The 57,526-nt window shown below is 67.9% G+C and carries 49 protein-coding genes and 1 tRNA gene (1 of these 50 only partly in view); 15 read left to right on the plus strand and 35 right to left on the minus strand.

What is annotated here, in order from left to right; translation table 11 throughout:
• Nucleotides 1–53: 53 nt before the first annotated feature.
• The gene (locus tag LCL61_RS34455) at nt 54–1,274 is read right to left on the minus strand and encodes a L,D-transpeptidase (protein WP_340683614.1); all 1,221 of its coding nucleotides are present in this window, start codon (nt 1,272–1,274) and stop codon (nt 54–56) included.
• A 196-nt stretch (nt 1,275–1,470) separates the two neighbouring features.
• On the opposite strand from LCL61_RS34455, the gene LCL61_RS34460 reads away from it, so the two are divergent.
• Nucleotides 1,471–1,543, plus strand: a tRNA-Lys gene (locus tag LCL61_RS34460).
• Nucleotides 1,544–1,798: 255 nt separating this feature from the next.
• On the opposite strand, the gene LCL61_RS34465 is transcribed toward LCL61_RS34460, so the two are convergent.
• The 4 genes from LCL61_RS34465 to LCL61_RS34480 form a co-directional block, all read right to left on the minus strand.
• Nucleotides 1,799–2,368 (minus strand): hypothetical protein, encoded by a 570-nt coding sequence (locus tag LCL61_RS34465; RefSeq protein ID WP_340683615.1) that lies wholly within the window; start codon nt 2,366–2,368, stop codon nt 1,799–1,801.
• 85 nt (nt 2,369–2,453) lie between these two features.
• Nucleotides 2,454–4,445, minus strand: coding sequence for a hypothetical protein (locus LCL61_RS34470; protein WP_340683616.1), 1,992 nt, complete (start codon nt 4,443–4,445; stop codon nt 2,454–2,456).
• Nucleotides 4,442–5,320 (minus strand): 5'-methylthioadenosine/S-adenosylhomocysteine nucleosidase, encoded by an 879-nt coding sequence (locus LCL61_RS34475; protein ID WP_340683617.1) that lies wholly within the window; start codon nt 5,318–5,320, stop codon nt 4,442–4,444. The genes LCL61_RS34470 and LCL61_RS34475 overlap by 4 nt, the downstream gene beginning before the upstream one ends.
• 188 nt (nt 5,321–5,508) lie before the next feature.
• Nucleotides 5,509–6,207: an NUDIX hydrolase gene (locus tag LCL61_RS34480; RefSeq protein WP_340683618.1), complete on the minus strand. Its 699-nt coding sequence runs from the start codon at nt 6,205–6,207 to the stop codon at nt 5,509–5,511.
• Between the two features lie 241 nt (nt 6,208–6,448).
• Between LCL61_RS34480 and LCL61_RS34485 the strand changes: the two genes are divergently transcribed.
• Nucleotides 6,449–6,586: a hypothetical protein gene (locus tag LCL61_RS34485; protein WP_340683619.1), complete on the plus strand. Its 138-nt coding sequence runs from the start codon at nt 6,449–6,451 to the stop codon at nt 6,584–6,586.
• Between the two features lie 289 nt (nt 6,587–6,875).
• Here LCL61_RS34485 and LCL61_RS34490 read toward each other — a convergent pair whose 3' ends face one another.
• Nucleotides 6,876–9,311, minus strand: coding sequence for an SdrD B-like domain-containing protein (locus tag LCL61_RS34490; protein WP_340683620.1), 2,436 nt, complete (start codon nt 9,309–9,311; stop codon nt 6,876–6,878).
• Between the two features lie 171 nt (nt 9,312–9,482).
• Here LCL61_RS34490 and LCL61_RS34495 point away from each other — a divergent pair, with 171 nt between their 5' ends.
• Nucleotides 9,483–10,247 (plus strand): hypothetical protein, encoded by a 765-nt coding sequence (locus LCL61_RS34495; protein WP_340688744.1) that lies wholly within the window; start codon nt 9,483–9,485, stop codon nt 10,245–10,247.
• Between the two features lie 7 nt (nt 10,248–10,254).
• Here LCL61_RS34495 and LCL61_RS34500 read toward each other — a convergent pair whose 3' ends face one another.
• Complete coding sequence (locus LCL61_RS34500; RefSeq protein WP_425341949.1) at nt 10,255–11,589, minus strand: NosD domain-containing protein; 1,335 nt, start codon at nt 11,587–11,589, stop codon at nt 10,255–10,257.
• Here LCL61_RS34500 and LCL61_RS34505 point away from each other — a divergent pair.
• Entirely contained in the window at nt 11,473–12,807 is a 1,335-nt protein-coding gene (locus LCL61_RS34505; RefSeq protein WP_340683622.1) for a Dyp-type peroxidase, read from the plus strand. The genes LCL61_RS34500 and LCL61_RS34505 overlap by 117 nt on opposite strands.
• Nucleotides 12,808–12,886: 79 nt before the next feature.
• Here the strand turns inward: LCL61_RS34505 and LCL61_RS34510 are convergent, their stop codons facing one another.
• The 16 genes from LCL61_RS34510 to LCL61_RS34585 form a co-directional block, all read right to left on the minus strand.
• Nucleotides 12,887–14,371, minus strand: a complete 1,485-nt coding sequence (locus tag LCL61_RS34510; RefSeq protein ID WP_340683623.1) for a helix-turn-helix transcriptional regulator — start codon at nt 14,369–14,371, stop codon at nt 12,887–12,889.
• 734 nt (nt 14,372–15,105) lie between these two features.
• Nucleotides 15,106–16,254 (minus strand): glycosyltransferase 87 family protein, encoded by a 1,149-nt coding sequence (locus LCL61_RS34515; protein ID WP_340683624.1) that lies wholly within the window; start codon nt 16,252–16,254, stop codon nt 15,106–15,108.
• Nucleotides 16,255–16,356: 102 nt separating this feature from the next.
• On the minus strand, nt 16,357–17,019 hold the full coding sequence (locus LCL61_RS34520) for a response regulator transcription factor (RefSeq protein WP_340683625.1): 663 nt from the start codon (nt 17,017–17,019) through the stop codon (nt 16,357–16,359).
• Entirely contained in the window at nt 17,016–18,257 is a 1,242-nt protein-coding gene (locus tag LCL61_RS34525; RefSeq protein WP_340683626.1) for a sensor histidine kinase, read from the minus strand. The genes LCL61_RS34520 and LCL61_RS34525 overlap by 4 nt, the downstream gene beginning before the upstream one ends.
• A 17-nt stretch (nt 18,258–18,274) precedes the next feature.
• The gene (locus LCL61_RS34530) at nt 18,275–20,089 is read right to left on the minus strand and encodes an ABC transporter ATP-binding protein (RefSeq protein WP_340683627.1); all 1,815 of its coding nucleotides are present in this window, start codon (nt 20,087–20,089) and stop codon (nt 18,275–18,277) included.
• Nucleotides 20,086–21,705: an alpha/beta hydrolase family protein gene (locus LCL61_RS34535; protein WP_340683628.1), complete on the minus strand. Its 1,620-nt coding sequence runs from the start codon at nt 21,703–21,705 to the stop codon at nt 20,086–20,088. Before LCL61_RS34535 ends, LCL61_RS34530 begins: the two co-directional genes overlap by 4 nt.
• On the minus strand, nt 21,695–22,480 hold the full coding sequence (locus LCL61_RS34540) for a hypothetical protein (protein ID WP_340683629.1): 786 nt from the start codon (nt 22,478–22,480) through the stop codon (nt 21,695–21,697). Before LCL61_RS34540 ends, LCL61_RS34535 begins: the two co-directional genes overlap by 11 nt.
• Nucleotides 22,477–22,695 carry an actinodefensin-associated protein B gene (gene adfB / locus LCL61_RS34545; protein ID WP_340683630.1) on the minus strand — a complete coding sequence of 73 codons (219 nt, stop codon included), beginning with the start codon at nt 22,693–22,695 and terminating at the stop codon, nt 22,477–22,479. Before adfB ends, LCL61_RS34540 begins: the two co-directional genes overlap by 4 nt.
• Nucleotides 22,692–24,155 carry a hypothetical protein gene (locus LCL61_RS34550; RefSeq protein WP_340683631.1) on the minus strand — a complete coding sequence of 488 codons (1,464 nt, stop codon included), beginning with the start codon at nt 24,153–24,155 and terminating at the stop codon, nt 22,692–22,694. The genes adfB and LCL61_RS34550 overlap by 4 nt, the downstream gene beginning before the upstream one ends.
• A gap of 481 nt (nt 24,156–24,636) precedes the next feature.
• Nucleotides 24,637–24,807, minus strand: a complete 171-nt coding sequence (locus LCL61_RS34555; protein WP_158509147.1) for a hypothetical protein — start codon at nt 24,805–24,807, stop codon at nt 24,637–24,639.
• A 794-nt stretch (nt 24,808–25,601) separates the two neighbouring features.
• On the minus strand, nt 25,602–25,847 hold the full coding sequence (locus tag LCL61_RS34560; protein WP_340683632.1) for a hypothetical protein: 246 nt from the start codon (nt 25,845–25,847) through the stop codon (nt 25,602–25,604).
• 16 nt (nt 25,848–25,863) lie between these two features.
• Nucleotides 25,864–26,754 (minus strand): diiron oxygenase, encoded by an 891-nt coding sequence (locus LCL61_RS34565; RefSeq protein ID WP_340683633.1) that lies wholly within the window; start codon nt 26,752–26,754, stop codon nt 25,864–25,866.
• The gene (locus LCL61_RS34570; protein ID WP_340683634.1) at nt 26,751–27,632 is read right to left on the minus strand and encodes a crotonase/enoyl-CoA hydratase family protein; all 882 of its coding nucleotides are present in this window, start codon (nt 27,630–27,632) and stop codon (nt 26,751–26,753) included. Before LCL61_RS34570 ends, LCL61_RS34565 begins: the two co-directional genes overlap by 4 nt.
• Complete coding sequence (locus LCL61_RS34575; protein ID WP_340683635.1) at nt 27,622–28,221, minus strand: TetR/AcrR family transcriptional regulator; 600 nt, start codon at nt 28,219–28,221, stop codon at nt 27,622–27,624. Before LCL61_RS34575 ends, LCL61_RS34570 begins: the two co-directional genes overlap by 11 nt.
• 29 nt (nt 28,222–28,250) lie before the next feature.
• Nucleotides 28,251–29,177: an NAD(P)/FAD-dependent oxidoreductase gene (locus LCL61_RS34580; protein ID WP_340683636.1), complete on the minus strand. Its 927-nt coding sequence runs from the start codon at nt 29,175–29,177 to the stop codon at nt 28,251–28,253.
• 88 nt (nt 29,178–29,265) lie between these two features.
• Nucleotides 29,266–32,898: a discoidin domain-containing protein gene (locus LCL61_RS34585; RefSeq protein WP_340683637.1), complete on the minus strand. Its 3,633-nt coding sequence runs from the start codon at nt 32,896–32,898 to the stop codon at nt 29,266–29,268.
• A gap of 259 nt (nt 32,899–33,157) precedes the next feature.
• Between LCL61_RS34585 and LCL61_RS34590 the strand changes: the two genes are divergently transcribed.
• Together LCL61_RS34590 and LCL61_RS34595 are read left to right on the plus strand one after the other, a co-directional pair.
• Entirely contained in the window at nt 33,158–35,047 is a 1,890-nt protein-coding gene (locus LCL61_RS34590; RefSeq protein ID WP_340683638.1) for a translation factor GTPase family protein, read from the plus strand.
• Nucleotides 35,048–35,105: 58 nt separating this feature from the next.
• The gene (locus LCL61_RS34595; protein WP_340683639.1) at nt 35,106–35,849 is read left to right on the plus strand and encodes a GAF and ANTAR domain-containing protein; all 744 of its coding nucleotides are present in this window, start codon (nt 35,106–35,108) and stop codon (nt 35,847–35,849) included.
• On the opposite strand, the gene LCL61_RS34600 is transcribed toward LCL61_RS34595, so the two are convergent.
• Together LCL61_RS34600 and LCL61_RS34605 are read right to left on the minus strand one after the other, a co-directional pair.
• Nucleotides 35,846–36,985 (minus strand): Gfo/Idh/MocA family oxidoreductase, encoded by a 1,140-nt coding sequence (locus LCL61_RS34600; RefSeq protein ID WP_340683640.1) that lies wholly within the window; start codon nt 36,983–36,985, stop codon nt 35,846–35,848. The genes LCL61_RS34595 and LCL61_RS34600 overlap by 4 nt on opposite strands.
• A 146-nt stretch (nt 36,986–37,131) precedes the next feature.
• Nucleotides 37,132–37,500, minus strand: a complete 369-nt coding sequence (locus LCL61_RS34605; protein WP_340683641.1) for a MerR family transcriptional regulator — start codon at nt 37,498–37,500, stop codon at nt 37,132–37,134.
• A 64-nt stretch (nt 37,501–37,564) separates the two neighbouring features.
• Here LCL61_RS34605 and LCL61_RS34610 point away from each other — a divergent pair, with 64 nt between their 5' ends.
• Nucleotides 37,565–38,791, plus strand: a complete 1,227-nt coding sequence (locus tag LCL61_RS34610; RefSeq protein ID WP_340683642.1) for an MFS transporter — start codon at nt 37,565–37,567, stop codon at nt 38,789–38,791.
• Here the strand turns inward: LCL61_RS34610 and LCL61_RS34615 are convergent.
• A complete protein-coding gene (locus LCL61_RS34615; protein WP_340683643.1) occupies nt 38,712–39,608 on the minus strand; it encodes a LysR family transcriptional regulator in 897 nt (298 codons plus the stop codon). The genes LCL61_RS34610 and LCL61_RS34615 overlap by 80 nt on opposite strands.
• Nucleotides 39,609–39,694: 86 nt before the next feature.
• Between LCL61_RS34615 and LCL61_RS34620 the strand changes: the two genes are divergently transcribed.
• The gene (locus tag LCL61_RS34620; RefSeq protein WP_340683644.1) at nt 39,695–41,032 is read left to right on the plus strand and encodes an aspartate aminotransferase family protein; all 1,338 of its coding nucleotides are present in this window, start codon (nt 39,695–39,697) and stop codon (nt 41,030–41,032) included.
• 46 nt (nt 41,033–41,078) lie between these two features.
• Here LCL61_RS34620 and LCL61_RS34625 read toward each other — a convergent pair whose 3' ends face one another.
• Both LCL61_RS34625 and LCL61_RS34630 read right to left on the minus strand, forming a co-directional pair.
• On the minus strand, nt 41,079–41,882 hold the full coding sequence (locus LCL61_RS34625) for an alpha/beta fold hydrolase (RefSeq protein WP_340683645.1): 804 nt from the start codon (nt 41,880–41,882) through the stop codon (nt 41,079–41,081).
• 14 nt (nt 41,883–41,896) lie between these two features.
• On the minus strand, nt 41,897–42,751 hold the full coding sequence (locus tag LCL61_RS34630; RefSeq protein WP_425341950.1) for a bile acid:sodium symporter family protein: 855 nt from the start codon (nt 42,749–42,751) through the stop codon (nt 41,897–41,899).
• A gap of 182 nt (nt 42,752–42,933) precedes the next feature.
• On the opposite strand from LCL61_RS34630, the gene LCL61_RS34635 reads away from it, so the two are divergent.
• Nucleotides 42,934–43,479, plus strand: a complete 546-nt coding sequence (locus LCL61_RS34635) for a DM13 domain-containing protein (RefSeq protein WP_340683647.1) — start codon at nt 42,934–42,936, stop codon at nt 43,477–43,479.
• Here LCL61_RS34635 and LCL61_RS34640 read toward each other — a convergent pair.
• Nucleotides 43,476–44,105 (minus strand): TetR/AcrR family transcriptional regulator, encoded by a 630-nt coding sequence (locus tag LCL61_RS34640; protein WP_340683648.1) that lies wholly within the window; start codon nt 44,103–44,105, stop codon nt 43,476–43,478. The genes LCL61_RS34635 and LCL61_RS34640 overlap by 4 nt on opposite strands.
• A gap of 60 nt (nt 44,106–44,165) precedes the next feature.
• Between LCL61_RS34640 and LCL61_RS34645 the strand changes: the two genes are divergently transcribed.
• The 3 genes from LCL61_RS34645 (at nt 44,166) to LCL61_RS34655 (ending at nt 47,871) form a co-directional block, all read left to right on the plus strand.
• Nucleotides 44,166–44,597 (plus strand): RpiB/LacA/LacB family sugar-phosphate isomerase, encoded by a 432-nt coding sequence (locus LCL61_RS34645; RefSeq protein ID WP_340683649.1) that lies wholly within the window; start codon nt 44,166–44,168, stop codon nt 44,595–44,597.
• Nucleotides 44,598–44,858: 261 nt separating this feature from the next.
• A complete protein-coding gene (locus LCL61_RS34650) occupies nt 44,859–46,496 on the plus strand; it encodes a glycosyl hydrolase family 18 protein (protein ID WP_340683650.1) in 1,638 nt (545 codons plus the stop codon).
• Nucleotides 46,497–46,506: 10 nt separating this feature from the next.
• Entirely contained in the window at nt 46,507–47,871 is a 1,365-nt protein-coding gene (locus LCL61_RS34655) for a cellulose binding domain-containing protein (protein WP_340683651.1), read from the plus strand.
• Between the two features lie 396 nt (nt 47,872–48,267).
• Here LCL61_RS34655 and LCL61_RS34660 read toward each other — a convergent pair whose 3' ends face one another.
• Nucleotides 48,268–50,037, minus strand: a complete 1,770-nt coding sequence (locus LCL61_RS34660) for a glycoside hydrolase family 18 protein (RefSeq protein ID WP_340683652.1) — start codon at nt 50,035–50,037, stop codon at nt 48,268–48,270.
• Nucleotides 50,038–50,280: 243 nt separating this feature from the next.
• Here LCL61_RS34660 and LCL61_RS34665 point away from each other — a divergent pair, with 243 nt between their 5' ends.
• Nucleotides 50,281–50,913, plus strand: coding sequence for a sigma-70 family RNA polymerase sigma factor (locus LCL61_RS34665; protein ID WP_340683653.1), 633 nt, complete (start codon nt 50,281–50,283; stop codon nt 50,911–50,913).
• Here the strand turns inward: LCL61_RS34665 and LCL61_RS34670 are convergent.
• From LCL61_RS34670 to LCL61_RS34680, 3 genes are read right to left on the minus strand one after another with little or no spacing between them, the layout of a single operon-like run.
• Nucleotides 50,910–51,557: a response regulator transcription factor gene (locus tag LCL61_RS34670; RefSeq protein ID WP_340683654.1), complete on the minus strand. Its 648-nt coding sequence runs from the start codon at nt 51,555–51,557 to the stop codon at nt 50,910–50,912. The two genes, LCL61_RS34665 and LCL61_RS34670, sit on opposite strands and share 4 nt — an antisense overlap.
• On the minus strand, nt 51,554–53,083 hold the full coding sequence (locus LCL61_RS34675) for a GAF domain-containing sensor histidine kinase (RefSeq protein WP_340683655.1): 1,530 nt from the start codon (nt 53,081–53,083) through the stop codon (nt 51,554–51,556). The genes LCL61_RS34670 and LCL61_RS34675 overlap by 4 nt, the downstream gene beginning before the upstream one ends.
• A gap of 48 nt (nt 53,084–53,131) precedes the next feature.
• Nucleotides 53,132–53,647 carry a pyridoxamine 5'-phosphate oxidase family protein gene (locus tag LCL61_RS34680; protein ID WP_340683656.1) on the minus strand — a complete coding sequence of 172 codons (516 nt, stop codon included), beginning with the start codon at nt 53,645–53,647 and terminating at the stop codon, nt 53,132–53,134.
• A gap of 518 nt (nt 53,648–54,165) precedes the next feature.
• Between LCL61_RS34680 and argG the strand changes: the two genes are divergently transcribed.
• Nucleotides 54,166–55,614 (plus strand): argininosuccinate synthase, encoded by a 1,449-nt coding sequence (gene argG, locus LCL61_RS34685; protein WP_340683657.1) that lies wholly within the window; start codon nt 54,166–54,168, stop codon nt 55,612–55,614.
• Nucleotides 55,615–55,934: 320 nt separating this feature from the next.
• Here argG and LCL61_RS34690 read toward each other — a convergent pair whose 3' ends face one another.
• The gene (locus LCL61_RS34690; protein WP_340683658.1) at nt 55,935–56,366 is read right to left on the minus strand and encodes a nitroreductase/quinone reductase family protein; all 432 of its coding nucleotides are present in this window, start codon (nt 56,364–56,366) and stop codon (nt 55,935–55,937) included.
• Nucleotides 56,367–56,376: 10 nt separating this feature from the next.
• Nucleotides 56,377–57,159 carry a TetR/AcrR family transcriptional regulator C-terminal domain-containing protein gene (locus LCL61_RS34695; RefSeq protein ID WP_340683659.1) on the minus strand — a complete coding sequence of 261 codons (783 nt, stop codon included), beginning with the start codon at nt 57,157–57,159 and terminating at the stop codon, nt 56,377–56,379.
• A gap of 78 nt (nt 57,160–57,237) precedes the next feature.
• Here LCL61_RS34695 and LCL61_RS34700 point away from each other — a divergent pair, with 78 nt between their 5' ends.
• On the plus strand, nt 57,238–57,526 hold the 5' end (the start) of the coding sequence (locus LCL61_RS34700) for an excinuclease ABC subunit UvrA (protein ID WP_340683660.1). Its footprint extends 1,973 nt past the window's final position; only the first 289 of its 2,262 coding nucleotides appear in the window; the start codon lies at nt 57,238–57,240; its stop codon lies off the right edge, out of view.

Consider the following 57,526-nt stretch of genomic DNA (forward strand, 5'->3'; position numbering starts at 1 on the left):
ATCTGTCCCCTTAGGACGAAATCCGTCCTAAGGGGACCCCTCATGACAACGGGTCAGTTCCGGTCGCCGCCGGTCTTCCAGTCGTCCCACGACATCTGCCACACCGACCAGCCGTCGGTCGGCTCCAGCACCTGCGGGCCCGAGTTGGTGACCGTGATGATGTCGCCCTTCTTCGAAGTGTCCATCAGCCACTTCGCGTTCTCGGTCGACAGGTTGATGCAGCCATGGCTCACGTTCCGCTTGCCCTGGGAACCGACCGACCACGGCGCCGAGTGGTAGAAGATGCCACTGTTCGACATCCGCACCGCGTACTTCACGAACGTCCGGTAGCCGGCCTTGCTGTCCGTCGGGACGCCGTACGTGCTGGAGTCCATCGTGTACCCGTTGTGCTCACTCATCACCGTGTAGGTCCCGGCCGGAGTGCTGCTCGACGGCTTGCCCATCGAGATCGGCATCTGCTTGACCTCTTGGTCGTTCACCACGACCTTCATCTGGTGCGTGCCGCCGTCCGCGGTCGCGACCAGCTTGTCCCCGACGACCACCTTGGCGGGCTTGTCCTCGCGGCCGAAGGTGTTGTTGCCGAGGTTCTTCCCGTAGATCGCCGCGTTGACCGAGATCTTCGTGCCCGGCTTGAAGTACTCCTTGGGCCGCCACATCACGGTCTTCTCGCCGAACCAGTGGAACGCACCCTCGGCCTGCGGCTCGGTGACGATCTTCAGCGCCTTCTCGGTCGCCGCCTTGTCCGGCACGTTGCCGGTGAAGGTGAAGATCAACGGCAGGCCGACGCCGACCGTCTCCCCTTCGACCAGGTTGATCGAGACGCCGATCTGGCGGCCAGGCTTGGCCGTCGAGAACGTCGAGGTCGCGGTGACCGGCTTCCCATCGGTTCCGGTCGCGGCCGCGGTGACGGTGTAGGTCTTGCCGTAGCCGAGCGGCTCCGCCGACTCCCAGCCCGAACCGTCTTCCTTCGGCTTGCCCGCGACGACCTTCCCGTCGGTGCCGGTCAGCTTGACCTCGCCCACCTTGCCGTCCGCGACGGCCACCGTGACCGGCTCGCCGGGCGCCACGTTCGCCGCCCCCTGCGCCGGGGTCAGCGTCATCACGGCCGGCTTCGGCTCCGGCGCGGGCGCGGCACTCTGCTGCGAACCCCCAAGAGCACCACCCTGCGACGGCGATTCACCCGACGGTGTACTGCTGCACGCGGCCAGTGTGAACCCGGCCACCAATGCCGCCACAGCCACCCGCGACCGCCCAGTCGCTCCCCAGACCCTCATGCACACCGCCCGTTTCGCGTGGTACCAACCCCAACGTCTGGCTATAGTCTGCCTGACCGGCCGCAACGCTCGCGGCCGGATGGCCGAATACGTCCCGGCCCGGCGTTAGGGGACCCCCCCTGAAACGGGCCCCAGCAACCCTGTGTTAATGTTTTCCACGTCGCCGAGGGGAACACCAAAGCGGCGGAACAAGCAGGCGCCATTAGCTCAATTGGCAGAGCAGCTGGCTCTTAACCAGCGGGTTCGGGGTTCGAGTCCCTGATGGCGCACAGAAGAAGACAAAGCCCACCAACGGTTTTATCCCGGATTTCCGGGTGCCGTCGGTGGGCTTTGATCATGGCTGTGACCGGCGTGGGGCCGAATGAGGCCGTACCCGGTGAACCTCATCATGCGAGACCTACCGTCACCGTCGAAGTCCAGACTGCCCACGAGAGTTACGGCTGAAGGTACAGGTCGAAACCGGATTCGACCAGGTCGGGAAGGTCTCGACGTGAGCGGACACGCAGAGCATAGGTATGAAGCCCCTACGCCCTGGCCGACAGATCAGCGGCGACGATGACACGTGCTGCAAACCCCAAGGTGACCAGAGCCTCAGCGATCGATACGACGAGCAGGTCTGCCCGCACGCCGTCGGCCGTCCAGTAGAGCACGACCGACAACAGTGCCGGGACCGCGAACATCAGCAGGTCCACTGCCAGCTGCATGGACTTGTCGAGTCGTCTCAGCGGATCGCAGCGGTGGACAGACTCCCAGGTGAGCACTTGTTCCGCACGATGGGTAGACGCCACGAGCGAGGGCGCCAGGTGCCGCCCCAGATACCTGCCGATTGCCGAGATCTTCTGGTCGTTGACGAAGTATGTCCAGCCCAGGACCACGCATACCAGCGGCAGCAGCAGGAGCAGGTAAGGGCGCCCGGTCGCTTGGACCACCAAGGCCAGTGTCGCCGCCAGCGCGGCCAGTGCGGCATACATCAGCCGGTCTCGCAGCACGATCCGTGATGTCTGCTCTGCTTTAAGAGCTTCGTACTCCGCTAGCAGGACAGCTCTGGCCGAGTCGTCCGGCATGGTTTGATCAACTTGGGTTCCGCTCATCATCTTGTCGTCACTCCTTCGGCGTCGTTTCAAGACATCCGCCGGGCCCTCCAGGCGCATATGCCCGGAGGGCCCGGCTAGGCACCCATCACTCCGACCAGTTCCGCGACCACATGGTCCGGCGGTCGTTCTCGAAGTCGATCCAGGCGCGCCCTTTGTGTGCCACGGCCTCCAATATCGGGAGCGCCGCGTCCATCCCGGAGGTCGCCGCGGCGAGTTGGTTCAGCTCTGCCTCGTCGTCGTCTTCCGTGTCGTTCTCGATGCCGACTCGATCGCTGATGGCGAGGATCTCCACGCCGTCCAGCAGACGAAGCCGGAAATCTCGATTGCGCACCTTGCGTTCAGACTCTTCACGGCTTTGGACTGTCCTTTCCCGGACCTTCAGCGAGGCGGACGCGATGCGGTCGTAGCCGAAAACGTTCCAGTCCTCGTTTTTAACCTCTCCGGTGATGAAGTTCAGATATATACGGGATTCTCGGATGCCATGCCGGGTCAACAAGATGACGGTGACCAGGTACGCCTCATAACGAGGCGGGCCATGCGGCACTACCCCACGCCGGGCCCCGGGAGCTCGCTCGTTGTGGACGACGTGCGACACGAGGCCCCGTTCGGCGATCTCGCCTTTACGCAACGCTTCTGCCTTGATATAGGCCTTGTCCAAAGCCAGCCACCAGGCCATGTCAGTGTCTTTCGGGCGATCGGACAGCTCATCCCGCCATCGCTCGTACTCGGCCATCTCTTGCTCGAACAGCGCGTCCGCGCTGGCCGTAAGGAGCCGAGTCGCCCTGCGGGCAGCGAAATATTCGATCACCGCGGGCAACGCGAACCAGCCACCCGCCGCGATCGGCACGGCCTGCCAGCGATGAGCGACACCCAGCAGGGCCAACCCTGACACGGCCATCAGGACGCCGACCACCTGCCGGCTACGGACCCCGCTTGGGACAGCGGGTTCTGGCTGAAGCTGCGAGTCAAGGCTCGACCACTGCTGGGCAACTCGACGCGCGTGCCAGTCGAAAAGCCATTTCAGCCGTTTGACGGTCTGACCGTAGTCCTGGTCGTACCTGAGCCAATCGTTGAACCTGCGCCGCAAGTACCAGCGGTGCCCGGCCGCGTACTCAAGCCAGTCTTGGGCATCCGGCGGGCAGGCGTCACGGAAACACCGGTCAATGAGCTTGTCGACCTGGCTCGCCTCGGCCGGCGCGTCCGCAGGCCGCGCCGCGTCACGCCGGGAGGCGAGGTGCAGTACGTGCCCGGTGTACTCGATGCCATAGCGGGTCGTCACGGCACTGCCCGCGATCAGCAGGACCAGCCCGCCCCAGAAGAGAATACTCATCGGGCCGAAGAACAGTCCGGCCAGGGACAGCACCGCGACCGTGCCTCCGATGAACACGGGCCGACGGTCATCGACGCCCGCAGTGGACGTTCGGATTCGATACCTGGTGGGCTTCGCGGGGTCGGGTTCGAAGAACTTCCAGGCCCGGTTCTCACGATCTCGAGAGAAGCGCTCGATACCGACCTTGTGCTTTCGCTCGGCATCGAGCTGTTGATCCAGGACGCCGGTGACCAACAGCGACAGATGCCGGCTGATCTCGTCCTGCCGCTCGGCCGGAAGATCACCAAACGCGGTCACGGTGGTGAACGACCGGTCAACGGCATCGGACCGGACGAGCTCGACGAGGCTCCGGACAACACGGTGAGCTCGTGACCATTCGTCTTCCGGCAGTGAGACACAGAGCTTTCCTGCTTCGCGGATTCTTCTGACGAGGTCCGCCGGAATATCCCCGAAGCCACGTTCGCTGAATACCGCGAGCACGTAGAAGTAGATGCGTTCGGTCGACTGATGGCCATTGAAGACCAGCTCACCGAACAGCTCTTCGGCACGGCGCGGCAAACCGGCGGTGAGATAGGCGAGCGCGACCTCGTGCCTGCGCTCGGCAGTGTCCTCGTCGGAGACGTTGTAGATGGTCGCGTCATGGAAGACGCTCTCCACGTTCTGCACACCGATCTGCTGGCCGACCCGGGCGTTGTCGGAAGCGACGTTCTCGTTCTCGACGCCGTTGACAATCGTGTCCCCGCTCATCGGAAGCCCCGGACAGAGCCGAGGTTGACGCCGATCTGCTGGCCGACGCGGGCGTTGTCCCGCGCCGTGTTCGTGTTGCGGATGGCCGGGACCTCGGGCGACGGCGGATCGGCAGCTCCGGCGGTGTCCTCGGCGGGTTCGAGGGCGGTGATCAGCGCGATCGCGAATGCCGCCGCGTTGCGAGCCGCGAGCAACTGTCCACCTTCGCGGTCCGCCGTGGCCTTGCGACCGTCTGCGAAATCGCTGATACCGCGCACGGCCACGGCGCGGACCTGGTCGCCAAGATGAGCCGCGTGCGCGAAACCGGAGCTCTCCATATCGACGGCTACGGCGTCGTTGTACGACTTGTGCAGCCTCTGGGCCAGTTCGGAGCGGCGGGAGTTGAGGACGACGTCGCCCACCGCGACGGCTTCGAAGTGAACCGCTGGAGCGCCGCCCTCCACCTGGTCAGGCAGGAACGAGTGCCAAGCGTCGCCACGCGGCAACCTCCGCGCCTCTTGGTCGAGACGGTGCGAGACAGACCAAGCAGAGGGGCGCACCAGGAATTCGTCATCCTCGCTGCGACCGCCCTGATAGGAATAGATCTTGGTGGCCACGACTACGTCGCCGATCATGAGCCAGTCGCGCAGCCCTCCCGCGACGCCGACGAACACCATGGCCGCCGGGTCGAACTCGGCATTGGCACGTTCGGTGAGCGCTGCAGCGGTCGTGGTGCCTGCGCCGGTCTCCACCACCGCGACGCGGTGTCCCGGATGACCCACGACTGTTCCGACATCGAACACTGTGCCTGACCTGTGACGATGCGGGCGCACGTCCACAAGGTGCTCCAGCACGGCCGCATGTTCCACGGGCAGCGCAGTCATGATCACATTCACTGGCTCTCACTCCAACACGGTCAGGGTGATTCAGGAACGGACCCCCACAAGGCGTCCGACGAGATCGACGTGGCCTGACACCCGCGCCGGACCGAGGTCTCACCACCACGCTTATTGTCAGAGTGACACGAACCGACGGGTAGAGCAAGCCCTAAGCAGAGCCAATAGTCATACTGACAAAAACTGCTTCACGCTCCGAAGCGCGACCGCATCATCGGAGGTACCAGCTCAGCCGCCTCGCCCGCTCGATAGAGGGCAGCGGGCCTGCCAGTGAGAGAAGGCCGCTTGCCGCCGGTGGGCACGACAAAGCCATCAGCATCGGTGACTTTGCGATGGAAGTTCGGCTTGTCCAGCACGACGCCCCATACAGCCTCGTAGACCTCGCGCAGGTCTGCAATGGTGAACTCAGGGCCACAGAAGGCCGTGGCGATGGTGCTGAACTGCAGCAACGTACGCGCCAGCTCCACCGCGTCGGACAGGATACAATCATGGTCGAAGGCCAGCGCTGTGTCGGTGGCCTCGGCGACCGGCAACCAGCGGGCGGCTCGTGCGTCTGACCCGGCGACCGGCACCGGCAGGTTCGGGGCGATAGCGAGGTAAGCGCAAGTTACCACCCGCGGACGCCGGGGATCCCGATCTGGCGCGGAGTACACGCCAACCTGCTGTAGCTTCAACGCCCCGGCGTCAAGTCCCGTCTCCTCGGCCAACTCACGCGCCGCGGTCTGCTCCAACGACTCGTCACCACGCAGGAATCCACCAGGCAACGCCATGCGGCCCCGGAACGGCGCATTCTTCCGCTCCACGAGCAGGACGCACAGCACACCGCCCCGAATGGTCAGGATGACCAGGTCGGCGGTGAGCGTCACTGTCTGCCGGGTACGGCTCATGCGCGAAGACTACCTACCAGCCTCCCATCCCTCGCCCGGTCGCCGCAGTCAAGCCAGCACCGCCGTCTCAACCGGGGGACGGCAACGCAGCGCCCACTGCGGTCTACCTCCGGCAGCCGAAGATCGGAGGTGCAGTTCCAGGCGTATCCGGCGGGCCACACTACAACGATCACCAAAGCCGCTTGACCAATGTCGCACCAACCTTCGACGGCTCCACCCGACAAGTAATCCCCGCTCATGAATGCACACTCGACACGACAAGGAATTCCACCATTTCTTCCCCAAGGCATTTCTGAAGAAGAACGGAATCGAGTTCAGCCTGGCCAATGTCTGCGCGAATCTGATCATGCCGCTCGGTGACGAATATCTACGTGAGTGATCAGCAGTCTTCCGTCTACCTCAAAGATTTGCGTGAAACCAGGAGCAGATCCAGTCGGAGACGACCAAAGCCGGTACGACGAAAGTCCTGCAGGTCTCCTGCTCATTCATCCCTGCTCCGCGAGCCATGATGAACTTCTACACGACGAGCGCGCGGCGGTGACCTGACCTTCGCGACCGCTCACGTATCGATGTCGAGCAGACAGCGTGAATGGCCCATTGTCGTCTGCCGGGACACGTGGTCTGCCCGCCCGCGCAACTCCGGATCGCGGGGGGCAGACCACCTGTTGTCAGCCTTGCTTGGCGCGGCGTTTCCGGCTTGTCAACGCGAGTGTCGCGCCCGCGCCGAGGAGCAGGACACCAAGGAGGAGAATCCACGGTAGGCCGGAGACGCCGGTGGAGGCCAGTGGCCCCGGGGCTTTCCCGGACGGGGCCGGTGTTGTTGGCGGGACGGACGTCGGTGGTGTCGACGCGGGTGGTGTCGACGTCGGTGGTGATGCCTGTGGGATGTAGACACCAGCGTCAATCGTGTGATCAACCCCTCCGGGGATTGCCGGCGCCGTGACCGGGGCGTATCCGTCGCATAGTCGCCCGGTGGTCGGCGGGTCCACATTGGAGTCGTGTACCCGATCGGTATCGACCAGCGGAAGCGTGAACCGAAGGTCGGTAGCCGGCGGACGGCCTGGCACCTTGCTGGTGTCCGCGGTGCAGACATCGAATTGCACGGTGTACTCGGCGCCTGGCTCGAGCTGGTAGGCGGCGCCGACACCACCGAAGTAGTACTCGCCGGCCGCATTGGTCTTGGTCGTGGCGACCTTCTTACCGGTGGAGTCCACCAGGTTGATCGTCGCGCCCGGTAGCCGCACGTCCGCCGGATCCTGGACGCCGTTGTGGTCGCCGTCGAACCACACCAGGTTGCCGATCTGGATCGGCGCGTTCGCCGCCTGGTACGCGATGGCCCCGAGCCCACCTGCCTTGCCGAACCCGTGGCTCGGGTTTCGACCGACGAACTCGTAGGCGTTGGCGGAAGGGTTGTTACCAGGCCCCACCCCGGTCTTGATGTCGTAGTAACCGGTCCCGGCGGTGGCGACGTTGACGGTCGGGTCCATCTGCGTGCTGACAACCCATTGCTGCTGCGGAATGTAGGCGACCGACCCCAGCGCGGCTTCCTGGTGCGCCGCCGGGCGCCGGAAGTAGTCACCCGGGAAGTACTCGACCACGTCGCCGGCCTGGCCGCCGGTGATGTCGTTGTTCGCGTGGTTGGGGCAGTTCCCGGTGCCTTCCCAGGAATACCCACCGGTGGGATTGACGCAGGCCATGTTGATGTCACCACCGGCAAAGCCGCGTTCCGTGGTGTTCCTGCCCGGACGCGGGTCCAGCGAATCCCAGCCCACCACGTCCATGAACCGGTCGCGGAAGCCGAGGATCATCGACCCGTCACGCGCGAAGGCCAGACTGGCCAGTGCCGGCTGCGGATCGATCATCGTGCCGCCACCGCCCACTTCGTGTTCGTTCCAGGTCGACAAATCCGTGTTCCACGGGTTCCAGCGGTCGGTCTGGCCGGGAGTGGATCGACCGGCGAGGACCTCGCCACGCTTGAAGTCGAGCGGCTGGGTCAGCACCGTGGAGAACCGCGTGCCGTCGTAGGCGTAGACGACAGCCTTCAGGTCCGCGCGGTTCTGCGTGCTTTCCGCGCTGCACACACCACCGACGTACACGGTGCTGTCGTGTGCGGCAACAGCGAACGGCCGCCAGTCGGTGGGCGCCGCGCAGCCCGGGTCCGGGACCGGGACCGTGGCCCGGGGTACCGGCGCGGTGGCCCTGGTGGCGTCGAAGCTGACCAGGCTCCGGGTCAACAGGTTCAGCGCGTACAGCGTGGAGCCGTCCTCCGACAGGGCCAGGCCGCCGATGCTCTCCTTGCCCGGCGCGTTGACGAACCCGCCGTCCTTGATCATGTTGGTGGTGTCGTGGGGCGTCACCGCGGCGCCCGGCACCTTCGCGAACAGGGTCGGTGCGCCGCCGCCGTCGACCGGCACCGTGTAGATCGCGTCCCCACCACCCGGCCCGTACACGGCGTGCCGCCGGGCGAACGCACTCTGGAACAACTGGCGCCGGTGCTTGTCGTAGGCCAGCCCGAACGTCGTGCCCACCTGGGCTTGGGTGGCGAGTGTGGTCGGGCACGCGACGTTCTCAGGACACGTACCGCGGGTGTCCACCCCGAACGCCACCAGTGCCCGGGTGTCCGCCCCACCGGCACCATTCTGGATCGGCACGAAATACCGGGTGTCCGGCAGGGTGTAGTGGGCGGGATTCCAGACCCCGGTGATCACCGAGTCGTTCTTGCCGTTCGACACGTCCACGAAGGTGGTGAAGCTGTCGAAATGGTTGGCCGCCGTCGAGGCCGGCGCCGCCCGCAGATAGTTGCTGTAGGGCGCCGGGACAGTGACGTCGACGCGGTAGTGGCCACCGGCCAGCACGGCGGACGGCGGCACCACGACTTTTCCGGTGGCGTCGGTGATACCGGTGACGTGACGACCTTCGGGGTCGGAGACGTCGACCTGCATGCCTTGCTGCGGCACGTCCATCGTCGTGTTGATCACGCCGGTGCCGAAGAAGTCCCGTAGCACCTGGACCGTCAGCGTGCCGTCAGTCGGCGACGCGGCGGCTGTCCCAGCCGTCGCTCCGGTGATGGCGCTGCTCGCCAACAACAGACCAGCCAACCCCACCCGCGCCAACAGACCCCTACGCGTCCGGGTTCTCCGGCTCATCGCTATCCCCTTGTGGAAGTCGTCGTGAACCGTTTCAGACAACCAGAGCGGCGTTACCCCGTGTGTCAGAAGTCGGGTGAATCAGGGGGTGAATCGGCGAACCTGTTAACGTCGCGCCGCGTGCGGAGCATGAGAACCCGGCAACGTTTCCCACGGCACCGATGGCTGCGGCCGCGCTGGGTGGTGGCCGTCATCGTCATCGCGGCGGTCGGCATGGCCACGTTCGTCATCATCGGCGACTATTCAGAACCTTCTGGTCCGCGTGCGTTGACCTCGGATGAGGTGAACCGGCTGGCGATCACGCGGTTCCGCAACTACGAGGCGGGAGGCCGCGCGGTGACGATCACCGTGCCGACCACCGCCGGCGGGCTGGTCATCACCGGATCCATCGACTACCGAGCCAAACTCGGTTACGGAGTGGTGCGCGGCACCGGGCGGGATACGTCCGGCGACGGGCTGATCCAATGGAACACCACCACCGTGTTCGTCCATCCGATGGCGAACGCTCCGACGGAGGCACCGGCATCGCCGCCCGGATCTGCTTGGCATCGCCGCCCTTTGCAGACGTCCGGCAGTTCGCTGGACAGTTCGTTGCTCATCGCGCTCAGTCTCGGTAGCGACCGGCCGGACAACGCCGAACTACTGCCGCAGAACGGCGCCGCCTGGGTTGGTCCGGACCAGGTGAGCGGCCATCGGGTGGACGTGATGTCCGGGCCGGGCACTCCTGCCAAGCCCGGTACCGCGGGAAACGTCCGCTACTGGATCGGCTCGGACGGCACCATGCACCGGGTTCAGGCCGACGTGGCTTCCGAGCCGCGGCCGGTGGCCATCGATTTCGACACCCAGGCCTACGTTCCGGTCCAGCCGGCACCCGGTGTCACCCCGACGCGGTAGCCGCCGCTCAGGACGTCCGCACCAGCGCGCCATCGGCCAGCAGTGACGCCGACGGCAGCGGGATCTTCGCGATGTCCGGTAGCGCGGGAACGGCCGGAACAGCGGTGGCGCCGGTGGCGGCATTCGGGAACTGCGGCTGCGGGGCGGGCGCGGCCACGTCGGTGAAGGGGATACCGCGAGGTGGCTTCGGGCTCGCCCACGTGCCGGACGGCGCGGACGACTGGTCGGCGACCGGGCAGGACGCGGTCGCCGCGAGCTGAGCGGGCACCGTCGTCGCGAGACCGTTGCCGCGCAGGCAGTTACCCCGTCCTTGGGTGGCGGTGGGGAACGTCCAGCCGACGTCAACGCCGTTGGCGGCGAAGGTGTTGTCCACGATCTGGTTGCCGTTCGGCGGTATGTCGGCGGTTGCGGTGATCACCAGCCCGGCGTTGACATTGCCGTCGATCCGGTTGCGGATGACCTGATTGTCACTGCCGCCATCGATGCCGATACCGATGCCCCACCCGCCGTCTGCCTGTTCGGGGGTCGAGGTCTGCTGGTTGGCCGCGATCAGGTTGCCGGCGACGTGGGCACCCTGCTGCGGGAGCAGCTTCTCCTGATGGTCGGAGTTGGTGGTGAGCCCGACCCGGTTACCGGCGAAGCGGTTACCGACCACGTACATGTCCCCGCTGGCGTTGGTGCCTTCGTAACCGACCGCGTTGAGTTCGGCGATGTTGTCCCGCACCACGATGCGACAGGGCTTGCATTGCCCGACATAGATCCCGGAGTCAGCCGAACCTGACGCATACGAGTGTTCGATGACACCGTCCTGGGTGGAGAACGCATAGATGCCGTACAGCCCGTTGCGGGTGGCGGTCACGTGGGAAACCAGGAACGACTTCAGGAAGGCGACCGGCTCGTCGCCGGTGTCGTAGCCGCCCTGCCCCGGAGTTCCGGTGGCCGCCTTCGCCGAACCGGTGACCAGAACCCCGTTCTGCGTATTGTTCTTCACGGTCAGGTTCTCCACGGCCACCCCGGGCGCGGTGACGACAATCCCGTTCGGCTGCCGCAATTGCCCGTCGATCACGACCGTGTCCCGGGACTCGCCGCGAAGAGTGATCCGAGCCGTGCCGACCTTGACCGACTCGTGGTAGACACCCGGCGCGACCAATACCAGGTCACCGGGCTGGGCGAGGGACACCGCGGCGGAGATCGTCGGGGCGTCAGCCGGCACTCGGATCGTCACGTGCGCACCGGCCGGCCGGCTGCCCTGGCCCGATCCGTCATCGCCGGCGCAGCTCGCCAATACGAGTGTCAGTGTGCCGAGTACCGCCACGATCACGCGACAACCGAAACGAGGCATGCTCGTCAGTTTGGCACCACCGCCGAATTCGCCTACGGCTGGGCGGATATGGCACGCTCCACATCCGTGCGCCGATTCGAAAATCACCCGTCACGCCGTGCGTTTCTCGGTGCCACCGCTACCGTGGTGGCCGCCGGCCTCACCGCGGGGTGTGAATCGGATTCCGCCCAGCCGGGCCGGCTCGACACTCCTGCGTCAACCACGCCGGTGCCGCCAACGGGTCCTTATCAAGCCGGGATCACGCTCCCACGACAAGCCCAGCCCAACCTGCTGGCCGTCGTGGCCGACGTCGCTGATGGCGTGGCGGTCGGCCCGTTACTGGCCGAACTCGGCGAGGCCGTCGGCACGCTCACCGCGGGGACCGATACACGACTCCTCGGCCTGTCACCGGGCGATCTCACCGTGACGATCGGGGTGGGCCCCCGGCTGGTGCGCATGGCCGATCCGTCCTTACCCGGCACAACGGAACTCCCCGAGTTCTCCCGCGAGCGGATCGCCCCACAGGCACGTGGCGGGGATCTGCTGATACAGGTTTGTGCCGGCGACGCCGTCGTTATACCGATCGTCGCGGCCGCACTCCTGCACCAGGCCGGCGACCGCATCCACGAACGCTGGCGCCAGTCCGGGCGCCGCGGTTCGACCATTCCCGTGGCTCCGGGCCTTACCGCGCCACGAAACGTGTTCGGTTTCATCGACGGCATCGTGGGCCCGCACACGGCCGCCGAACAGGAACGAGACCTGTGGCTGGCCGGGCCGTCCCCGGTCACCCGCGGCACCATCGCCGTGCTCCGACGCATGGAACTCGACCTGCCACGGTTCACCGCGTTGCCCGTCGCCACCCAGGAGGCGGTCTTCGGTCGACGCCGAGACACCGGTACACCTCTCTCCGGCGGCGCCATCGCCTCCGATCCAGACCTCGGCGCGAAAACGCCGGACGGGCGCTATCTGATCCCGGCTGATGCCCACATGCGCAGAGCGCACCCCAACACGGTTGGCGTCGGCCTCATGCTGCGCCGCTCCTACAACATCGACGAACCCGCACCCGGCCTGCTCTTCATCAGCTTCCAGAACGACATCCGAACCTTCACCAACACCCTCACCCGGATGGACAACGGCGACGCACTGCTGCCGTTCACCACCACCACCGCCAGTGCGAGCTTCCTGATACTCCCCGGGTTCGACCGACAACACCCGCTTGGCGCCACGCTTTTCCGCTAGTGTCCCGCGCCGGAAATGCGGTGCTATATCGGTGGAAGCCGGGCCGCCGAGATATGTGCCTGATTTCCGGCGCGGGACACTAGAGCACGCCGAGCTCGTAAGCCCGCATCAGCGCGTCCTCGCGGCTGGACGCGTTCAGCTTGCGGTAGGCGCTTTTCACCTGCGTGCGCACGGTGTTGACGGACACGACGAGCTTGCGCGCGACCTCCGCGATGGTCAGGCCCGCGTCCAGTTCGCTGAGGACCACCTGCTCCCTGTTGGTCAGCTCGACCAACTCGACGCGTTCCGGGAACACCGGACGGGCCCGCGCCAGACGCTGTACCGCCTCATCGGTCAGGGGAAGGTCACCCAGCCGGATCACCTCATCGCGATCGCCCGGCGACAACGAGGCGAGCGAGAGCACTTCATCCGGCGTCCGCACGCGGCGGACCAGCACAAGCGACCGGCGTGCCTCGTCCTCGTCACCCATACGCATTGCGGCGATCGCCTTGAGCAGCAGCATCTGCCGGACGTCCCGACGCGATGTGGTTTCGTGCCAGGACGTGCGCGAGGCCATCGCGCGGACCACCTCGTATTCGCCGTTGAGCAGGCGGAGCCGGGCGGTCGGAAGCGCCAGCCACGACCCCTGCGGGTCCGCCTCCTTGATCAACCGCAGTGCGCGGGTGGCCTGACCGGTGGCGATCAGCAGCTCGATGTGGGCACGTCGGATCACTTGGAAGGCGGTGCCCTGCGCGACGAGCTCGGGCGCATGGCTGAGCGGGAGCGTGCCCAGATGGGCCAGCGACGTCACCGGATCGCCGAGGTACAACCCGTACGCGAACGTCAACGCCGCCACGAAGGGCCAGACCTCCAGTTGCTTGGTACCGTCGCCGGTGATCTCCAGGCGGTCCGCGAGGCTCGCCTCGTCGTAGCGGTCCAGCGCGTCCCAGCCTTCAGCGATCGTCCCACCCACGGTGAGCAAGAAACGGACCCGCTCGGAGGGCGACTCGAAGCCACGCATCCGTTCAAGCCACTGGTGGGCGAGGGCACAGTGACCGAGATGCGCGAAGATCATGGCGAGATTCGCGGCGGCGTTGAGGGCAGTGGCCGCCGTTTCCGGCGCGACCGTCGCGCGCTCGTACGCCTGGCGGTACCACTCCACCGCGGCCGGGAAGTCATCCATCAGCGAACGCGTCAGACCTCGCTGCATGGCAAGCCACCCAGGGCGCGGTTCCCCATCGGCGCCGGGCAGCGAGCTGAGCTGCGCCGCGCGGACCGTGAGGCGCTCGCCCAGCTCCTCGGCCTCGGCGCTCGCCCCTCGCATACGCAACCCGATCATCGCCGCGGTGCCGACTGTGACGAGTGTCGCCACCGAAGTCTCGCCCGCGATGTCCATCGTCGCCGCCAGGCGGGTACCGAGCTCTGTGTAGTGGCGCAGATATGGCCTGAGTTCGCTGACGTGGGGTTGGTTCATCGCGTAGTAAGCGCTGATCCACGAGATCATCAGGCGCGGACGAGCGCGCAGCTCGTCGTCCGGTACCCGGCTGAGAACGAAAAGCAGCCGACCGGCGAGGTCACCCTCCACGGCGAGGATGTGCTGGTCGCACAGGGCTTCGAGCGCGGTCCAGTCACAGTCCTCGGCGATCCTGTCCAGCGTTTCCGGTAAGTCGGCAACCGACACACGAGCGGGTTGCGTTCTGTGCGGCACCGTCTCTGCCCCTCCCCAGGCCAGGCCGATGGATCTCGGTCACAAGAATGAGGTGCTTAGGTTTTCCCGCCCCACCCATTCCTGTGGACAAGAGATCACCTTGGCACGCAGACGCAGCAGCCGTCATGTCCTACAACCGGGTGAACTTGACCCCCATATGGGCCAACGGAACGACGCGTTGATCGGCACTCACATGACCGACCGGGATGACTGGCGCCACTGCAGTCGACAGGCAGTCGTGGTCGAGCCTGGCTTCTGGCGGAGGCCCGAAAGGGTTGGGGCACATCCCTTTCCGGACCCTCCGCGGTCACGACCGAACGGCGGCCAGTCGCCCCAGATCCGCGTACTTCTCGGCATGTCTTAACCAGCGGGTTCGGGGTTCGAGTCCCTGATGGCGCACAGTTCAAAGTCAAAGCCCGCCAACGGTTTGTCTCGGTTTCCGGGTGCCGTCGGTGGGCTTTGATCGTATGTGCAGCCCGGGTGCGGCCGGCTTGTCACCCTGATTCAGTTACCGACCGCTACCAGCCGTGCCCGCGACGACCCGCTGCGCTGCAAGGGCACGGCCTTGTCCGTCAGGGGTACGAAGGCACAGGTCTTCAGGGTGAGCACGATCATCTCCCCCGCCCCACGGCTGAAACGGCGGTCTCACTGTCCACATCGGATAGTCGGCGGCAGAGCACGAAGATCAGGGCGAGCGCCGCGATCAGGTAGGCGTTGCCGACGACGGCTTGGCCGAAGTTCCACGTTCGCTCGGCGCCGCCTCCACCGGGAACCACGGCGACGGTCCAGCCCGTGAACACGACGGCGGCAATGCCCATCGCCGGCCGCCTGGTGCACAGGTAGCCGAGTGCGGGCACCACCCAAACCCAATGGTGCGTCCACGAGATCGGGCTGACCAGCAAGGCGCAGCCGGCCGTCACCAGCAGGGCGGCGGGGTCGTCGCCCGCGCGGTGAAGACTTCGGACGAGCCACATCATCACCACCGCGCAGAGGACCCCGAAGCAGCCGATCAGCACTGTCGCGATGCTGCCCTCCGGCAGCGTACGTGCGATGAATCCTTGCCACGACTGGTTCCCCACCCAGCCTTTCATCTCCGCGAAGTGGCTGTTGAAGATCGCGGACGTCCAGTAGCGCAGGGAATCCTTCGGCAGGAGGACGAACGCGAGTGTCGTCGCGCCGAGGAAAGCGGCCAAGGCGCGGGCCGCGTCGGCGATCCGCCGGACGAGCAGGAGGTGGACGATGAAGATCAGCGGGATCAGTTTGACCGCCGCCGCGAGGCCGATCCCGATTCCGCGGAAGCGCGATTCGCGCAGCAGCAGCACATCCGCGACCACGACGGCCATCAGGAGAAGATTGACCTGGCCGAGCCCGATCGTCTGCCACACCGGTTGCAGGGCGAAGGCGGCGAGCAGCAGGAGCGGGACGTACGCGCGCTCGGTGAAAGGCCGGAGCGCGACATAGAGCGAAGGTGCCGCCGCGATCGCCAGCAGCCCCCAGCACACGTGTGCCGGCAGCGCGGTCAGCGGAACGAAGAGCAGCGCGGCGAACGGCGGATAGGTGAACGGGAGTTCCGGCGCCCACTCGGGTAATGCGGTCAGGTGTGCGTACAGCGGCTCCCCGTGGAGCACGGCGGACCCACCGGCGCGGTAGACGGCCGAGTCGACCCCCAGCGGGATGTCCGAAAGCCACCAGACGAGCGCGATCGCGACGAGCACGGTGACCGCGATGCCGACCGCGGTCAGGGCGTTGATCCGAACCATGGGTGGAACGATCTCCGTTTCGAGGCCGCGGCACATCGCCCGGCGGAACCGTCTTGTCCCCGCTACCCGGGTACCGCCGGGCGGCGAACCCGTACTCCGGTACTAGGAGTCGCTGCCCGGCACGATGAGCCCGGCCTCGTAGGCGACCACGACGGCTTGGGCGCGGTCACGGACGCCGAGTTTGGTGAAGACCCTGCTGACATGGGATTTCGCGGTCTGCTCCGCGATCACCAGCGCTCCGGCGATCTCGGCGTTGGACAGGCCGCGCGCGATCAGGCGGAGCACGTCGGTTTCCCGCGCGGTCAGGTCCGCCACCCGGGTGTTGCCCGCCTGCGCGGCGGCGTGGGTCCGGGTGAACTCACCGACCAGCCGTTTGGTGATCGCCGGCGCGAAGAGCGCGTTGCCCGCGGCGACCACCCTGACGGCCGTGACCAGGTCGTCCAGCGGAGCGTCCTTCAGCAGGAAGCCGCTGGCACCCGCCCGCAGCCCGCCGAACACGTACTCGTCGATGTCGAAGGTGGTGAGCATCAGCACGCGGATCTCGTGCCACCTCTCCACGATGCGCCTGGTCGCTTCGAGCCCGTCCAGCCCGGGCATGCGGACGTCCATCAGCACCACGTCCGGTGCCAGTTCGGCGCAGAGGGCGACGGCGGCGGCCCCGTCGGGCGCCTCGCCGACCACCCGGATGTCGTCCTGCGCGTCGAGCACGGCGCGGAAACTCTGCCGGACCATGGTCTGGTCGTCGGCGATGACCACCGTGATCACGGTTCCGAACGCCCCCCGTCGTCGAGTGGAACCGTCAGCGCGACCCGGAAACCACCGTCCGGTCTCACCCGCGCCTCGAGATCCGCCGCGAGCATAGCGGCCCGCTCCCGCATTCCCAGCAGCCCGTGACCGGTGCCGGTCTGCCCGGTTCGCAGCGGCCGCTCCCCTGGCCCGTTCTCGATCACCAGCCGGATCGACCGCGGGCCGGTCACGAGTTCGACGGACACCGGCGCGCCGGGAGCGTGCCGGATCGCGTTGCTGAGCGCCTCCTGCACGATCCGGCAGACCGACAGCGCGACCCCGGCGGGGACGGCGTCCAGGTCGCCGCCGACGTCGAGCTCGCACGGGGTGCCGACGGCCCGGACCCGCTCGACGAGTTCGGAAACCATCGCCAGCCCCGGCTGCGGGGCGATCAGGACCTCGCGGTCCTCCGAACGGAGGACACCGAGCAGTCTGCGCAGTTCGGTCAGCCCTTCGCGGGCCGTCCCGGCGAGGTCGGCGAACTCGCGCCACACGCCGTCGTCGACGTCGGCCTTGCCCGGGCCGGCGAAGCGGAATCGTGCCGAATCCGCCCGCAACGCGAGGACGGACATGTGATGGGCGACCACGTCGTGCAGCTCGCGCGCGATGACGGCGCGTTCCTCCAGCACCGCCGCCCGTCTTTCCTCGGCGATCCGGCGGTCTTGCTGCGCGACACGGGCTTCGTCGGCGAGGCGGCGCTGGCGGACGGTGTTGCCGAGGAAGAAGAGCGCGCCGGCCAGCACCGCGAGCAACGCCCCGTCCCGCCAATCGCGCAAGAAGGGCGCCATGACGGCGAACGAGATCAGCGCCACGCAGGTCAGTTCCCGCTGGTCGTTGCCCACCCCGACGAGGTAGAAGACGACGGCGGCGGCGAGCGCGAGGCCGGGAGACCACGGCCAGCTCCAGAACTGGACCATCTGCGGCAGCGTCGGCGGCGTCAGCACGATGCCCACGAGCAGCACCCGCCAGCCCCACAGCGGTGAACGGATCGCGAGCAGACAGGGCAGCACGCTGAGGACGACATTGAACGTCTTCACCGCGGGCGGTGCGGAAACGATCGCGAAGGTGAGGAAACCCGCCCACAGGCCGAATCCGGTGAGAGCGACGCGGCGCAGGGTGCGCAGCCCCGCCGAGCGCGTCGGCGGGGTGTCCGTGCCGGTGAACGCGACGTAGCGGAGGACTTCCCACCACTCACGCGGACGCTGTCGGTCGACCATCGAAGATCACCCTACACTCAGACGGTCTCACTCTGCGTAGTCACGCGTTCCTCGTATCCGGCCGCCTGCAAGCGGAACAGCTTCGCGTAGATCCCGTCCGCGGCGAGCAGGCTTTCGTGGTCGCCCGATTCGACGATCCGGCCGCGGTCCAAGGTGTAGATCCGGTCCGCCCCGCGCACGTTCGACATCCGGTGCGAGACGAAGAGGACCGTGCGCCCCTCGAACAGGTCGCGCAGCTTGTCGAACAGTTCCGCTTCCGCTTGGGCGTCGAGGGAGGCCGTCGGCTCGTCGAGGATGACGAACGGCGAATCGCGGTAGAACGCCCGTGCCAGCGCCAGGCGTTGCCATTGCCCGAGCGAAAGGTCGGTTCCGCCCGAGAACTCCGCGCCGAGCACCGTGTCGTATCCGTGGTCGAGACGCTCGGCGATCGTGTCGACGGCGGCGCTGCGCGCGGCTTCGGCCAGCCGCCGCGCCGGATCTTCCGCACCCGGCCTGCCGAACTCGATGTTGTCGGTGACCGTCAGCCGGTATTTGACGAAGTCCTGGAACAACACCGCCGCACGATCACGAAGGACCTCGGGCTCAAGAACGGGTTCCCCGTCGATCGACACCGTGCCCGTGCTCGGCGGGTACAGCCCCGCGAGCACCTTCGCGAGGGTCGTCTTTCCCGATCCGTTGGTGCCCACCAAGGCGACTATCCCGCCGGCGGGCAGGTCGATGTCCACCCCACGCAGCGTCGGCTCCGACGCGCCGGGATAACGGAAGCCGACGCCGCGGGCGGTGAGCGATCCCGACGACGCCCGCCGAGGTATTTCGGCCGCCTCCGCCGGTCGCGCGGCCGCGAAGAGCCGGAGATCCGCCAGGTAGAGGAGAACGTCGCCCAGCGCGGTGAACAGGAAGGTGATCGACTGCACCCGCGTGTTGAGCAGGAAGAGCCCCAGCAGGGCGGCGATGGCGGTGGGGACGTCGATCCCGCCGGAACCGACGTAGAGCCAGACGCCGCCGATGATCGCCACGGTGATCAGATCCCCGGCCAGCCTGGCGGCGATCTTGCGCTTGGCATGCCGTCGCTGCACCACCGTCGTGTCCGCGATTTCCTTTTCGTAGCAAGAATCCCAGCGGTCGAACAACGTCTTGCCGATACCGAACGCGCGGATCTCCTTCGCCTCGTCGCGGCCGGTCAGCAGGCGTTCGAGGTAGTCGCGGACACGGCGGTTCTCGGCGAGTGTCTCGTTGAGCCCGTAGCGCGCGTCGCGTTCCTGTTTGGCGGCACGGATCAACGGGATCGGCGCGAGCAGGCACAGCGGGAGCAGGATCCAGGTCATGGCCACGAAGGTGGCTCCGACCGCGATCAGGCTGAACGACGTCTGGATGATCGCGACAGCGGACGAGACCAGCGTGATCGGTTGCACGCGAGACGCGAAGACCGCGCGTTGGAGACGGTCGTAGAAGGCCGGGTCCTCGAAGGTCAGCAGATCCGTCTTCATCGTCGACCGCAGCACCAGGGAAAGGATGTGCCGATCCGTCTTGACCGCGAGAACGCGCTGCCACGACTGGGCGAGGCCACGGAAGGCACCGTTGATCGACATCAGCACCATGGCGGCCATCAGCAGCGGCATCAGGTTCGACCAGAGATCGGCGCGGCCGTCTCCGCCGAGGCCGCCCAGCAGTTCCTTCGTGAACAGCATCACGAGGCTGAGGGTGGCGGCGGAGAACAGCTGGTGGACCAGGATCGCGGTGAAGCGTCTCCGGTCGGCCGCCCAGATCAGGCGCAGCGCGAAGACCGCCGTGCCGGCGAGGCTTCTGGCCGAGAGCCCCTTCGCGGCGGTCATCGCCCGGCCGGGGTTCGTTCGAGCACGTTCGCCAGCCATTCGGTCTGGATCCGGCGCAGCCGATCATGGGTTTCGCGGTAGCGGAAAGTGTGGCCCTCGCGGGGGAACAAGGCGAGTCGGGCTTCTCCCCCGGCGGCGACGAGTCCCTGGTAGAACTCGACGGCCTGGTCGGGATGCGTCGCGGGGTTGGCGTCGTCGAGACCGTGCGCGATCAGGACCGGCCGCCGGATCCGGTCGGCGAACAAGAGCGCGCTGAAGGCGTGGTAGATCTCGGGAATCGCCCAATAGGGCCGTTTCTCGTACTGGAAACCGCCGCAAACGCGTGTCCTGTTGTAGCAACCGCTCTGCGCGATACCCGCCACGAGGGCGGGGAAGTGCGCCAGCGCGTAGAGGGCGAGCGTGGCCCCGAAGCTGTGCCCGGCGACGACGACCCTGTCACCGAGGTGTTCGAGACTCTCCCCGATGGTGCGCTCCAGTTGCCGGTGTACCTGTCCGAGGGTGACGTCACCGGGCCAATGCANCTCCCCGATGGTGCGCTCCAGTTGCCGGTGTACCTGTCCGAGGGTGACGTCACCGGGCCAATGCAAGGGCAGATCGAGGACGGCTTGACGGCAGTCCGCCCCCACGAACCCGTTCGGCGCGGGCGGCTCGGCCCGCAGCGGGCCGGACGTCGCTCGCAGCCAAAGCACCGTCGCGTCGACCTCGCCCGGCGGTGACACGGTCAGCGCCGCGTCGTGGAACCCCGTCGGAATCGTGACGACCCGTTCCGCGGACCCGGCCCGGGGAGTCCACGAAGGACGGACCGGACGCGGCCTCGGCGGCCTGAGCCCGGTGCTGGGTGCCAGCGGCTCCAAGCCCGCTTCGGTCAGCCTGCCGACCGCCCAGGCCAGCCGCCGGGCCCCGGTGCCCGCACGGGCGCTCGGCCGCAGACCGGAGACGTGGTCGACGAGCACGGAGCCGTCGGTCCCCCGCTCGAGGTGCCGCACCAGAAGTGCCTCGGGGAGCAACGGACGCCCGGTGCCGCGGTTCAGGTCGAGTTCGATCGCCCGCGCCCCCACCGCTGCCAGCAAGGCTTCGATACCGGGCTCGAAGGACACGTAGCCGGGGCCGGCGGCTTCGTAGACGAGCGGATCGGCCGGGGTCTCCGCCCCGGTCTTTTCGCTGTTCTCGGGGCAGAGCACCAGCAGGCGATCGCGGTCGAGCCAGCACAGGGGCGCGCCGGCGGCGTTACCGAACGTCGTGAGGGACGCGGCGACCCTGATCCCGTCCAGCTCGGTCACCGTGCGCGCGGCGCAATCCGCGATCCACGGGTGGATCCCGCCGGGACCGTGCGCCAAGCCTGCGAGCAGGGGGAGGCGCGGATGCCAGGCGTACCCGAAGCCGGTCGCCCGGGACACCGGCGGATGCCACTCGTCACCGTCGGGATACCGCACCACGACCGAGAGGGGTTCGGCGCGATCCACCGCGAGCCCCACCAGGTGCGGGTCGAGTTCGAGACCGCACCATTCGCCGAGGTCGCCCCGGTGGTCCGCCAGGCTCGGCCACTCGGGCAGCGTCGTCCGCACCGAGAGCGAGCCGTCGCCGCGCGGATGGTCGAGCGAGTGGCTAACCGGCATGGGTCCCTCCGGGGAGGCGCACCACGATGCGGTCGATGAGCGCCTTGACGTCGCCGATCCCCGCGACGGCCGAACACACCGGCTCCCCGGCGGCGTCGAGGCCGGTCGCGGACGGCACACCGAGACCTTCGAAACCCGCCGGGCGTTCGTCGCCGGGGTTGAGCACCACGGTGGTGATCGAGTCCCGGCGCGCCGGCTCCATCCGGTCGATCAGGGTGTGCAGCGACCGGCACGCCGGGCACGAGCCGGAAACGTAGAGACGCACCCCGAAGACGGGTTCCAGGCACGGTGGGGCGCCGTCGCCCTCGGCCGCCCGCCGGTCCCAGTGACGCAGCACGACGACGAGCACCGCCGAACCGGCGACGCAGCCCGCGAGCCGCGGCAGCGGCGAAGGTTCGGCGAGGAAGGGCAAAGCGGCGGCCGAGACGACCGCGCCCGCCAGGTTCGCGCCGATATGCGCGCTGCCGACGGAGGCGAGGCGCGCGGCTCCGAAACAGGCGCACTTCTGCCCGCGCAACTGATAGGCCACCACGGCGAGCACGGTGTAGGAGACCAGCCCCACCAAGGCGGCGAAACCGCCGGGCAGCGCGATGATCAAGGCCGCGGCGCCGATCTCTCCCACGCCGACGAGCCGGGGTCCGTGCGGGGCGGCGAGGAGACGGGAACCGTACGGCCACGACAGTTCGGCGGCGGGCACGAACAGTTTGGAGAGACCGGCGACCACCAGGGGCGCGGCCAGCAGACCGAACACGGCCTGGCCCAGTGCGGAGATCAACGGACGTCCTTTCGTTCGACCAGCCAGCCCGATTCGAGCAGGTCACGGGCGAAGCCGTCCTCCGGCTTCGTCTCCGGCGAGCCCAGCAGGTCCTGGACCACCACGGCCTGGGATTCGGTGCATTCGGCGAGTGCCAAGGTGGCGCCTTCGACCAGCACACCACCCCCGAACGGGAGCCGGGTGAACACGACCCCTTCGGCGAGTTCGTAGGTCATCGCTTCCTCAGCCACCTCTCCAGCCAGGTCAGGCGCAACAGCATCGGCGCGCGGTCCGCGGTCAGCACGGCGTCGTCGAGGATCCGGAGCACCGGCCGGATGTCGAGCAGTCCCAGGTCGGCGAGCACGCTGCCGTTCGAGAGTTCGATGGCGACCTTCTTGCGCTCGCGACGCAGGTGCCGGGCCGCGGCGGCACGCAGGGCGAACGCCGAAGACACCTCGCGCACGGGCCCGGTGCCTTTCGCGAGCGCCTCGCGCATCGGGACCTGGTTGACGAAGAGACCGTCACGGATATGGCCGAGGCGCCGCGAGTCGTAACCCGCGACCGACGCCAGTACCCCCGCGTCGAGACCGGGGACGATCGTCCGATCTCCCGCCACGGCCAGCGCCCCGTTCTCCCACAGCCGTGCCTGTGCCCGTCCGACCGGCGCGGGAAGGTGGTCCAGGTAGGCCCGCCAGAGTGCGCCCGTCGCCAGCTGTGCGGACTTGAGCGCTTCCCGTCCTTCTTCGGTGAGCCCCGGCAGACCGTGCCCGCCGTGACCGGTGGCGGGAGCGGTGAGACCCGGTTGCTCCTCGGCCGCACGGGCGGCCGCGGCGTTGGCGCCCCGGGTCTTGAGCGCGGCGAGCGCGGCGGCGACGTCGGGGAGCACACCGGTGGTGTGGAAAGGTTCGCAGGCCAGCAGATGCCGTCCACCGCGACCGACCTCGACCTCGGAAAGCGTCGTCGTGACCAGGCTTTCCAGCAGCGACCCCAGCACGAGCGGACGCCGCGCGAAACCCGTGAGGCGATCGACCAGATGGCGGCGCATCGCCAGTTCCGGGGTGGGCGGAGCCACTTCCTCCCCGGTGATCGTGTCCTGATCGAGTACCTCGGCCAGATCACAGGGAACGTGCTCGATCCGCTGCCCGGCGGGCGCCGGGAACGGCGGCCGGGGAGCGCCGCCGGCGTGGAAGAGCACGGGCGTGTGGCCGGCGGCACGCGCGCAGGTCGCGAGGAACGTCGAGGACAGGCCGCCGCTGAAGGCGATCCCGTAATCCCCGCCGAGTCCCTCGAGGTATCCGGTGACGGCTTTGTGCAGCGGCTTACGGGAGGGCACGACATCGGATCTCCGCTGCCTGACGGAAACGCCGTCGACGCCCAGGGTCAGGTACGAACCGACCGTGAGGCGGTACACGCCCGCCATCGGACTGCCGTCGGGAGGTTCGGGCAAGCCCTCGACGAGGGCGAGGAGCCGTCCGTGGTCGAGAGCGGCGTCGGATCGCGCTCGGAATGCCTCGACATCTTCGCTGAATTCGATGCGGCCGGCGCCGATCCGGTAGAAGATCTCCCGCGACGTCGGTTCCGGTCGGCCGATCTCGAATTCGGAGGCGGTGGAACGCACGGTCAGGCCGGCCCGCGGATCGATATCCCCGCCACGGCAGACGATTTTCCCGTCGTCCAGCTCTATTTGCCTCAGCATGGCCTACTCACCCCCGTTCGACTGGAAAACGACGACATACTCTTCGCGAACCGGGACAGAGGTGCTGACCACGGCCTCTTCGCAGGAAACCCACGCGAAGAAACTGGCAGGAGCCCTCGCCGGGACTATCTCGCGACCGAGATTGAACGACGCGGGCGCACCCATGGCACGCAGTCCGGCGGTGAGGAAAAGGGCGTCGTCGACGGGGTCGAGAAAGCCGAATCTCTTCCGCTGATAAGTACGCAATCGGGCGACGGCCCGGGTGAGGTCGAAACGTCCGGCGCGGCGTCCCTCGAGAGCGGGCCAGCGCTCGATACGATACCCACCCGCCGGATCACGGACGGATTCGACGAATTCTCCTGCCCGCCGCCCTGCTTCTTTTACTCTCACTGCCTTCATCTTTCCGTCACGGTACGTCCGGGAGAGGGGGCGCGGACCCGAGACCCGCGCCCCCCGTCAACTCACGTCAGGCTCGACCGGCTCAGATCTGCTGGCAGTGGAACCAGTTGCACAGGTGGCCGGGGCAGCACTGCGAGTCCCAGGCACAACCGTCACCCGGCATGCCACAGGCCTCCTCGACCACGGTCGGCTCCGCGTAGAGGTGCTGGAGCATTCCGTCGCCGAGCTTGGCACTGATAGTCACCTTGGGCATTATTTCCTCCTTTTCACATGAGGTACCGACGGTCGGACCCCAAGTTTTCAGGGCACGCCGAATAGAGTTCGGAACGTGCGCACACGAGACAGTGCGAAACGCGAATATGTCGGCGATAGCCGTGCTTACCCGGACACACCTTCGGACAAGGCGTGCATGGGCATGAAAGATCCCCAGTTCGTCATTGTGGCGCGCCTTCCCCAGTATCGGCGAGCACTGCACACGAGCGCCCGACGGCGCTCGTGCTTGCTTCCCCAGTAATTCTTTGTTTTCCGACCGGTGAATTCCCCGGCTTGCTTCCCCAGTACGTCTCGATTCAAGCTAGCACGCGGGATTGGCACCCGCAACAGAGTCGTTGTACCGATCTTCAGCGCAGGCATTACGACAGAATGCGCGCTTTGCGTGATCGGAAAATAAAAGGAACGCCCGCCGCGACAGTCTCCGCGGAAAGCGTATGACACGGAACGCCGACCCCCGAGGTCCGTCCGCGATCTTGACCGTATTGACCGGCTCCGCGAGCAGGCAACTATCCGGTGAAGAGTTCACCTGCTTGGAGCAAAGTCACTGAGCGTCCACTCGTCGCCGCGCTCCGTGATCCGGGCTCATCGGCGGAAGATCGCGTCGCACCCGGAGGGTGTTCCCTTGCGCGAGCCACCGGCGACGGCGCGAGGAGCCGGACTCGATAGTCCACTGTGGACGAATTATTCGTTTCGCCGCCAAGCACCAAGCACTGGCGGCCTCCCAGCACCACGCGGACTTCGTCGGCGAAGCCCGCGTGGTGCCTCGACGCCTGACTAGCGCCGGGTGAGGACGCGCTTGCCCAGCCAGCCCGCGTAGACGGCCAGACCCGCGAACCCGGCCTTCCGTGTGGGGCGGGCCGCGATCGCCAGGCCGATGGCGAGTTCGGTGGCGCCGTTGCGGTAGGTCCAGTTGCGGACGTCGTCGGCGAAGGCCATCTTCGTCACGGGTTCGAAGGCCGCCGGGGCGGCGAAGTGGGCGAGGCCGGTCGCGGCGATGCCGAGGCCGAGGAGCTTGGACATGGAGTGCCTTCCTTGTTCAGTCGAGGACGCCGGCGCGGCGCCAAAGACGACGGCTGGGGCCACCGATGAGGCCGATCTCGGTGAAGTGTTCGACGGCCTTGGCTGCCCACGCCGCCTTGGTCCGGCGCCAGTGCGGGTTCGCGGCGGCGGCCTGGCGGGCTTCGCGGGGGTCGAGTCCGACGGAGGTGTATGCCTTGGGGTGCAACAACTCCGACGTCGCGACGTAGGCCATCCCGGCGATCGCCCAGCGGATCAGTTCGCGGCCGACGCGGCCGTGACGCGCCCAGGCCCGGCTCAGTTCGTCCTTGGCGAAGCTGATGTGCCGTGCCTCTTCGATGACGTGGATACGCGAGATCATCCGGATCATCGGCTGCAGGTTGTCGTCGCGCATCATCTCGCGTTGCATGCCGTCGGCGAGTTCCTCGACGTAGATGGCGCCGGCGAACAGCAGCGCCGGGCCGCAGATAGCGCCGAACACCTTGCCCGCGCGGTGCGCCGTGCGGCTCGGGCGCCGGACGACGCCGCCGCTCTTCTCGATCGAGCGCGCGAACATGGTGCTGTGACGGCATTCGTCGGCGATCTCGGTGAGCGCGTACTGGGCGTTGTGCGTCGTCGGGTCGCTGTTGTAGACGTGGCGCACGAGGCCTTGCATGAGGATCAGCTCGAACCAGATACCCGACGCCGCCGCGGCCGCGGCCTCCTGACGGCTCAGCTCGGCGCGCTGGTCTTCGTCGAGACGTTCCCACAACTCCGTGCCGTACAGGGAACATCGCTCCGGCGCCTTGCCGTACGCCCCGTCGACGAGCGGCGCGAGCCAGTCGACGTCGACGTCCGGGTCGTAGGAGAGCCGCGCGGAGGAGCGCTGCAGGCGCTCGGCGACGCGTTCGCTTTCGGTGTTCGCGGTCATGACGACCTCCTCGGATCCTTGTGCTCGGGCAGCGGTCCGCCGCCGTCCGGGATGACCTGCCCGGAATCGCGGTAGGCCACCGCCTCGTGGAAACCATCGCGTTCGGCGAACTCCCGGAACCAGCGGCCTTCGGGGCTGTGCCGGGTGATGCCGTCGAAAAGCGTCGCGAGCGTCTGGGTGCCGGAAAGGCCCATGTTGTCGTAGGCCTGGTTGATCATCAGTTTCTGCATCACCAGCTGGTTCGTCGGCACGCCCGCCATCCGGTCGGCCAGTGCCTCGACTGCCGCTTCGAGCCGTCCGGGTTCCACCGCCTCGAGCGCGAGTCCCCATTCCGCCGCGGTGGCGCCGTCGATGGTGTCGCCGGTGAGCAGCATCCGCTTCGCCCGCTGAGCGCCGACGCGGTAGACCCACATCGCGGTCGTCGGGCAGCCCCACACCCGCGCGGGCGGATAGCCGATGCGCGCGTCGGTCGCCATGATCAGCACGTCGCACGACAGCGCGATGTCGCTGCCGCCGGCGATCGCGTGTCCCTGCACCTGGCAGACGGTGGGTTTCAGCGATCGCCACAGGCTGAAGAAGTCGTCGGTGTTGCGCTTCATCACCCGGTAGTCCTTGACCGGATCCCAGACCGGGCCCTGGTTCCAGCGGCCTTCGGCGTCGTCCTCGGCGAACTGCTTGAGGTCGTATCCGGCACAGAACGACCGGCCCTCGCCGCGCACCACGATCACCCGGACCGCGTCGTCTTCGTTCGCCAGCTCCACGGCTTGGCGGATCTCGCGCGGCATGACGTCGTTGATCGCGTTGAGCCGCTCGGGGCGGTTCAACGTCAGGTAGGCCTTCCGGTCTTCGACGCGGTACGTGAGCGTCTCAAACGCCATCGGAACCTCCCAGCGCACGAAGGGTGAACGTGACCAGCTGCGGGATCGTGTCCGGTCCGCTTTCCCCGGCCAAGGGGCCGACCAGCATTTCCGCGCCCGCGCCGACCAGCGCCGCGGCGGTCGCTTCCGCGTCCTGCGGAGGCAGCAGTCCCCTCGCCACGCCGTCGGCGATGTTCCTGGCGATGACCTCGCGGAACGCGCGGCGGAACACCAGGCGCTCGGCCTCCACCACGGCGTCGACCGGCTCGGCTAGCAGCGCGTACGCCAGCCTCGGCGCCTTCAACGCCCGCCCGGCGAAGGTCTCGATGACGGCGACCACGCGCTCGCGGACGTCGCCCTGGGACGCGGCGGCCTCGACGGCGTCGACCTCCCGGGAGACCACCTCGCGGAAGACTTCGACGACGAGGTCGGCCTTCGACGGGAACTGCCGGTACACGCTGCCTGTGCCGACGCCCGCCCGCGCGGCGACAGCGGCCATGGAGCAGCCCGCGTAACCGGTCTCGGCCAGCAGCGCGATGGCCGCGGCCAGGATCTCTCCTCGCTGCGAGTCCAGCCTGGCCTGTGTCTTCGGTGTCCGGCGGTACGGCATGGCAAGGAGTGAAGCACGGATTCCGCTCTTCAGTCCAGCTCTTCCCGGAACAGTTCGTGATCCACCGCGGTGGCCGTCACGAACCCCATGGCGGCCGCGGTCACCACGAACGTCATGCCCGACGGGCACGACTCCCGCCGCGCCAGGTCACCCGCGGCGTAGACACCCGGTACGCCGGTGAATCCGACGTCGTCGATCCGCACGGTGCCGTCGTCCTGGAGCACGCAGCCCAGTTTCCCGGCCAGCGGGTCGGCCTGCCGCGTGGTGGCGTGCACGAACACCGCCGCGCAGTCCACCGGCTCGCCTTCGCGGAACGCGACCCGTTCGGCTTCGTCCCCGGGCCCCTCCACACCGCGCACCGGCTCCGGGCGCACGCGCACAGCGCGCTTGCGCAGGAGCGCCTCATCCTCTGCGGACAAGGGGAAACCGTTGGCGCACAAGGTGACGTCCTGGCTCCATCGAGTCAGCTGAGCGGCGAACACGACGTCCTGCCGCCCCTCGGTGGCCAGGACGGCCAAGGGCCGACCCCGGAATTCCCAGGCGTGGCAATACGGGCAGCCGAGCACGCTCTTCCCCCAGCGCTCGGCCAGCCCCGCGATCCCGGGCAGGTCCTCGACCACCCCGGTGGCCAGCACGATCCGGCGAGCGTTCACCGGACCGCCGTCCTCGAACACGACCGTGAACCCGCCGCGATCGCCATCGACGGCGCGGACCCGGCCCTCGCGCAGGCGGATCTCCGGGTACTCCGCCAGCTGCTCGCGACCGGCGGCCCGTAACGCGTCCGGGTTCATCCCGTCGCAGGCCAAGAGCCCGTGCACCCCCGCGGCCGTCGAATTACGGCCCGCGCCACCGTCGACCACCAGCGCGCTGCGCCGGGACCGGCCGAGCACCAGCGCGGCGCTCAACCCGGCGGGTCCGGCACCGATGATCACCGCGTCATACCCGGTATCGCGCACGGCATGGCCTCTCTCTTCGGGAATCGGGGCAGCACCCGCATACCCGGGCCGCCCGCCGGGAAACCTGCTCCCGGCGGGCGCCACGCGCTCAATTCCGGTCGATGGTGAACGTGCTCGTCGTGTTCCGGATGTCCTCGGCGTTGTCGCTCAGGGTGAGCCCGGTGAACGTCGCCGAGCCGACGGCCGGGCCCTGTCCCGGTTCCGGCAGCTCGTTGACCCAGATCCCGATCCCCGACTTCGTGTCGAACTCGTCACCGCTGCGGTGCGCGCCGGTGATCGACACGTTCGTCAGCACCGTGTCCTCGACCGGGTTCTCCGGACGGCTTCCGGTGTACTTGGTCTGGAACATGATGCCACTGTATGTCGGGCTCTGGATGTCCACATCGGACACCCGGATACCACGGAACTCCTTGGAGGCGGAGAACATCCAGATCGCGGGGAACGTCTGCTGTCCCCAGAAATGGCCACCGGTGCGGACCAGTGACACGTTCTGGACGGTCGTCGGCCGCGGGCCGAACCCCAGGAACGGGTAGCCGAAGTCGAGCGAGCTGATCGTGATCCCCGAGTACGTCAGCGTGTCCGCGATGTAGAGGTTGCGGAAGGTATTGCTGTATCCGCCGTACACCGCCAGCCCCGCCGCACGCCACGGAAGCAGCACGGTCAGGTTCTCGAACACGTTGTCGTACTGGTTGCCCGCGTTGAGATCCGTGGCGGCGAACAACGCGAAACTGTCGTCACCGGTGGAGCGCGCCTCGTTGTTGGTGACCCGGTTTCCCGTGCTGCCGTTGGTGAAGTTGACCCCGTCGGCGAACATGTCGCGGATCCGCGAGTTCTTCACCGTCGTGTTGTCCACATTGGTCGCCCACAGCAGGCACATCTGGTGCTCCACCCAGATGTCGTCGATCGTCATGTTCGTGACGTTCGTGAAGTTGAAGACCTTGCCGGGACCGTCGATCCGGGACGTGTAGTTCCCGAACACGGCGAACCCGCCGAACGTCGAACCGCTCGCGCTCGCCTGCGCGTCGAACCCGATGTCGGTGTTCTCCTGCCCAGCCGGCGCAGTGAACCTCGTGAACCACGGCCCGGCGCCGAGCACCGTGATCGGCTTGCCGTACACGGTGACCTTGCTCGTCATCGGATACTGCCCCGGCGGAAGGAAGACGCCGGTGAGGTTCGGGTCCTGGCGGACCTTGTCCAGCGCGGCCTGCACGTCCTGCTGCGTGAACCCGGCCGGGACGGCGTAGCGCGCGGGGTCCGGGTTCGCGGCCGCGGTGGCCAGCTCGAAGTTCACGAAGTCGATGGCGTAGTTCAAGCCGTTGCCGTCGTCCTTCTGCAGCTTGATCTTGTGCCCGGCGGGCACTGTGGTGCCGAGCAGCATGCTGGCCTCGTCGTAGATATGGCGAGCGGGCCCGGCTCCCGGAGAGTTCTGCGGAGAGGCTTCGGGACCGTAAAGCCACGCGTGGCGCGAGGTCAAGTCGATGGCCTTCAGGAACGTGCCGTCGACGTAGACGTTCAGCGTCGAGTTCCGCCCGCCGCCACCCGCGGCGTCCGGCATCGAGAACCGGGTCACCAAGGTGTTCGTGGCCGCGCGGGTGGTGAACTCGACCGAGGAGCCGGTCGAATTCAGCGTCACGGCCTTGCGGCCCGACGCCTCCCCCGCGAGATCGCCGATCTTCCGGTTCGGGCCGATCACGGACGCGCCGCCGGCGACCACACCGTCTTCGGCCTCGTACATGTCGTAAGGCATGTTCGCGCCGCGGCCGACGAACAGCGCTTGCGTGCCGGTGTTGTTGCCCTGTTTGGCGGGCAGCTCGTTGGCGTCGTTCGCGACGACGGTCTTGACCGTGTACCGGCCGTTCCCGGCCGTCCAGGTGCCGACGTTCACCGGCGGCGCGGTGGCCCCGGCCGGGATCGCGCCGGTGTACGAGCCGGTGAGCGTCTTGACGACGGCGCCGTTCTGGTCGGTGATCGTCACCGTGACGCCGTGCGCGCCGCCCGCCGAAGCGACCGTTCCCTGGTTGCGCATCGTCGCGGAGAAGGTCACGGTGTCACCCGCCGTGGGGTTGTTCGGCGACCACGCGGTGGCCGCGACGAGGTCTGAGCTGGCCACCGGGCTGACGACGAGCGCCGTCGCGCCGGTGTAGGAGTTGTTGCTCTCGTCCTGCTCGACGACGGAGTTGGCCTCGTCGACCTTCGCGGTGAGCTGATGGCTGCCCGTCTCCCTGGTGCCGATGTCCGCCGACACCGTCGCGGACGCTCCGGCCGCGAGCGCGCCGACCTGCGCGGTACCGGCCTTCGCCGTGCCCAGGTAAAGGTTCACGTTCGTCGCCCCCGAGGCCGCCGTTCCGGCGTTGCGGACGGTCGCCGACACGGTGATCGCGTCGGTCTCCACCGGGTTCCGAGGCGACCAGGACACCCCCGAGACCGTCAGGTCGGGGTTCGGCGCGGGAACACCGAAGACCTGGAACTCCGCGGCCTGACCGCCGGGGGCTCCGGAGTTGGCGGTGATCCGCAGGCGGACGTCGGCGGCGCGGCCACCGGCCGGGATCGTCACGATGTTGCCGCTCGCGGGAGTGAAGGTGTACGTCTGCGCGGGCACCAATGTGGTGAACGCGGCCGCACCCTGGTCACGCCCTTCGACGGCGATCGTCTGCGTGCGCTGTGCCCACACGGGATCGGGGTTGAGCTTGACGACGATCCGGTCGAGGTCGGCGTTGGACCCGAGCGCGACGGTGAGCAGGTTCGGGTACGCCGCGCCCTCCCAATAGGTGGTCACGGAGTCGTCGTTGGCGTTGGCCGCGACATAACCGTGCTGCACCGAAGACGCCGTGATCGGCTTGCCCAGCGCGAGATTCGTCCCTGCCCGCGTACCGGTCCTCGTCACCGTGCCGCTGCTCGGCGACTGGTTGCCCGCCGCGTCGCGGGCACGCACGGAATAGGCGACCGTCGCGCTCTCCGGCTGGTCGTCGGTGTAGGTCAGGACGTCCCCGGTGACGCCGCCGCGCAGCTGCCCGTTCGCGTACACGTCGTAACCCGTGACTCCGGTGTTGTCGGTCGACGCCGACCACGTGAGCCGGATCTCGCCGCTCGACGGCTCGGTGTAGGAGAGATTCCCCGGCGCGGACGGCGGCTGCGTGTCCCCGCCCGCGGGACCGTGCACTTCGAACTCCGAGAGCTGGGCCGCGGGCCAGCCGGTGTTGGCGGTGATGTTCAGCCGTACGAACCGGATGTTCCCGGTGACGTCGAGGGTGACCGTGTTGCCGGTCGCGGGGTCGAACCGGTGCCCGTCCGACGGCACGAGATCGCTGAAGCTCGTGCCGTTCGCGCTGCCCTGCACCGAGAAGGTCTGCGTGCGGGCTTCCCAGCCCGACGGCAGTTTGAGCACGAGCCGGGCGATGGTCGTGGCCGCGCCGAGGNTGCGGGCTTCCCAGCCCGACGGCAGTTTGAGCACGAGCCGGGCGATGGTCGTGGCCGCGCCGAGGTCGGCCTGGATCCATTGCGGGAACTGGCTGTTCGTGCTTTCCCAGTAGGTGGCTTGGTTGCCATCCCCGATGTTCGAAACGGCGTAGCCGGCCAGCTGGCTGCTGGCGGTGTACGTCGCGTCGGCGGCTTCGGCGGCGGCAGGAGTCGCGAGGTTCGTTGGAGCTTCGCTCGCGGCTACGGCGGGTGGGGCCAGCAGAAGGGACAGGGCGGCGTACGTCAGAAGGCGCCTCGTTCTCATGACATTCCTCTGTTCCAGGAGGGGACTGAGCGGAATCTTCCTGACTCTTGTCATGTTCTTGCGCTTAAATGTTCAAGAATTACAGCCCATGGGGCGCCGCAAGTCAACGGCCGGGACTAAATCGCGTGACCGGCCGGAAACACGCTGCTAACGTCCGGCCCGACCAGGTGCTTTCCCGGAAAGAAGGAGAACGGCGTGCGCCGAGCTGTCGAGTCCCCGAGCCGTATGGACCTTTCGACAGCCCTGGAGCCGTTCATCCATGGAGTACCTGAACCTCGGAATCCTCGCCCACGTCGACGCCGGTAAGACGAGCCTGACGGAGCGCCTGCTCCATCACACCGGTGCCATCGGCACCCTCGGCCGCGTCGACGCCGGGGACACCCGCACCGACACGATGGACCTGGAACGCCGTCGCGGCATCACCATCCGCTCGGCCGTCGTGGCCTTCCGCGTCGGCGACCTGCGCGTCAACCTGATCGACACCCCCGGCCACCCGGACTTCATCGCCGAGGTCGAACGCGCGCTGCGGGTGCTCGACGGTGTCGTCCTCGTCGTGTCCGCCGTCGAGGGCGTGCAGGCACAGACCCAGGTGCTCATGCGCGCGCTCAAGCGGCTGCGGATCCCCGTGCTGATCTTCGCCAACAAGATCGACCGGGCGGGCGCCCGCCACGACGGCCTCCTCGCCGACCTCGCCGAGCGCCTCGGCGTCGCCTGCGTGCCGATGTCCGAAGTCGACAGCATCGGTATGACGACCGCGAAGGTCCGGCCGCTCTCGCCGTCGTCCGGGCAGGCCGAGCAGCTCGCCGAGCACAGCGACGCCTTTCTCACCGCGTATCTCGAAGACACTTTGACGGCCGGGGACTACCAGGACGAGATCGTCCGCCAGACCCGGCTCGGCGTCGTCTCCCCTGTCTACTTCGGCTCCGCACGCAGCGGCGAAGGGATCGCCGAGCTGACTTCGGGTATCCGCGAGTTCCTTGCAGGAGCTGGGAAACCCGTGACCGACGACCGGTTGCGCGCCGCGGTGTTCAAGATCGAACGCGGCCGCGCACACGAAAAGATCGCTTATGTCCGCGTGTTCTCCGGCGAGCTCGGCGCACGGGACCACGTCCGGTTCCACCGGCCGGGCGGGACGTTCACGGCGGAGGCGAAGGTGAGCGCGGTGCGCGTCTTCGAACTCGGCGACGAGACCGTCGAGGGCCGCGCGCGGGCCGGGCAGATCGCCAAGGTCACCGGGCTCAAGGAGATCCGGATCGGCGACCTCGTCGGTGTCCCCGAAGAAGAGCGCGCGTCCACGCAGTTTCCGCCGCCTGCCTTGGAAACCGTGGTCCTCCCGGCCGAACCCGCCGAGACGGCGGCGGTGTTCACCGCCCTGCAGGAGCTGGCTGAGCAGGATCCGCTGATCACCGTCCGGCAGGACGACGAGACCCGCCGGATCTCGGTGCGGCTCTACGGCGAAGTGCAGAAGGAGATCATCGCGGAGACAATCGCCACTCAGCACGGCCTCGACGTCGGCTTCAGCCTCACCCGGCCGGTGTGCGTCGAACGGCCGACCGGCACGGGGCATTCGGTGTGGTTCATCACGGAGAAGCGGAATCCGTACTTCGCCACGGTCGGGCTGCGGGTCGGCCCCGGCGCCCCTGGATCGGGCCTGACCTTCGGCCTCGAAGTCGAACTCGGCTCCCTCCCGCTCGCCTTCCACAAGGCCATCGAGGAGACCGTCGACGCGACACTGCGGCGGGGCCCGTCCGGCAGGGAGGTGATCGACTGCGTGGTGACCGTCACCCATACCGGTTACTTCAGCCCGGTCAGCGCGGCGGGCGATTTCCGCAAGGTCACCCCGTTCGTGCTGGAAGAGGCGCTGCGGGACGCGGGGACCGAGGTGCTCGAACCGGTCAGCCGGGTCGAGGTGGAACTGCCTGCCGACTCGGTGACCACGACGCTTTCCCGGCTGGTCGAAGGCGACGGGACCGTCACCGGCTCGGTGGTGCGCGGCGACCGGGCCGAGCTGACGGGTCTGCTCCCGCTGGGCGAGGTCGCCCGGTTCGAGCAGCACCTGCCCGGGCTCACGCACGGCGAAGGCCTGATGACCACCGAACCGGCGGGCTACCGGCCCCGGGTTAGCCCGAATCGGCCAATGCCCGGCTAGCCGGAACGAGTACGTTCTTGGTGGACGGCGAAATCCGCCGTCCGAGGAAAGGGCCACAATGGATCAGTTTCGCGACACCGCTTCGGCGTTGCGGGAGCTCACCGAGTCGATGCGGCTCGACGAGCCCCGCGACGAGTTGCTGGAACGGGTGGCGAAGAAGGTGGTCGGGCTGCTGCCGGGCGCGGACGCGGCCACGGTGACGCTGTACTCCGACAACGAGCCGAGCACCGTCGCCGCCACCGACGAGTCCCTGCTGGCCCTGGACAAGGCGCAGTACAGCGCGGACGAAGGCCCCTGCCTGAAAGCCGCCGAGAGCGCGTCGATCGTCCGCACCCTGCTGGACGCCGACGCGGCCGCGCGCTGGCCGGATTTCGCGGCCGCCGCCGACCAGCTCGGCGTGCGGACCGCGCTGGCCTGCCCGTTGTTCGTCCCCGGTGTATCCCACTTCAAGCGGCGCGAGACCGAGCCGCTGGCCGGTGCGCTCAATGTCTGGAGCTTCCAGGAGAACGCCTTCGACCCGGTCGAGGCGGCCCTGATCGCGATGTTCACCTCGGCCATCTCGGCGATCATCCTGACCGCGTCCCGCTGGGCCGCCGCCGAACGACAGGCGGAGACCCTGGTCACCGCGCTGGAGACCAGGGACGCCATCGCCACCGCGAAGGGGATCGTGATGGCTCGTCTGGAGCTGAACGCCGAGGAAGCCTTCCGCTGGCTCACCGAGGCGTCGCAGCACACGAACCGCAAGATCCGGGAGATCTCGGTGCTGATCGCGGAAGACCCGAGAGCGGTTTTCGGGCATTAGCCCAGCGAGACCCGGCGGTTCTCGCGCGAGGACTCCAGGCCGGCTTCCGCGAGCCGGATGCCGCGCACCCCCGCCATGAAGTCGTAGGGATGCGGCGCTTCCTCCACCACGTGGCGGACGAACTGCTCCCACTGGGCGCGGAAACCGTTGCCGAAGTCCTCGTTGTCCGGCACTTCCTGCCACTGCGAACGGTACGACCGCGTCTCGGCGAGGTCCGGGTTCCACACCGGCTTCGGCGTGGCCTCCCTCGGCTGGATGACGCATTTGTGCAGGCCCGCGACGGCGCTGCCCTTGGTACCGTCGACCTGGAACTCGACCAGTTCGTCGCGGTGGACCCGCACGCACCAGGACGAGTTGAGCTGGGCGATGATCCCACCTTCGAGCTCGAAAATCGCGTACGCGGAGTCGTCGGCAGTCGCGGCGTACCGGTCGCCCTTCTCGTCGACGCGCTCCGGGATGTGCGTGACGGCCTTCGCGGTCACGGCGTTGACGGCGCCGAAGAGGTTCTCCAGCACGTAGTTCCAGTGGCAGAACATGTCGACGACGATGCCGCCGCCGTCTTCGGCGCGGTAGTTCCAGCTGGGACGCTGCGCCGACTGCCAGTCGCCCTCGAAGACCCAATAGCCGAACTCGCCGCGCACGGACAGCACCTGGCCGAAGAAGCCGCTGTCCATCAGGCGCTTCAGCTTGAGCAGGCCGGGCAGGTACAGCTTGTCGTGGACGACGCCGTTCTTGACCCCGGCCGCCTCGGCGTGCCGTGCCAGGGCGAGCGCGCCTTCGACCGACTCGGCCACCGGTTTCTCGGTGTAGATGTGCTTGCCCGCGTCGATGGCACGGACGATCGACTTCTCGCGGACCGCGGTCAGCTGCGCGTCGAAGTAGAGCGGGAGGTCGTCGTCGCCGAGCGCGGCGTCGAGGTCGGTGGTCCAGCGGGTCAGGCCATGCCGGGTGGCGATCTCTTCGAGCTTGTCCGCGTTGCGCCCCACCAGGACCGGCTCCAGCTGAACCCGCGAACCGTCGGCCAGCTCGACCCCGCCGGCCTCCCTGATCGCCAGGACCGAGCGCACCAGGTGCTGCCGATAGCCCATCCGCCCGGTGACGCCGTTCATCACGACGCCGAGTTTCCGCGTGGTCATCCGTTCTCCTTTGAAAGCGCTTTCCTGCCCACATCCTGAAAGCGCTTTCTCGCCCTGTCAAGACCGAGCCGGGCCGAAGGGGACTTTCCCCACATGAGACGCGGCGAAGGGCGCTTTCCCCCTATCGGATGCGGGGAAAGTTCCCTTCAGCTCAGGGCACGGCCGCGGACGGCGTCGAGGTATTCGGTGATGGCGTCCCGGTTGCGGAGCAGGCATTCGGCACGCCGGGTCATCCGGTCGCGCTCGGCTTCCAGGGTTCCGAGCATCTCCGGGGTCGCGTCCGGGAAGTAGATCTGCCGGGGTTTGTCCAGGCACGGCAGGATCTGCTTGATGATCCGGGTCGGCAGCCCGGCGTCGAGCAGGCCCCGGACCTGGATGACCCGGTCGACCGACGGCTCGGCGTAGTCGCGGTAGCCGTTGGGCAGCCGCTCCGAGACGATGAGTCCCTGCTCCTCGTAGTACCGCAGCAGACGGCGCGACGTGCCCGTCCGCTCCGACAGCTCCCCGATCCGCATGTGCGCCACCTCACCCCGGCCGACTTGACCTTCACATCTATGTGATGGTTCGAGCATACGGAGCATGACCACGAAACTCCCACTCGGCGCGCTGCTCGCGCTGACCACGGCGGCTTTCGTCACCGTCCTCACCGAAGCCCTGCCCGCGGGGGTGCTGCCCGCGATGAGCGCCGGCCTCGGCGTCGGCGAAGCGGCGACCGGGCAACTGGTGACGGTGTACGCCATCGGCACCGCGCTGACCGCGATCCCCCTGTCCGCCGCGACCGCGGGCTGGCGCCGCAAACGCTTGCTCCTGACCGGAGTGGCCGGTTTCGCCGTCGCCAACACGGTCACGGCGCTGTCCACGAACTATCCCCTGACCCTCGGCGCGCGGTTCGTCGCCGGCATCGCGGCGGGCGTGGTCTGGGCCCTGCTGGCCGGCTACGCCCGGCGGCTGGCGCCGGAACCGGTGCGGGGCAAGGCGATCGCCGTCGTGATGACCGGCATCCCGCTCGCGCTCTCGCTCGGCATCCCCGCCGGCACCTTCCTGGGCGGCCTCTTCGGCTGGCAAGTGACGTTCTCGCTCATGTCGGCGCTCGCGCTCGGCCTGCTCGGCTGGATCGCGCTGGCCGTCCCCGACTTCCCCGGGCAGGACAAGGGCGGCAGGCTCCCGGTGCGCCGGACCCTCGCCGTGCCCGGCGTGGCCGCGGTCCTGTTCGTGACGCTGACGTTCGTGCTGGCGCACAACATCCTCTACACCTACATCGCCACCTTCCTCGAACACGTGTCGATGGGCGGCTCGGTCGATCGGATCCTGCTGGTGTTCGGGCTGGCGTCGATGGTCAGCATCTGGTTCGTCGGCCTCTTCATCGACCGGCGGCTGCGTCCGCTGACCGTCGGCGGCACCCTTCTCGTGGCGCTCGGAGCGACGATTTTGGCTCTGCTGGGTGAAAGTCCGGCACTGGTCTATCTCGCGGTGACGCTGTGGGGGCTCGGCTGGGGTGGCATCCCGACGCTGCTGCAGACCGCCGCCGCGCAGGCGGGCGACAAGGGCGGCGCGGCGGATATCGCGCAGGCCATGCTGGTCACCCTGTGGAACGCGGCGATGGCGGGCGGCGGGATCGCCGGTGGCGTCCTCCTCGACGGCTTCGGCGCGGGGTCGTTCCCCTGGAGTGTCCTGGTGCTGCTCGTGCCGACGCTGGCCGTGGTGCTGGTGGCGCGGCGGCACGGGTTCACAGCGGCAGTTCCGGATGACTCCGGATCGCCTCGAGAACCAGGTCGACGGCGGCGCGAGGCGCGGACCCGCGCCTGACCGCCGCGGTGATGGAGCGGTCGACCGGCGTCGCGAGCTCACGGGTGGCGACACGGTAGCGCCGGTCGACGGCGAGGCCGGGCAGGAGAGCGATCGAAAGCCCGGCCTCGACGTGCTGCAAGGTCATCATGTAGTTGCTGAACCGGGCGATCACGCGCGGCTCGAAACCGGCTTCGCGGCAGAGCCGGGTGGCGAGGTTCGCCATGTACGACTGGGGGATGTCGAACGCCCAGGGCTCGCTCGCGTAGGCGGCGAGGTCGGCGGGGCCGCGGCCCGCGGCCGGATGACCGGGCGGGACGACGAGCACGATCGGGTCGGTCGCGAGCGGTACGAGTTCGACGTCGGGCCCCAGCGGCTGCTCGACGAAATCCGTGGTGGTGATGATGACGTCGGCGTCACCGACGCGGAGCGCGGGCATGCTCACGTGCGGTTCGAGTTCGAGCAGTTCGATCTGCAGGCGCGGATGCGAGCGCGCCAGCCGGTTCACCGCGGGGACGGCGATGGTGTGGATCGAACTCTGGAAGGCGCCGAGGCGGACGAGGCCCGCCGGTCCCTCACCCAGACCGCGCAGCTCGGCCTCGACGGTGTCCATGTGGTCGAGGATCTCCCTCGCGCGGCGGGCCAGCATCCGCCCGGCCGGGGTCAGCCGGACGCGGCGACCGGTGCGCTCCAGCAGCTGCGTGCGCGTCTCGGCCTCGAGGACCGCGAGCTGCTGGGACACGCTCGACGCGCTCAGGTTGGCCGCTTTCGCGACCGCGCGGACGGTGCCGAGCGTGTCCAGCCTGCTCAGCAGGCTGAGCCTCCAGGGGTTGAGCATGGCGCCATTGTTGTACGGATCAGCCGAACAGCACAGCCGGAATCGTGAGATGGACGTGTCGCTCGGCGGGGACTTACCGTCGAGACATGGCTGCTCCCATCACCGACCTGTCCACCGCCGACCGTTTCTGGGCCGACGCCGACCGGCACCTCGTGCGCTACGCCGGGGCCGGCGACTTCACCCGCGAGATCATCGACCACGCCGCCGGGAGCTACCTGTTCACCGAGTCCGGGCGGCGGATCCTCGACTTCACTTCCGGGCAGATGAGCGCGATCCTCGGGCATTCGCATCCCGAGATCGTCGAGACCGTACGACGGCAGATCGGCTCGCTCGACCATCTGTTCAGTGGGATGCTGAGCCGTCCCGTCGTCGACCTCGCACGACGATTGGCCGAGACTTTGCCGTCACCGCTGGAAAAGGCGCTGCTGCTGACCACCGGCGCGGAGTCGAACGAGGCCGCGATCCGGATGGCGAAACTCGTGACCGGGAAGCACGAGATCGTGTCGTTCGCCAGGTCGTGGCACGGGATGACGCAAGCGGCGGCGAACGCGACCTACAGCGCGGGCCGCAAGGGCTACGGGCCTACCGCGCCCGGCAACTTCGCCATTCCCGCGCCGAACGCCTATCGGCCGGACTTCCTCACCCCGGAAGGGGAACCGGACTGGAAGCGGCAGCTGGACTTCGGGTTCGAGATGATCGACGCCCAGTCCGTCGGCAGCCTCGCGGCGTGCATCGTCGAACCGATCCTCAGCTCGGGCGGGATCATCGAACCACCGGTGGGGTATTTCGCCGCTCTGCGAGAGAAGTGCCGCGAACGCGGGATGCTGCTGATCCTCGACGAGGCACAGACCGGCTTGTGCCGCACGGGAAACTGGTACGCGTTCGAACGCGACGGCGTCGTCCCCGACATCCTCACCCTGTCCAAGACGCTGGGCGCCGGCCTCCCGCTGGCGGCGGTGATCACGAGCGCCGAAATCGAACAGGAAGCGCATGACCGCGGCTACCTGTTCTTCACCACGCACGTCGCGGACCCGCTGGTGGCGGCCGTCGGGAACACCGTGCTCGACGTCCTCACCCGCGACCGGCTCGACGAACGCGCCACCGAACTGGGCGCCTTCCTCCGCCGCGGTCTCGACGACCTCGCCGCCCGTCACCCCGTCGTCGGCGACATCCGCGGGCGCGGTCTGCTGGTCGGCGTGGAACTCGTCGTGGACAGGGCCACGAAACGCAGCTCCGACGAACTGGGCGCGCTCGTCACGCGGCGGTGCCTCGAACTGGGGCTGCACATGAACATCGTGCAGTTGCCGGGGATGGGCGGGGTCTTCCGGATCGCTCCCCCGCTGACGGCCACCGAAGACGAACTGGCGGAGGGGCTGGGGGTGCTGGACAAGGCGATCGGAGACGCCAGCGCGCGCTGGTCTTGAGGCAAGTCTCGTGAGTGGTAAGGACGGTTAGAACCGTCCCTACCACTCACGAGGCCATGAACTCCCGAAGCAACCGAGCGACCTCACCCGGCCGCTCCAAGAACGGCGAGTGCCCGGCACCCTCCACGACCTCCACCCGGGCCCCGACCGCCGAATACCGCGCGGAAGTCTTGCCACAGTCGTAAAAGCGGTCCCGTCGCCCGAGAATCACCAAGCACGGCAACGCCAAAGCCGCCAGCTGCTCGTCCAACGGACGAGCGGCCAGCACTCTCGCCCGGTCCACGAGCACCACGCGCGCCATCGCGGGCGCGGTGACCGCGTGATCGGCCAAGTCCTGCAAGGGATCGCCGAACCAGCCGCCTCGGCGGAACCGGGACGCGAACCGGACCCATCGCCGATCGGCGACCCGCCGCACCAGCGCGCTGACCATCGGCAGCAGCACCGAACTGCCCGGCGGAAAGGACGCGTAGCTGTAGTCCGGCGCCTGTCCGATCAGCACCAGGGAACCGGCTCGCGGGGAGATCGCGGCCAGCGCCAAGGCAACGTCCGCACCGAAGGAGTGCCCGGCGACCAGGACATCCTCGACGTCCAGCGCATCGAGGACGGCGGCCACCATGCGCCCCTGCGACGCCGCGTCGAAACCCGAAGAACCACCGGTGCACCCATGTCCCAGCAGATCCACCCGGATCACCCGATGTCGCGCGGCCAGGCCGAGGGTGAGCCTGTCGAACCAGTGCACCGACCCGCAATACCCGTGCAGCAGCACCACCGGCGGCCCGTCACCGTCCTGACGCACATGGACGGCGACACCGTTCACGTCGAGGATGTCACCGATGGGGGAACGAGCCACGCCCCCAAACTAGCTCAGACCGGCGCGCTCTCCCTGCTGCGGGACAACAGGAAGGCCGCGATCCCGGCGGGCAGGAACATGAGCACGCCGTAGACCCCGGCGGGCACCGCCATCGCCTTGTCGCCGAGCACGGAATACGCCACGGCGATCGCGAGGGTGGCATTGTGGACACCGATCTCCATGGCGGAAGCGATCGCCTGGCCGCGGTCCACCCGGAACAGTCGCGGCACGTAGTACCCGATCGCGAGGCTGAGCACGGAAAGCGCCAGCGCCACCGGCCCGAGAGTGCCGATGTTGTCCACCAGCGTCCGGAACTCCTGCGCGATCGCGGCCGCGATCACCAGCACGAGCACCACGGCGGAGCCGATCTTGACCGGTTTGCGCATCCGCTCGGCCCAGCCGGTGAACCGGCTCCGCACGATCATGCCGAGCACGACCGGGATCAGCACGATCGCGAAGACCTGCACGAACTTCGCGGGCTGGAGCCCGACCGAGGCGCCGCCGTCGAGGAATTCGGCCATCGACAGGCCGACCACCAGCGGCAGGGTGAACACGGCCAGTACCGAGTTGATCGCCGTGAGCGTGACGTTGAGGGCGACGTCGCCGCCGGCGAGGTGACTGAACAGGTTCGCCGAGGTCCCGCCGGGCGAGGCGACGAGCAGCATCATGCCGACCGCGAGCACGCCTTCGAGGCCGAACACCACGATAAGGCCGACGCAGATCACGGGCAGCACGATCATCTGGCACACCAGCGCGATGACGGCCGCCTTCGGGTACTTCAGCACGCGCGTGAAGTCACCGACGGTCAGGGTCAGCCCCAGCCCGAACATGACGAGTGCCAGCGCTACCGGCAGGAGGATGGAAAACATCGCCGAACCCATCGAGGGGCCTCCGTCCGATATGCCCTTTTCAGATCGGCAATCGTGTCAAGCGGCGTGAACGGGGTCAAGGTACCGAAACCCAGCCGTGACCCCGCCCGATCGGCGCCGTAAGAAGTCGGTAACCAGGCGAACCGGGCGATCCGGACGGTTCGCGCGGTTGAATGTCCCCCATGAAACGCAAGCGGGTGCTCGCCGTCGTGGCGGCCGGACTGGTGGTGGCGGTGGCCGCCGGCCTCTACTGGTTCCAGCCGTGGAAGCTCTGGGTGAACGAAACGGTCCAAGAGGCCTTACCCGTCGCCGAAACGACAGCCCAGCCCACCACCCGAACCACCGGAAGTGCCACGCCCGCCCCGAAAGAGCCCACGGTCGTGGCGACCGGCGCGCTGATCAGCCACGAGCACGCGACCACCGGCGACGTCCGGATCCTGCGCGCGGCCGACGGATCGCTGGTGCTGCGCCTGGAGAACCTCGACACGAGCAACGGCCCGGATCTGCGGGTCTGGCTCACCGACGCGCCGGTGATCCCCGGCAAGGCCGGCTGGTCCGTGTTCGACGACGGTGCGTACGTGAGTGCCGGGAAACTCAAGGGCAACAAGGGAAGCCAGAACTACACGCTGCCGGCGGGCACCGATCTGGCGCGCTATTCGAGCGTGACGATCTGGTGCGACCGGTTCAACGTGTCCTTCGGCGCGGCAGAGCTGGCCAAAACCGTTTAGGCGAGCCGGTCCACGGCGTACTCCATCTCCGCGCGGACGGCACGCAGGTCGATGCCGCCGGGATCGATGATCGAGGCCACGGCGATCCCCCGCAGCTGCCCGACCAGCGCCGCCGCGTACGCGTCCGGGTCGCGAACGCCCCTGATGGAGCCGTCCGCGATCCCGGCGGCGACGGTCTGCGCGATGGCGAAACGGTACCGGCGATCGGCCTCGGTCATCGCCGACCGCACCGCCGGATCGCCGACGGTCGCGTCCGTCCAGAGCACCACGAACGCCCGGTTCAGCGGCGGCATGTCGGTGAGCAGCTCGAAGAAGATGTCCAGCAGGGCGCGCAGCATGTCCATCGGGCTCGGGGTCAGCCCGCCGGTCCGGGTGGCGACGGCGGCGCCGAAGGCGTCGGCGAACTTCTCCGCGGCGAACTCGACGAGCCGCTGCACCAGCGTCTCCTTCGAACCGAACAACTGGTAGACGACGCCGCTGGGATAGCCGGTCCTGGCGCAGATCATGCCGATCTTCAGCCGGGCGAAACCTGCCTCGCCGATCAGGCGGGCGGCGGTGTCGAGAATCCGTGTCCGTGCGATCTCCTGGTCACGCTGGACCTGGTGCTCCTCCGCAGACGAGTCCACGCCGCGATCCTCCCATGACTTCCGGTTCGTCACCCGTCGACGCGGCGTTACGATCCGGACATGAGGATCGCCTTCGCCGCCGACGACCGGAACGCCACCACGGACGCCGTCCAGGCCTATCTCGCCGAGGCCGGCCACGAGGTGCTCCGCCCCGCGACGTCGGACGTCTGGCCGGAACTCGGCGCGGCCGTCGGCAGGGCGGTCGCGGAAGGCGAGGCCGACTTCGGCGTGGTGATGTGCTGGACCGGGACGGGTACGGCCATCGCGGCCAACAAGGTCCCCGGGGTCCGCGCGGCGCTGGCCTGGGACACCTGGATCGCCGCGGGCGCGCGCAAATGGAATGACGCCAACGTGCTGGCGCTGAGCCTCAAACGGCTGGCCCCCGACGTGGCCGTCGAAATCACCGACGTGTTCCTTTCCGGTGTCCTGCCCGACCCCGACGAATCGGCGAATATCGCCCGGCTCGGCGAAATGGACGATTTTCGCCGGTAGGCGGCACCGAACCAGTGAACGGTTAACGCTGTCGAACGTATTAGGCCGTTCGCAGGAAAATCACCACTCTACGTAGTGATGCTTCCCATATTGGTCCAGACCACGTACCGTCTCCCGCAACAAAGCGTTCCGCATGGAGGTGGTCGATGAAGACGCATCCCCGCCTGCCCGGCTCCGGCCGCGGCAACGCGATGTCGCTGATTTCCCTTTGACGAAATCATCTCCAAGATCATTTCCCTGCACCGGGTTGTAAGGAGTGAAATGTCGAGAAAAAGATGGCATCTGGTCGGCCTGTTCACGGCCGTGGCGGCGCTGGCGGTCGGTCTGGTGACCGTGCCGGCGAACGCGGCCGGTGGCGTCGGAGCCACCCTGACCAAGGGGTCGGATTGGGGCTCCGGCTGGGAAGGCAAGTACACGATCACCAACAACTCCGGAGCCGGCCTGAGCTCCTGGACCCTCGAGTTCGATCTCGCGGCGGGCCACTCGATCGCTTCGCTGTGGGACGGCAGCTACACCGTCTCCGGCCAGCACGTGACCGTCAAGAACACCTGGAACGGCAACCTTTCCCACGGCGGTTCCACCAGCTTCGGCTTCAACGTCAAGTACTCCGGCGCCTACACCGCGCCCGCCAACTGCAAGATCAACGGCGGCTCCTGCGACCCGGGCGGCGGTAACCCGACCACGACGCCGACCACACCGACCACCACCACGTCGAATCCCCCGACGTCGACGAGCACGAGCAACCCGCCGACCACCACGACTTCGAACCCGAACCCGGGCGCGAAGAAGAACCTTGGCTACTTCGTGCAGTGGGGCGTCTACGGCCGTAACTACCACGTGAAGAACATTCACACTTCCGGTTCCGCGGCCAAGCTGACGCATATCAACTACGCGTTCGGCAACGTCACCAACGGTTCCTGCACCGCCAACGACGACACCTACGCCGACTACGACAAGTTCTACGACGCCGCGTCCAGTGTGGACGGTGTCGCGGACTCGTGGGACGCCGGTTCGCTGCGCGGTAACTTCAACCAGCTACGCAAGCTGAAGAAGATGTACCCGGGCCTGAAGGTGCTGTGGTCGTTCGGTGGCTGGACCTGGTCCGGCGGCTTCGGCCAGGCGTCGAAGAACCCCACCGCCTTCGCGGAATCCTGCTACAAGCTGATCAAGGACCCGCGCTGGGCCGACGTCTTCGACGGTATCGACATCGACTGGGAATACCCGAACGCCTGCGGTCTCACCTGTGACACCAGCGGCCCGGCCGCGATCAAGAACGTGGCACAGGCGCTGCGCACGAAGTTCGGCTCCTCGTTCCTGGTCACCGCCGCGATCACCGCGGACGCCAGCAGCGGCGGCAAGATCGACGCCGCCGACTACGGCCCCGCGTCGGCGTACTTCGACTGGTACAACGTCATGACGTACGACTTCTTCGGCGCTTGGGCGGCGCAGGGCCCGACGGCCCCGCACTCGCCGCTGACCTCGTACCCCGGCATCCCGCAGCAGGGCTTCACCTCCGACGACGCCATCCAGAAGCTCAAGGCCAAGGGTGTCCCGGCGAGCAAACTTTTGCTGGGTATCGGTTTCTACGGCCGAGGCTGGACCGGCGTCACTCAGGACGCCCCGGGCGGCACCGCGACCGGCGCGGCACCGGGCACCTACGAGGCGGGCATCGAGGACTACAAGATCCTCAAGAACAGCTGCCCGTCGACCGGCACGATCGCGGGCACCGCGTACGCGAAGTGCGGCAACAACTGGTGGAGCTACGACACTCCCGCGACCATCAACGGAAAGATGGGCTGGACCAAGAACCAGGGTCTCGGCGGCGCGTTCTTCTGGGAACTCAGTGGTGACACCTCCAACGGTGAGCTCGTCACGGCCATGCGCAACGGCCTGAACTGAGAGGTTGACAGTGGCTAAGCGGACTTGGATCCAGGCCGTGGGCCTGGCCGCCGCTGCCGCAACGGCCGGCGCGGTCCTCGTGATCGCGCCGGCCTCCGCGGCCGGCGGCGTCGGCGCCGCCTTCAGCAAGGGCTCCGATTGGGGCTCCGGCTGGGAAGGCAAGTACACGATCAGCAACAACTCCGGATCGAGCCTTCCCTCGTGGACGGTCGAATTCGACCTCCCCGCGGGGCACTCGATCGCTTCGCTGTGGGACGGCAGTTACTCGGTCTCCGGCCAGCACGTGACGGTGAAGAACACCTGGAACGGCAACCTTTCCCACGGCGGTTCCACCAGCTTCGGCTTCAACGTCAAGTACTCCGGGGGCTACGTCGCCCCGGCGAACTGCAAGATCAACGGTGGGTCCTGCGATCCGGGCGGGGGCGGTCCGACCACGACGCAGACCACCACGACCACGACCACGACCTCTCCGACGACGACCACGACCAACCCGCCGTTGCCCGGCGGCCGTGGCGCGCCGTACCTGTACATGGGCTGGGGCAGCCCGCCGAACCCGCAGACGGTCATGAACGCGACCGGGATCAAGTGGTTCACGATGGCGTTCATCCTGTCGTCCGGTGGGTGCAATCCCGCTTGGGACGGCAGCCGTCCGCTGCAGGGCGGCGTCGACGCGAACGCGATCGCGCAGATCAAGGCCGCGGGCGGACAGATCGTGCCGTCCTTCGGCGGGTGGAGCGGCAACAAACTCGGCCCGAACTGCTCGACGCCGGAAGCGCTCGCCGGGGCCTACCAGAAGGTGATCGACGCCTACGCTCTCAAGGCGATCGACATCGACATCGAGAACACCGACGAGTTCGAGAACGCGGTCGTGCAGGACCGCGTGCTGAACGCGCTGAAGATCGTGAAGGCGAACAACCCCGGCATCCAGACCATCCTCACCTTCGGCACGACGACCAGCGGCCCGAACTCCTGGGGCAACCGGCTCATCGACCAGTCGAAGGCGCTGAACGCCGGGATCGACGTCTACACGATCATGCCGTTCGATTTCGGTGGTGGCGCGGACATGTACGGGAACACCATCCGGGCCGCGAACGGCCTGCGGGACAAGCTGAAGTCGACCTTCGGGTGGAACGACGCCACGGCGTACAGCCATCTGGGCATCAGCGGGATGAACGGTCTTTCGGACCAGCGGGAGCTGACGAGTCTCGACACCTGGACTCGGATCACCGATTGGTCCAAGACCAACAAGATCGCCAGGCTCGCGTTCTGGTCGACCAACCGGGACCGGGGCTGCCCGAACGGCGGGGTCGCCGAGAACTGCAGTGGTATCGCACAGAACGACTGGGACTTCACGCGGATCACCGCGGCCTTCTGACGTCCCCTTTGAACCGCGCGAGTGCTCGTGGACGGCGAGATCCGGGACGTCCCCTACGCCTCNGGCATGCGACGCCGATCCGTCCGTGGCGAGTCTGCGGGGCCCGCTCCTTTGCACGCCTGCCGGGGTTTCGCGGGTGCCGCGGCTCCCTCGTCGTGAAGGCCTCCTTGCCTACCCTGAAGGTAGTGAAGGGGGCCTTCACCACGCCGCCGATGTGGTTCATGGTGTGCTTGAGGGGAAGGCGGGGTTGCGAAAGTGGCTTTCGCAACCCTTTCTTGCCCCCGTGACAGGCGCACGCGAGCCCTGGGTACGTGAAGGACCCCTCCCTTGCGCCTAGGTACAGGAAGGGGTCCTTCACGTACTCGGAAGCAACGCGTTTGGTCCTCTAAACGCGGGTCAGGGCAGGGTGTTCAGGAACGGCTCGTGGGCGTTCTGGAACTCCCACCCGTAGTACCGATCCCAGTTGATCGACCACGTCATCAGCCCCCGCAACGCGGGCGAAGCGCCGCCGCGCAAGGAATACGACCCGCATCCGGAGTTCTTCACCAGGCAGTTCAGCGCCGCATGCACCGCCGCCGGCGCGGTGTGCCCGTTGCCCGCGCTCACCGCGGCCGGCAGGCCGAACGCGATCTGGTCCTCACGCAGCCCCGGGAACCGGAAGCCGGTCGAGGACACCGTGAAGCCCGCCTTGATCATGTCGGTCATCGCGATGTGGAAATCCGCGCCGCCCATGAAGTGGTACTGGTTGTCCAGCCCCATCACCGGCCCGGAGTTGTAGTCCTGGACGTGCAGCACGGTCAGCGCGTCCCGCATCGCGTGGATCACCGGCAGGTACGAGCCCGTCCGGTTGTCAGCGCCGCCGAGGCCGCCGTAGTACTGGTATCCGGTCTGCACGAAGAACGTCTCCGGCGCCATCGTCAGCACGAATCCCGCGCCGTACTTCGCTTTCAGCGTCTTCAACGCCGAGATGAGGTTGACGATCACCGGAGTGGTCGGGTTGCGGAAGTCGTTGTCGCCGGAGTTGAGGTACAGCGAGTGGCCCTCGAAGTCGATGTCGAGCCCGTTCAGCCCGTACCGGTCGATGATCGCGGACACCGAACTGACGAACGCGTCGCGTGACGCGGTCGTGGTCAGCTGCACCTGGCCGTTCTGACCTCCGATGGAGATCAGGACCTTCTTGCCCTGCGCCTGCTTCGCGCGGATCGCGGCGATGAAGTCCGCGTCGCTTTCCACGGCCGGGCATTCGGCGACCGGGCACCGCGTGAAGCGGATGTCTCCGGACGTCACCGAAGTCGGTTCACCGAAGGCCAGGTTGATGATGTCCCACGCCGCCGGGACGTCGGCCATCCGCGTGTAGCCGGAACCGTTGGCGAAACTCGCGTGCAAGTAGCCGATCAGCGCGTGCTTCGGCAGGCCGGAGTCGACGCAGCCGGAGGTCGTGGCGCCCACCTCCGTCGTCTTCGGCGACTCGCCCGCGCTGTTGTAGGCGGCCACCGAATAGGTGTGCGACGAACAGGCCGTCAGTCCCGAGATCGTCGCCGAAGTCCCGGTCACCGTCGCGACCACCTTGCCTGCCTCGTACACGCGATAGCCGGTCACCGTCCCGGCCGAGGCGCCCCACGAGAGCGCGATCGACGAGTTCGTCACCGTGCCCACGGCCGGATTCTCCGGTGCGGTCGGCGCGCCGGGGGTGCCACCGCCGGGTCCGTCGAGGCTGATGTCGTCCGCGTAGAAGGTGCCTGACCCGTACCAGCCGTGGACGTACACCTCCGCCGTCGTCTGCGTGGCGGACGTCGTGAACGAAAGCGACAGCTGCGTGTAGGAGGTCGCCGCGGTCCAGGTCGACGGCCCGCCCGTGACCCCGAGGTACACCGGGTTCCCGTTCACCCAGGCCGAAACCGCGTAGGTCGTGTTCGGCTGGACGGATACCGTCTGTGCGCACTTGCCGATCGTCGAGCCGGGCGTCACCGCGACGGCATGACCACCCGAACGGACCGGTGTGCTCACGGCCGCGCCCGCCGCGCAGGACCAGCCGGACGTCGAACCCGCCTCGAAACCGGGATTGAGGAGCAGGTTGGCCGCGTTCGCGGTGCCGCCGCCCGTTATCAGGCCGGTGAAGGTGAGCACCAAAACGGCCAGGAAAGCCAAGGATCTGGAACGCCTCATCGCGATTCCTCCGTGAAAGGGCGGCCTGCCGCCGCGCTGGGCTAATTGTCTAGACCAATCTGGCGAAAGTCCATACCCCGGGGACACCAGGGCCTAAAGACCCGACTACTCCGGGCTGCTGTACCGGTGTGACGCGCGGACGCGCTCCGTAACGTCAAGAGGGCCAGACAGGCCTGGGGGCTTTCGGGAGGTGGGGACGATGGAAACGCACAGGGGCGCGCCGAGAACGGCCGATCCGGCGTGATGACCGTGTCCGAGGCCGTACGCCCGACATATCAGCCCCGCCCGGGAGAGCCGGACGGTGAACTGATCCGTGCGGCGATCAGGGGTGACCGGCGGGCCGTCGGGAGCCTGCTGGCGCTTCTCCGGCCGATCGTGTTCCGATATTGCGTGGGCAGGCTGGGCATGACGACACGCGGCGTCTCCAGCGCCGACGACTGCACGCAGGAGGTCCTGATGGCCGTCCTCGTCGCCTTGCCGCGCTACAGCTACCAGGACGACAGCTTCCTGCCGTACGTCTTCGGGATCGCCTCGCACAAGGTCGCCGACGTCCGCCGGAACCTCGCCCGCGACCCGTCCGCGCCGGTGCCCGATCCGGAGCCCGAACAGGACGGGCCGTGGAATCCGACGTTCGAAGAGGTCGAGAAGGCGGACCGCGGCCGCCGGTTGTCGCGGCTGTTCGAAATCCTTTCGGCGAAGCAACGCGCCGTGCTGGTGCTGCGCGTGGTCCACGGGTACAGCGCCGAAGAGACCGCCGTCGCGCTGGGCATGGCGAGCGCGGGCGCGGTCCGCGTCACCCAGCACCGGGCGCTCCACGAACTGCGCCGGGTGCTGCGCGCGGATCCCGATTTCGCCGGCGGGTTCACCTTCTTCTAGGAGGTGGACCTGCGGCGTTGCGTGGCGTAGACGGCGGCGGCGGTCCGGCGTTCGAAACCGAGCTTGTGCAGCAGGGACGACACGTAGTTCTTGACCGTCTTCTCCGCCAGGTACAGCTTTTCCGCGATCTGGCGGTTCGTCAGCCCGTCGGCGATGTGGTCGAGCACCCGCCGCTCCTGCGGGCTCAGCTGTTCGTATCGCGGGTCCTGGAGGTCACTCTCCCCGCGCAGCCGGTTCATCACCGACGCTGTCAGCGTGCTGTCCAGGAGCGATCCGCCCGCGGCGACCGTGCGGACCGCCTTGACGAGCGCGTCGCCGGAGACCTGCTTGAGCATGTACCCGGCCGCACCCGCCATGATCGCGCCGAACAACGCGTCGTCGTCCGAATAAGAGGTCAGCATCAGGCAGGCGGGCGGCGGATCGACGGACGCCCGGATCTCCCGGCAGACGCTGACCCCTTCACCGTCCGGCAGCCGGACGTCGAGCACCGCGACCTGGGGTTTGACCGCGGGGATCCGCACGTAGGCCTCGGCGGCCGTGGACGCCTCGCCGACCACGGTGAGATCGTCCTCGGCCTCGAAGACGGTCTTCAGCCCGGTGCGGACGAGTTCGTGATCGTCCAGCAGGAACACCGAAATCGTCATCCCACGCTCCCCTGTCGGGCCGGCAGCTCCACCGACCAGTCGAGCCTCGTCCCGCCCTCCGGCCTCGCTTCGACGCTGAACGACCCGTTCCAGCGTGCCGCGCGTTCGGCGAGGTTCGCCACCCCGCTGCGATGACCTGGTTCGGCGGGCATGCCGACGCCGTCGTCCACCACCGAAAGCTTCAGCCGTCGCCCGTCGCGGTCGACCGAGACGTCGACCGAAACCGTCGTCGCCGCGGCGTGTCTGACCACATTGGACAGTGCCTCGCGCAGGGTCGCGATGAGGTCCGAGCGGACGGTGTCCGGCACGCTCGAGTCGAGCGGCCCGTCGAACCCGACCCGGGGTTCCGACGCGCAGCCCGCGTCCAGCGCGACGCGCAGCAGCTCCGACCGGAGGCTGCCCTGTGCTTCCGCCGGTTCCTGCAGCGAAAAGATGCTGTTGCGGATCTCCCGGATCGTGCGGTCGATCTCGTGCGCGAACCCGGTCACGCGACCGGCGACGGCGGGTTCGACCGCGAGCCTGCTGAGTCCCTCCAGACCGAGCCCGATCGCGAACAGCCGCTGGATCACCAGGTCGTGCAGGTCGCGGGCGATCCGATCGCGGTCCTCGAAGACGGCGAGCCGCTGCCTGTCCTGCTGCGCGCGGGCGAATTCGACCGCGAGCGCGGCGTGCGCCGCGAAGGTCTCCGCGAGCTGGACGTCGTAGGCGGAGAAAGGGGTCCTGTCGCGAAACTTCGCCACCAGCAGGACACCGAGTTTCTCCTCGCCGGCGATCAGCGGGACGACGACCGTGGAGTCGAGGTCCTTGATCGCCGCGGGCATGACGGCACCGCGCCCGCTCTGGTACTCGACGACCTTCTCGCCGTAGTCCCGGACCACGACGGGTTTGCCGGTGGTGAACGCCATCCCGGTCGCGGTGCCCTCGGTCGGCACGACGATCCCGGCGAGCCGGTCCGCGTCCGGGCCCGGCGGCTCGACGACCTCGAAGATCAGCTGCCCGTCGCCGCGGGGACGGGCCACCGCGCCCGCGGTGGCACCGGCGACGACGCGGGCGCGCTCGGCGATCAGGCGCAGGGTCGCGGTCAGATCCTGGTCGGTCAGGAGCGCGCCGGTGACGTGATACGAGGCTTCGAGCCAGCGTTCGCGCCGCTGCACCTGCTCGAACAGCGCGGCGTTCTCGATCACCACACCGGCCGCCGCGGTGAGCGCGACGAGCAGATCCTCTTCGGCTTCGGTGAACTCCTCGCCGTCCGGTTTGCGGGCGAGGTACAGCATCCCGAAGATGCGCCCGCGCATGCGGATCGGCATCACGCGGGACTCGTCCTCGGACGGCGGCAGCTCCCATGCGTCGCCGAAGCGGATGAACTCGTCGGAATCGAGCACGCTCAGCGCCCCGTACGGCGCACCGGTCAGCTCGCAGGCGGATTCGACCATCCGCCGCAGAACGTCGGAGAGGCTGAGATCGTGGGCGATCCCGGCCACCGCGTCCAGAATCCTGGGCGCCTTGGCGTCGCTCGCCGCACTCATCCGCCGCACTGACGTCACCGTCCCGGAGTAACTCCCCGGGCAGTGGGGTCAGGAATGACAGACGCGCCCGGATAGCTCATCTGGTGCGTCGATCACAGACAGTGCTTCGTTACTGCAAGCGCCGAGGATCCTTCGACCGGTCACCGATTCGATCGGGATGTGAAGGTACCGGGAATCCACCTGACCAGTCCAGCAGCTCAGCGGCAGGGTCTCGAGTTCGGCGATCACGATTGGATCACGCACCTCGGAGGCGCGGCCGACGACGGTGACGAACCAGCCCGTCTCCAGGTCCTTTCCGAACTCGTCGACGGCGAACGCCACCACACTGTCGAGTATCCCGGCGAACAACGCGCTCTGTGACGGCGTCCGGACCACGATCGCGCCGTGGTGGAGCGCGAACCGCGCGGGCTGGATCGCGGGCATGGCCCGCGAAGTGAACACCACCCGGCCGAGCCCGGCACCCGCGAGCAGTGCCAGGCACTGCTCGCGGCCGAGCGTCGCGAGACCCAAGGAGTCGGACATCGGCATCCCCGCGTTCTCGTCGTGTGGTTCGTCGAGAGCCACGGTCCCCGGCTTACCGACTCGCCGGTAGGGCCGATGGACCCGGCCCGTGCGGGGGATGGGGCCAGGCGGTCGTGAGTGGTAAGGACGGTTAGGGCCAAGAGTGCCTTAGGTACCTACTGACTGGGTTTGACTACGGCTGATCGTGGGTCAGGTAGTGAAGGCCTCCTTGCCTACCCTGAAGGTAGTGAAGGAGGCCTTCACTACCTTCAGGGGCGCCGCTCTCGTCCCAGGTGCACCAGCGACCACAGCAGGCACAGCAGGCACAGCGGCCGCGCGTGAAGGCCCCCTTCCCTCGGCTCAGCCGAGGAAACTCGACCTTCACACCTTGCCAAGTACATGAAGGTCCCCTTCCTGTACTGGCGGGCGCGGGCGCCGGTACCGAGCCCACCGAACGCCTCGCGAGTGGCGATTCGGGTTAGAACCCGAATCGCCACTCACGACCCACGCGGCCACCCACCCGAGTTGCCCTGCCCACCCCGGCTTGCATGGTCATACACTCTTATGCATATACTTCCATCATGTCCAAGGTACTCACCTCTCTGCCTGTCGGCGAACGCGTCGGGATCGCCTTCTCCGGCGGCCTCGACACCTCGGTAGCGGTCGCGTGGATGCGCGAGAAGGGTGCAGTGCCGTGCACCTACACCGCTGACATCGGCCAGTACGACGAACCCGACATCGCGTCGGTCCCGGGCCGGGCGAAGGCCTACGGCGCCGAGATCGCGCGCGCCGTCGACTGCAAGGCCGCGCTGGTCGAGGAAGGGCTCGCGGCGCTGGCCTGCGGCGCCTTCCACATCCGCAACGGCGGCCGCACCTACTTCAACACGACCCCGCTCGGCCGCGCGGTCACCGGCACGCTGCTGGTGCGCGCGATGCTCGAGGACGACGTCCAGATCTGGGGCGACGGGTCCACCTTCAAGGGCAACGACATCGAGCGGTTCTACCGCTACGGGCTGCTCGCGAACCCGTCCCTGCGGATCTACAAGCCGTGGCTGGACGCCGCGTTCGTCAGCGAGCTCGGCGGACGCAAGGAAATGTCCGAGTGGCTGCAGGCCCACGGCCTGCCGTACCGGGACAGCACCGAGAAGGCCTACTCCACCGACGCGAACATCTGGGGCGCGACGCACGAGGCCAAGTCGCTGGAACACCTCGACACCGGCATCGAGATCGTGAACCCGATCATGGGCGTCCGGTTCTGGGACCCCGAGGTCGAGATCGCGCAGGAGGACGTCACGATCGGCTTCGAACAGGGCCGCCCGGTGACGATCAACGGCAAGGAGTTCGCCACCGCGGTCGACCTGGTCCTGGAGGCCAACGCCATCGGCGGGCGGCACGGGCTCGGCATGTCCGACCAGATCGAGAACCGGATCATCGAGGCCAAGAGCCGCGGTATCTACGAGGCGCCGGGCATGGCGCTGCTGCACGCGGCGTACGAGCGGCTCGTCAACGCGATCCACAACGAGGACACCCTCGCCAGCTACCACAACGAAGGCCGTCGTCTCGGCAGGCTCATGTACGAAGGCCGCTGGCTGGACCCGCAGGCGATGATGCTGCGCGAATCGCTGCAGCGGTGGGTCGGCGCGGCCGTCACCGGCGAGGTCACTCTCCGGCTGCGGCGCGGTGAGGACTACTCGATCCTCGACACCACCGGCCCGTTCTTCAGCTACCACCCGGACAAGCTGTCCATGGAGCGCACCGAGGACTCGGCGTTCGGCCCGGTGGACCGGATCGGCCAGCTCACCATGCGGAACCTCGACATCGCGGACTCGCGCGCCAAACTCGAGCAGTACGCCGGGCTCGGCATGGTCGGCGGCGGGCACCCGACGCTGATCGGCGCCGCGCAGGCCGCGTCGACCGGCCTGATCGGGGCCATGGACGCGGGCGGCGCGCAGGCGATCGCCTCGCGCGGCAAGGCTTCGGCCGAGGACGAACTGCTGGACCACGCCGCGATCGAATCCGGCACGGACTGACCCGGACGAACGGGACGCGAAAGCGCCGGGCGCGCGGCATCGAAGCCGTTCGCCCGGCGCTGTTCTTGTCTTGCGGGTGATGCAACGTAACGGCTCGGTGTCCCGGGCCGCTCCCCTGGTGAACCAGGACAGCACTTATTGGGGGTAAGGCAAACGTGTCGAGTGCGGTGGGCGGTCCGCTCATGGCCGCCTTCGATCGTGCCGCTCTTGATGCTGTCGTGAGTGGCGTTTCGGGCCAGAACCCGNCTCGCGGGAACGGCCATGTCCGGTGTGGACAACGGGATCCTCGCGCTCGCGCTGTACTGCGACCGAACACGCACCTACGCCTTGGGCGACAACAGCACCACGGGGATCTCGCGTTCGGTCTTGGTCTGGTACTGCGCGTAGTTCTTGAAGTCCGCGGTGATCTTGGGCCACAGACGGGCACGCAGATCGGCGTCGGCGACGCTCGCGATCATCGGCTTCGGACTCTCGCCCTTCAGCGTGACCTGGACTTCGGGGTTGTCGCGGAGGTTGAGGAACCACGCCGGGTGCTGGTCGTCACCACCGCGGGAGGCGACGATGACGTACGCGTCGCCCTCGCGCAACGGCGACGTCAGCAGGACCGTGCGCGGCTGGCCGGATTTGCGGCCGATGGTGGTCAGCTCCAGGACGGTCATCCCGGCGACCTGCCAGCCGGCGCGGCCGCCGCTGACCTTCTGGATGACGCGGTGGACGGCGTTCATGGTCTTCAAGGCGAAATCGGAGGGCATGCGGAGAAGGCTACTCCGCTTTCGTCGCGACTTCGATTCCGTCCAGGATGACCGCCAGCGAGAACTCGAAGGCCTCCCTCGCCTCCTGCTCCAGATAGGACACCGTCTCGTCCTCCATCCGGAACGCGTGCTCACTCTCCATCCAGGTCAACGTCGGGAAACGTTCGGCGAAGTCCGGCGAGACCTCTTTCAGATGCGCGGAGCGCGCGTACCACCACTCGTCGTCGGACTGCCCGGTCACCTTTTCGGCCAGCCGTGCCTCCGAGGCCGTCCTGGCAGGCTCGCGCACGCACGAGTACAGCGCGCTGACCAGCCGCCGCAACGCCGTCGGCCGCAATCCGGTCCGGCGCAGGATCTTCACCAGCGCCTCCAGGACGACGTACTCGTTCGGCCCGAGCACCGGCCGCGCCTGCGAGACCTGAAGGACCCAGGGGTGCCGCAGGTAGAAGTCCCACAGATCCTCGGCCCAGCGCGCGGCGTCGGCCCGCCAGCCGTCTCCGTCGTAAGCGGCCGGAAGCTCGGCGAGCGCCGTGTCGTACATGAGATCGACGAGTTCGCTCTTGCTCGGGACATAGGTGTAGAGCGCCATGGCCGTGCGGCCGAGCCGGTCCCCGACGGCCCGCATCGAAAGACCCGCCATCCCCTCGGCGTCCGCGATGGCGATGGCGGTTTCGACGATCAGACCCACCGAAAGCCCCGGTTTGGGGCCGGGTCGCTCGGCGTCCGGCGACTCGGTCCGCCACAGCAGTGCCATCGACCGCCGGGGGTCTCCCTGCGCCGCGTAGACGACCACTTGCCAACTCCTTACAGCATAAACTAACCTCTGCTACCCTCACTTTACAGGCTAAAGAGTTCCAACCAGGGGAGAGCCATGCCTTCGGCCGCCGACAGCCACGACATGATCCAGGTGCGCGGAGCCAGAGAGAACAACCTCGCCGACGTCTCGGTCGACATCCCCAAACGCCGCCTCACCGTCTTCACCGGTGTCTCGGGTTCGGGGAAGTCGTCCTTGGTGTTCGGCACCATCGCCGCGGAGTCGCAGCGGCTGATCAACGAGACCTACACCGCGTTCATCCAGTCCTTCATGGCCCCGGTCGGACGGCCGGACGTGGACGCGCTGCGGAACCTGAGCGCCGCGATCGTCGTCGACCAGGAGCGGA

This window comes from Amycolatopsis coloradensis (assembly GCF_037997115.1).
In the GTDB taxonomy this organism is placed as follows: Bacteria; Actinomycetota; Actinomycetes; order Mycobacteriales; family Pseudonocardiaceae; genus Amycolatopsis; species Amycolatopsis coloradensis_A.

What these genes read in the sequence shown, in the direction of transcription:
- LCL61_RS34455 (WP_340683614.1), bottom strand. Translation starts at nt 1,274, where the DNA reads ATGAGGGTCTGGGGAGCGACTGGGCGGTCGCGGGTGGCTGTGGCGGCA.
- LCL61_RS34465 (WP_340683615.1), bottom strand. Translation starts at nt 2,368, where the DNA reads ATGATGAGCGGAACCCAAGTTGATCAAACCATGCCGGACGACTCGGCC.
- LCL61_RS34470 (WP_340683616.1), bottom strand. Translation starts at nt 4,445, where the DNA reads ATGAGCGGGGACACGATTGTCAACGGCGTCGAGAACGAGAACGTCGCT.
- LCL61_RS34480 (WP_340683618.1), bottom strand. Translation starts at nt 6,207, where the DNA reads ATGAGCCGTACCCGGCAGACAGTGACGCTCACCGCCGACCTGGTCATC.
- LCL61_RS34485 (WP_340683619.1), top strand. Translation starts at nt 6,449, where the DNA reads ATGCACACTCGACACGACAAGGAATTCCACCATTTCTTCCCCAAGGCA.
- LCL61_RS34495 (WP_340688744.1), top strand. Translation starts at nt 9,483, where the DNA reads ATGAGAACCCGGCAACGTTTCCCACGGCACCGATGGCTGCGGCCGCGC.
- LCL61_RS34500 (WP_425341949.1), bottom strand. Translation starts at nt 11,589, where the DNA reads ATGCCTCGTTTCGGTTGTCGCGTGATCGTGGCGGTACTCGGCACACTG.
- LCL61_RS34515 (WP_340683624.1), bottom strand. Translation starts at nt 16,254, where the DNA reads ATGGTTCGGATCAACGCCCTGACCGCGGTCGGCATCGCGGTCACCGTG.
- LCL61_RS34525 (WP_340683626.1), bottom strand. Translation starts at nt 18,257, where the DNA reads ATGGTCGACCGACAGCGTCCGCGTGAGTGGTGGGAAGTCCTCCGCTAC.
- LCL61_RS34530 (WP_340683627.1), bottom strand. Translation starts at nt 20,089, where the DNA reads ATGACCGCCGCGAAGGGGCTCTCGGCCAGAAGCCTCGCCGGCACGGCG.
- adfB (WP_340683630.1), bottom strand. Translation starts at nt 22,695, where the DNA reads ATGACCTACGAACTCGCCGAAGGGGTCGTGTTCACCCGGCTCCCGTTC.
- LCL61_RS34550 (WP_340683631.1), bottom strand. Translation starts at nt 24,155, where the DNA reads ATGCTGAGGCAAATAGAGCTGGACGACGGGAAAATCGTCTGCCGTGGC.
- LCL61_RS34555 (WP_158509147.1), bottom strand. Translation starts at nt 24,807, where the DNA reads ATGCCCAAGGTGACTATCAGTGCCAAGCTCGGCGACGGAATGCTCCAG.
- LCL61_RS34560 (WP_340683632.1), bottom strand. Translation starts at nt 25,847, where the DNA reads ATGTCCAAGCTCCTCGGCCTCGGCATCGCCGCGACCGGCCTCGCCCAC.
- LCL61_RS34565 (WP_340683633.1), bottom strand. Translation starts at nt 26,754, where the DNA reads ATGACCGCGAACACCGAAAGCGAACGCGTCGCCGAGCGCCTGCAGCGC.
- LCL61_RS34570 (WP_340683634.1), bottom strand. Translation starts at nt 27,632, where the DNA reads ATGGCGTTTGAGACGCTCACGTACCGCGTCGAAGACCGGAAGGCCTAC.
- LCL61_RS34575 (WP_340683635.1), bottom strand. Translation starts at nt 28,221, where the DNA reads ATGCCGTACCGCCGGACACCGAAGACACAGGCCAGGCTGGACTCGCAG.
- LCL61_RS34590 (WP_340683638.1), top strand. Translation starts at nt 33,158, where the DNA reads ATGGAGTACCTGAACCTCGGAATCCTCGCCCACGTCGACGCCGGTAAG.
- LCL61_RS34595 (WP_340683639.1), top strand. Translation starts at nt 35,106, where the DNA reads ATGGATCAGTTTCGCGACACCGCTTCGGCGTTGCGGGAGCTCACCGAG.
- LCL61_RS34600 (WP_340683640.1), bottom strand. Translation starts at nt 36,985, where the DNA reads ATGACCACGCGGAAACTCGGCGTCGTGATGAACGGCGTCACCGGGCGG.
- LCL61_RS34605 (WP_340683641.1), bottom strand. Translation starts at nt 37,500, where the DNA reads ATGCGGATCGGGGAGCTGTCGGAGCGGACGGGCACGTCGCGCCGTCTG.
- LCL61_RS34610 (WP_340683642.1), top strand. Translation starts at nt 37,565, where the DNA reads ATGACCACGAAACTCCCACTCGGCGCGCTGCTCGCGCTGACCACGGCG.
- LCL61_RS34615 (WP_340683643.1), bottom strand. Translation starts at nt 39,608, where the DNA reads ATGCTCAACCCCTGGAGGCTCAGCCTGCTGAGCAGGCTGGACACGCTC.
- LCL61_RS34620 (WP_340683644.1), top strand. Translation starts at nt 39,695, where the DNA reads ATGGCTGCTCCCATCACCGACCTGTCCACCGCCGACCGTTTCTGGGCC.
- LCL61_RS34630 (WP_425341950.1), bottom strand. Translation starts at nt 42,751, where the DNA reads ATGTTTTCCATCCTCCTGCCGGTAGCGCTGGCACTCGTCATGTTCGGG.
- LCL61_RS34635 (WP_340683647.1), top strand. Translation starts at nt 42,934, where the DNA reads ATGAAACGCAAGCGGGTGCTCGCCGTCGTGGCGGCCGGACTGGTGGTG.
- LCL61_RS34645 (WP_340683649.1), top strand. Translation starts at nt 44,166, where the DNA reads ATGAGGATCGCCTTCGCCGCCGACGACCGGAACGCCACCACGGACGCC.
- LCL61_RS34650 (WP_340683650.1), top strand. Translation starts at nt 44,859, where the DNA reads ATGTCGAGAAAAAGATGGCATCTGGTCGGCCTGTTCACGGCCGTGGCG.
- LCL61_RS34660 (WP_340683652.1), bottom strand. Translation starts at nt 50,037, where the DNA reads ATGAGGCGTTCCAGATCCTTGGCTTTCCTGGCCGTTTTGGTGCTCACC.
- LCL61_RS34665 (WP_340683653.1), top strand. Translation starts at nt 50,281, where the DNA reads ATGACCGTGTCCGAGGCCGTACGCCCGACATATCAGCCCCGCCCGGGA.
- LCL61_RS34670 (WP_340683654.1), bottom strand. Translation starts at nt 51,557, where the DNA reads ATGACGATTTCGGTGTTCCTGCTGGACGATCACGAACTCGTCCGCACC.
- LCL61_RS34675 (WP_340683655.1), bottom strand. Translation starts at nt 53,083, where the DNA reads ATGAGTGCGGCGAGCGACGCCAAGGCGCCCAGGATTCTGGACGCGGTG.
- argG (WP_340683657.1), top strand. Translation starts at nt 54,166, where the DNA reads ATGTCCAAGGTACTCACCTCTCTGCCTGTCGGCGAACGCGTCGGGATC.
- LCL61_RS34690 (WP_340683658.1), bottom strand. Translation starts at nt 56,366, where the DNA reads ATGCCCTCCGATTTCGCCTTGAAGACCATGAACGCCGTCCACCGCGTC.